Annotated in this window: 48 protein-coding genes and 3 rRNA genes (2 of these 51 running past the window's edge); 26 read left to right on the forward strand and 25 right to left on the reverse strand. The window is 70.9% G+C overall.

Annotated features, from left to right (window positions below):
- Positions 1–532, reverse strand: partial view of a branched-chain amino acid aminotransferase gene (locus H1226_RS20690; RefSeq protein WP_258342144.1) — the beginning only. 569 nt of this gene lie to the left of the window's left edge; the window shows 532 of its 1,101 coding nt (coding positions 1–532); the start codon lies at positions 530–532; the stop codon falls past the left edge of the window.
- Positions 533–677: 145 nt separating this feature from the next.
- Here H1226_RS20690 and H1226_RS20695 point away from each other — a divergent pair, with 145 nt between their 5' ends.
- A complete protein-coding gene (locus tag H1226_RS20695; RefSeq protein WP_224955298.1) occupies positions 678–974 on the forward strand; it encodes a hypothetical protein in 297 nt (98 codons plus the stop codon).
- Positions 975–983: 9 nt separating this feature from the next.
- Here H1226_RS20695 and H1226_RS20700 read toward each other — a convergent pair whose 3' ends face one another.
- Together H1226_RS20700 and H1226_RS20705 are read right to left on the reverse strand one after the other, a co-directional pair.
- Entirely contained in the window at positions 984–1,649 is a 666-nt protein-coding gene (locus tag H1226_RS20700; protein ID WP_258342145.1) for a DUF402 domain-containing protein, read from the reverse strand.
- Between the two features lie 7 nt (positions 1,650–1,656).
- Positions 1,657–2,937 (reverse strand): APC family permease, encoded by a 1,281-nt coding sequence (locus H1226_RS20705; protein ID WP_258342146.1) that lies wholly within the window; start codon positions 2,935–2,937, stop codon positions 1,657–1,659.
- A gap of 404 nt (positions 2,938–3,341) precedes the next feature.
- Here H1226_RS20705 and H1226_RS20710 point away from each other — a divergent pair, with 404 nt between their 5' ends.
- Complete coding sequence (locus tag H1226_RS20710) at positions 3,342–4,832, forward strand: leucyl aminopeptidase (RefSeq protein WP_258342147.1); 1,491 nt, start codon at positions 3,342–3,344, stop codon at positions 4,830–4,832.
- A gap of 132 nt (positions 4,833–4,964) precedes the next feature.
- Entirely contained in the window at positions 4,965–5,474 is a 510-nt protein-coding gene (locus H1226_RS20715) for an OsmC family protein (RefSeq protein ID WP_224955294.1), read from the forward strand.
- 4 nt (positions 5,475–5,478) lie between these two features.
- Here H1226_RS20715 and H1226_RS20720 read toward each other — a convergent pair whose 3' ends face one another.
- On the reverse strand, positions 5,479–5,820 hold the full coding sequence (locus H1226_RS20720) for an oxidoreductase (protein WP_258342148.1): 342 nt from the start codon (positions 5,818–5,820) through the stop codon (positions 5,479–5,481).
- A 308-nt stretch (positions 5,821–6,128) separates the two neighbouring features.
- Between H1226_RS20720 and lpdA the strand changes: the two genes are divergently transcribed.
- The 6 genes from lpdA (at position 6,129) to H1226_RS20750 (ending at position 12,848) form a co-directional block, all read left to right on the forward strand.
- Positions 6,129–7,499: a dihydrolipoyl dehydrogenase gene (gene lpdA / locus H1226_RS20725; RefSeq protein ID WP_258342149.1), complete on the forward strand. Its 1,371-nt coding sequence runs from the start codon at positions 6,129–6,131 to the stop codon at positions 7,497–7,499.
- 61 nt (positions 7,500–7,560) lie between these two features.
- A complete protein-coding gene (gene sucB, locus H1226_RS20730) occupies positions 7,561–9,324 on the forward strand; it encodes a 2-oxoglutarate dehydrogenase, E2 component, dihydrolipoamide succinyltransferase (RefSeq protein WP_258342150.1) in 1,764 nt (587 codons plus the stop codon).
- Between the two features lie 125 nt (positions 9,325–9,449).
- Positions 9,450–10,334 carry a TIGR01777 family oxidoreductase gene (locus tag H1226_RS20735; RefSeq protein WP_224955290.1) on the forward strand — a complete coding sequence of 295 codons (885 nt, stop codon included), beginning with the start codon at positions 9,450–9,452 and terminating at the stop codon, positions 10,332–10,334.
- 95 nt (positions 10,335–10,429) lie between these two features.
- Positions 10,430–11,176 carry a lipoyl(octanoyl) transferase LipB gene (gene lipB, locus H1226_RS20740; protein ID WP_258342151.1) on the forward strand — a complete coding sequence of 249 codons (747 nt, stop codon included), beginning with the start codon at positions 10,430–10,432 and terminating at the stop codon, positions 11,174–11,176.
- A gap of 59 nt (positions 11,177–11,235) precedes the next feature.
- Positions 11,236–12,363 (forward strand): class A beta-lactamase-related serine hydrolase, encoded by a 1,128-nt coding sequence (locus H1226_RS20745; protein ID WP_258342152.1) that lies wholly within the window; start codon positions 11,236–11,238, stop codon positions 12,361–12,363.
- A gap of 14 nt (positions 12,364–12,377) precedes the next feature.
- The gene (locus H1226_RS20750; RefSeq protein ID WP_258342153.1) at positions 12,378–12,848 is read left to right on the forward strand and encodes an ArsR/SmtB family transcription factor; all 471 of its coding nucleotides are present in this window, start codon (positions 12,378–12,380) and stop codon (positions 12,846–12,848) included.
- Positions 12,849–12,911: 63 nt separating this feature from the next.
- On the opposite strand, the gene H1226_RS20755 is transcribed toward H1226_RS20750, so the two are convergent.
- Together H1226_RS20755 and H1226_RS20760 are read right to left on the reverse strand one after the other, a co-directional pair.
- Complete coding sequence (locus tag H1226_RS20755) at positions 12,912–13,859, reverse strand: LLM class F420-dependent oxidoreductase (RefSeq protein WP_258342154.1); 948 nt, start codon at positions 13,857–13,859, stop codon at positions 12,912–12,914.
- A gap of 10 nt (positions 13,860–13,869) precedes the next feature.
- Positions 13,870–14,496 carry a TetR/AcrR family transcriptional regulator gene (locus H1226_RS20760; protein WP_258342155.1) on the reverse strand — a complete coding sequence of 209 codons (627 nt, stop codon included), beginning with the start codon at positions 14,494–14,496 and terminating at the stop codon, positions 13,870–13,872.
- Positions 14,497–14,607: 111 nt separating this feature from the next.
- Here H1226_RS20760 and H1226_RS20765 point away from each other — a divergent pair, with 111 nt between their 5' ends.
- Positions 14,608–15,123, forward strand: coding sequence for a hypothetical protein (locus H1226_RS20765; protein WP_224955284.1), 516 nt, complete (start codon positions 14,608–14,610; stop codon positions 15,121–15,123).
- A 27-nt stretch (positions 15,124–15,150) separates the two neighbouring features.
- Here the strand turns inward: H1226_RS20765 and H1226_RS20770 are convergent, their stop codons facing one another.
- The gene (locus H1226_RS20770) at positions 15,151–15,969 is read right to left on the reverse strand and encodes a hypothetical protein (protein WP_258342156.1); all 819 of its coding nucleotides are present in this window, start codon (positions 15,967–15,969) and stop codon (positions 15,151–15,153) included.
- Between the two features lie 83 nt (positions 15,970–16,052).
- On the opposite strand from H1226_RS20770, the gene H1226_RS20775 reads away from it, so the two are divergent.
- The 3 genes from H1226_RS20775 (at position 16,053) to H1226_RS20785 (ending at position 18,919) form a co-directional block, all read left to right on the forward strand.
- Positions 16,053–16,988: an oxidoreductase gene (locus H1226_RS20775; protein ID WP_258342157.1), complete on the forward strand. Its 936-nt coding sequence runs from the start codon at positions 16,053–16,055 to the stop codon at positions 16,986–16,988.
- Positions 16,989–17,068: 80 nt separating this feature from the next.
- Entirely contained in the window at positions 17,069–18,070 is a 1,002-nt protein-coding gene (lipA, locus tag H1226_RS20780; RefSeq protein ID WP_224962502.1) for a lipoyl synthase, read from the forward strand.
- A gap of 123 nt (positions 18,071–18,193) precedes the next feature.
- Positions 18,194–18,919, forward strand: coding sequence for a DUF4191 domain-containing protein (locus H1226_RS20785; protein WP_224962504.1), 726 nt, complete (start codon positions 18,194–18,196; stop codon positions 18,917–18,919).
- A 193-nt stretch (positions 18,920–19,112) separates the two neighbouring features.
- Here the strand turns inward: H1226_RS20785 and H1226_RS20790 are convergent, their stop codons facing one another.
- A complete protein-coding gene (locus tag H1226_RS20790; protein WP_224962506.1) occupies positions 19,113–19,574 on the reverse strand; it encodes an RDD family protein in 462 nt (153 codons plus the stop codon).
- 257 nt (positions 19,575–19,831) lie between these two features.
- Here H1226_RS20790 and glnA (H1226_RS20795) point away from each other — a divergent pair, with 257 nt between their 5' ends.
- Entirely contained in the window at positions 19,832–21,256 is a 1,425-nt protein-coding gene (gene glnA / locus H1226_RS20795; protein WP_224962508.1) for a type I glutamate--ammonia ligase, read from the forward strand.
- 70 nt (positions 21,257–21,326) lie between these two features.
- On the opposite strand, the gene H1226_RS20800 is transcribed toward glnA (H1226_RS20795), so the two are convergent.
- From H1226_RS20800 to H1226_RS20840, 9 genes are all read right to left on the reverse strand, one after another.
- Positions 21,327–22,196 (reverse strand): SMP-30/gluconolactonase/LRE family protein, encoded by an 870-nt coding sequence (locus H1226_RS20800; RefSeq protein ID WP_258342158.1) that lies wholly within the window; start codon positions 22,194–22,196, stop codon positions 21,327–21,329.
- A 674-nt stretch (positions 22,197–22,870) separates the two neighbouring features.
- Entirely contained in the window at positions 22,871–25,891 is a 3,021-nt protein-coding gene (locus tag H1226_RS20805) for a bifunctional [glutamine synthetase] adenylyltransferase/[glutamine synthetase]-adenylyl-L-tyrosine phosphorylase (protein ID WP_258342159.1), read from the reverse strand.
- Between the two features lie 53 nt (positions 25,892–25,944).
- Positions 25,945–26,697: a type 1 glutamine amidotransferase gene (locus tag H1226_RS20810; protein WP_258342160.1), complete on the reverse strand. Its 753-nt coding sequence runs from the start codon at positions 26,695–26,697 to the stop codon at positions 25,945–25,947.
- Positions 26,698–27,060: 363 nt separating this feature from the next.
- Positions 27,061–27,178 (reverse strand): 5S ribosomal RNA (rrf, locus tag H1226_RS20815).
- 112 nt (positions 27,179–27,290) lie between these two features.
- A 23S ribosomal RNA gene (locus tag H1226_RS20820) occupies positions 27,291–30,378 on the reverse strand.
- Positions 30,379–30,635: 257 nt separating this feature from the next.
- Positions 30,636–32,159 (reverse strand): 16S ribosomal RNA (locus H1226_RS20825).
- Together the 16S, 23S and 5S rRNA genes form the textbook arrangement of a ribosomal RNA operon.
- A 600-nt stretch (positions 32,160–32,759) precedes the next feature.
- Positions 32,760–36,473 carry an FkbM family methyltransferase gene (locus tag H1226_RS20830; RefSeq protein WP_258342161.1) on the reverse strand — a complete coding sequence of 1,238 codons (3,714 nt, stop codon included), beginning with the start codon at positions 36,471–36,473 and terminating at the stop codon, positions 32,760–32,762.
- Between the two features lie 90 nt (positions 36,474–36,563).
- On the reverse strand, positions 36,564–37,907 hold the full coding sequence (gene glnA, locus H1226_RS20835; RefSeq protein ID WP_258342162.1) for a type I glutamate--ammonia ligase: 1,344 nt from the start codon (positions 37,905–37,907) through the stop codon (positions 36,564–36,566).
- A gap of 93 nt (positions 37,908–38,000) precedes the next feature.
- Positions 38,001–39,575 carry an alpha/beta hydrolase gene (locus H1226_RS20840; RefSeq protein ID WP_258342163.1) on the reverse strand — a complete coding sequence of 525 codons (1,575 nt, stop codon included), beginning with the start codon at positions 39,573–39,575 and terminating at the stop codon, positions 38,001–38,003.
- An 83-nt stretch (positions 39,576–39,658) separates the two neighbouring features.
- On the opposite strand from H1226_RS20840, the gene H1226_RS20845 reads away from it, so the two are divergent.
- A complete protein-coding gene (locus H1226_RS20845) occupies positions 39,659–41,404 on the forward strand; it encodes an NAD+ synthase (protein WP_258342164.1) in 1,746 nt (581 codons plus the stop codon).
- Here H1226_RS20845 and H1226_RS20850 read toward each other — a convergent pair.
- Positions 41,373–41,783, reverse strand: coding sequence for a hypothetical protein (locus H1226_RS20850; protein WP_258342165.1), 411 nt, complete (start codon positions 41,781–41,783; stop codon positions 41,373–41,375). The genes H1226_RS20845 and H1226_RS20850 overlap by 32 nt on opposite strands.
- A 135-nt stretch (positions 41,784–41,918) precedes the next feature.
- Between H1226_RS20850 and H1226_RS20855 the strand changes: the two genes are divergently transcribed.
- The 10 genes from H1226_RS20855 to H1226_RS20900 all read left to right on the forward strand — a co-directional run bounded on the left by H1226_RS20855 (position 41,919) and on the right by H1226_RS20900 (position 50,051).
- A complete protein-coding gene (locus H1226_RS20855) occupies positions 41,919–42,794 on the forward strand; it encodes a helix-turn-helix domain-containing protein (RefSeq protein ID WP_258342166.1) in 876 nt (291 codons plus the stop codon).
- Positions 42,784–42,972, forward strand: a complete 189-nt coding sequence (locus tag H1226_RS20860) for a DUF397 domain-containing protein (RefSeq protein ID WP_258342167.1) — start codon at positions 42,784–42,786, stop codon at positions 42,970–42,972. The genes H1226_RS20855 and H1226_RS20860 overlap by 11 nt, the downstream gene beginning before the upstream one ends.
- Positions 42,969–43,154, forward strand: coding sequence for a DUF397 domain-containing protein (locus H1226_RS20865; RefSeq protein WP_258342168.1), 186 nt, complete (start codon positions 42,969–42,971; stop codon positions 43,152–43,154). Before H1226_RS20860 ends, H1226_RS20865 begins: the two co-directional genes overlap by 4 nt.
- Positions 43,155–43,298: 144 nt before the next feature.
- Positions 43,299–44,123: a transporter substrate-binding domain-containing protein gene (locus H1226_RS20870; protein WP_258342169.1), complete on the forward strand. Its 825-nt coding sequence runs from the start codon at positions 43,299–43,301 to the stop codon at positions 44,121–44,123.
- 304 nt (positions 44,124–44,427) lie between these two features.
- The gene (locus H1226_RS20875) at positions 44,428–45,882 is read left to right on the forward strand and encodes a sensor histidine kinase (protein WP_224967310.1); all 1,455 of its coding nucleotides are present in this window, start codon (positions 44,428–44,430) and stop codon (positions 45,880–45,882) included.
- Positions 45,883–45,905: 23 nt separating this feature from the next.
- Complete coding sequence (locus H1226_RS20880; protein ID WP_373689972.1) at positions 45,906–46,364, forward strand: roadblock/LC7 domain-containing protein; 459 nt, start codon at positions 45,906–45,908, stop codon at positions 46,362–46,364.
- Positions 46,361–46,729 (forward strand): DUF742 domain-containing protein, encoded by a 369-nt coding sequence (locus H1226_RS20885; RefSeq protein WP_224967311.1) that lies wholly within the window; start codon positions 46,361–46,363, stop codon positions 46,727–46,729. The genes H1226_RS20880 and H1226_RS20885 overlap by 4 nt, the downstream gene beginning before the upstream one ends.
- On the forward strand, positions 46,710–47,318 hold the full coding sequence (locus tag H1226_RS20890; protein WP_224956176.1) for a GTP-binding protein: 609 nt from the start codon (positions 46,710–46,712) through the stop codon (positions 47,316–47,318). The genes H1226_RS20885 and H1226_RS20890 overlap by 20 nt, the downstream gene beginning before the upstream one ends.
- Positions 47,315–48,571, forward strand: a complete 1,257-nt coding sequence (locus H1226_RS20895) for a cytochrome P450 (protein ID WP_258342170.1) — start codon at positions 47,315–47,317, stop codon at positions 48,569–48,571. Before H1226_RS20890 ends, H1226_RS20895 begins: the two co-directional genes overlap by 4 nt.
- 217 nt (positions 48,572–48,788) lie before the next feature.
- Positions 48,789–50,051, forward strand: coding sequence for a cytochrome P450 (locus H1226_RS20900; RefSeq protein WP_373689973.1), 1,263 nt, complete (start codon positions 48,789–48,791; stop codon positions 50,049–50,051).
- Between the two features lie 302 nt (positions 50,052–50,353).
- On the opposite strand, the gene H1226_RS20905 is transcribed toward H1226_RS20900, so the two are convergent.
- A complete protein-coding gene (locus H1226_RS20905) occupies positions 50,354–51,568 on the reverse strand; it encodes a cytochrome P450 (RefSeq protein WP_224956174.1) in 1,215 nt (404 codons plus the stop codon).
- Positions 51,569–51,982: 414 nt separating this feature from the next.
- Between H1226_RS20905 and panB the strand changes: the two genes are divergently transcribed.
- The gene (gene panB / locus H1226_RS20910) at positions 51,983–52,843 is read left to right on the forward strand and encodes a 3-methyl-2-oxobutanoate hydroxymethyltransferase (RefSeq protein WP_258342171.1); all 861 of its coding nucleotides are present in this window, start codon (positions 51,983–51,985) and stop codon (positions 52,841–52,843) included.
- A 333-nt stretch (positions 52,844–53,176) separates the two neighbouring features.
- Here panB and H1226_RS20915 read toward each other — a convergent pair whose 3' ends face one another.
- The 6 genes from H1226_RS20915 to H1226_RS20940 all read right to left on the reverse strand — a co-directional run.
- The gene (locus tag H1226_RS20915) at positions 53,177–53,581 is read right to left on the reverse strand and encodes a DUF4326 domain-containing protein (protein WP_258342172.1); all 405 of its coding nucleotides are present in this window, start codon (positions 53,579–53,581) and stop codon (positions 53,177–53,179) included.
- A 44-nt stretch (positions 53,582–53,625) separates the two neighbouring features.
- Positions 53,626–54,291: an NADPH-dependent F420 reductase gene (gene npdG / locus H1226_RS20920; RefSeq protein WP_258342173.1), complete on the reverse strand. Its 666-nt coding sequence runs from the start codon at positions 54,289–54,291 to the stop codon at positions 53,626–53,628.
- Between the two features lie 350 nt (positions 54,292–54,641).
- Entirely contained in the window at positions 54,642–56,123 is a 1,482-nt protein-coding gene (locus H1226_RS20925; RefSeq protein ID WP_258342174.1) for an RNB domain-containing ribonuclease, read from the reverse strand.
- A gap of 6 nt (positions 56,124–56,129) precedes the next feature.
- Positions 56,130–56,315 carry a hypothetical protein gene (locus H1226_RS20930; protein WP_224956169.1) on the reverse strand — a complete coding sequence of 62 codons (186 nt, stop codon included), beginning with the start codon at positions 56,313–56,315 and terminating at the stop codon, positions 56,130–56,132.
- A gap of 143 nt (positions 56,316–56,458) precedes the next feature.
- Positions 56,459–56,932: a hypothetical protein gene (locus H1226_RS20935; RefSeq protein ID WP_224956168.1), complete on the reverse strand. Its 474-nt coding sequence runs from the start codon at positions 56,930–56,932 to the stop codon at positions 56,459–56,461.
- A 237-nt stretch (positions 56,933–57,169) separates the two neighbouring features.
- A protein-coding gene (locus H1226_RS20940; protein WP_258342175.1) for a C40 family peptidase crosses the window boundary here: on the reverse strand, positions 57,170–57,671 show its final stretch. The gene runs 584 nt beyond the window's last position; only the last 502 of its 1,086 coding nucleotides appear in the window; the start codon falls outside the window, past its right edge; its stop codon occupies positions 57,170–57,172.

A 57,671-nucleotide genomic window follows, 5' to 3' on the forward strand; every position in this document is an offset into this window, starting at 1 on the left:
CACCGGAGAAGTAGGAGCCGGCGGGCGAGGCGAGCACCAGGTACAGGTACTCGCTGGCCGGGCGGTTCACGCCGAGGCTGACCTCGGTGGAGATCATGAACGGCCGCAGGTACAGCGAGCTCTCCCCCGCTTCCGGCACCCAGGCGCGGTCGACGTCGACGAGCTCGCGCAGCGAGTCCAGGAACACCTGCTCCGGCAGCTCCGGCATCGCGATGCGCTGCGCCGAGCGCTGGAACCGGCGCGCGTTCTGCTCCGGGCGGAACGCGGAGATCGCGCCGTCGGGCTGCCGGTAGGCCTTCAGCCCCTCGAAGATCGCCTGCGCGTAGTGCAGCACCGTCGTCGCCGGATCGAGCTCCAACGGGTGGTAGGCCTCGACCTTCGCGTCGTACCAGCCGCGCTCGGTGGAGTACCGCACCGTCGCCATGTGGTCGGTGAAGAACTTCCCGAACCCGGGGTTCGCCAGTACGTCCGCGCGGTGCGCCTCGGTGGCGGGATGCGAACTGGGAATCCGGGAGAACGAGAGTTCTGTCATGCCCGTACCGTATCGCGCGCCTCGGAACAGTGGAAACCGGTGTGGCATCGGTCGGTCCTCCTAGTGTCGGAGGCTGCCCGAACCCGTCCCGGGCGGTCTTCCCGGAGACGTACCGGTGATCCGTTCGGACCTCTATGATGAGGCCATGGGTGACCAGGAGAACCTGCCGGTGACGGGACCGACGACGGTCCAGCAGGACACGCTCGCGGCCGCGCTCGGCCTGCTGCTGCCGCTGGGCGGCGGGCTGCTCGTGCTGTGGGGGTACGCCTGGCTGGGCTGGTTCGGCGCGATCGTCGGCGGCGCGGGCGTCGCCTGGTGGGGCTTCTGGTGGTACGGCAAGCACAAGACGCTGTTCCCGAAGGACCTGCGCGGTGGCCAGGTCGGCGGGTTGGCGGCGCTCACCGCCGTGTTCGGCCTGTTCTTCTTCCTCGCGCTGGCCTGATCGGCGGGTTCAGCGCACCAGCTCGGCGGGCAGCGAGGGCAGCGCCCACCCGGGATCGGGCCGGGCGTCGCAGTGGCTGCCGTCGAACGGGAACAGCTCCCGTTCGGCGAGGTTTGCCATCCGCTCCCCCTCCGCGCGCAGCCGGTCGAGCCGCCGCTGGTCGATGCGGCCGGCGGCCAGCGCGGAGGCGAGCTCGTCCTCGTCCTTCCACGACCACTTCCCGCCGGGGAACACCTCCAGGTCGAGCACCCCGTCCACCCGGTTGACGCCGGTGGCGTCCCGCCCCAGCGGCACCTCCAGGTTCACGTACCAGTTGCGGAAGCTGCCGTCGGCTTCGAAGAACCACCACACCGAGGACCACTGCTCGGCGAACACCAACCGCAGCGTGGCCGTCGTGCGCCACACCGACAGCGCGGGGACCCGGATGCCGGAGAACCGCTCGTGCAGCGGCAGCTCCCGCGGGGTGCGCCCGTCCGGCGAGGTGGTGATGCGGATCGGCGTTCCCGGCAGCACCCAGCACAGCAACCGGTCCGGCCGATCGTCGAGCACCCGCGCCGGGTGCACGGTGCCGAGCGAACCGTCGAGGCGCCAGAAGCGGTAGAGGATGTCCGAGCCGGGCTCCCACCGGTCCGCGGGGTCCGGCCGAGCACCACGTTCGGGACCGCGTTCGAGCATGCCGACCTCAACTCCAGCGCCGAGAGACCAGGCCCGCCAGCAGCGGACCCGCGATGACCACCACGAGAGTTCCGAGCATCGCATGGACGGGCATGCTCATGGCCAGGATCACGGCCAATCCCATCCCCAGGCACGCGGACCGCATCCGCCACACCTGGTCGTCCGCGAGCAGCACCCGCGCGGCGGCGTTGGCCAGCGCGTGGTGCACCAGCAGGCAGCAGGAGGCGAAGGCCATCGCGGCGACCGGCTGCACCAGCAGCGCCACCACCGCGGCGGCGACGCCCGCGCACAGGTCCAGCAGGTACGGGGTGCCCGCGCGGCTCGTCCGGCCGAGCACCGCGGGCAGGTCCTGGTCGCGCTGGACGGCGAGCGCCGTGGAGCGCAGCGATTCGAGGATCCCCAGCAGCACCGGGAACAGCGCCAACCCCACCGCGGTGCCGACCAGCGGCCGCAACCCGCCGCCCGCGGCCGCGTCCATCGCGTCGAGCACCGGCTGCCCGGACAGCGCGAGCCGGGCCGGGCCGAGCTGGTGCAGCAGCGCCGCCGACAGCAGCAGCACCGCCGCGCCGGTCACCACCAGCGCGGCGATCACGGCCCACTTCACGACCTTGCCGCGGTAGCGGTCCTGCTCGTGGGCCGGGGCGGTGAGCCGCTCGAAGCCGAGGAAGCCGAAGAACAGCACCCCGGCCGCGCCGGTGATGCCGATGGCCCCGTCGCCCCGCGGCGGACCGACCGGCAGGCCCGCGGGCGGTTCGATCGCGAAGCACACCGCCACGACCAGCCCCACCACGACCAGCGCGAGCAGCAGCCACACCCAGGCCGCGGCGCCGCGGATGCGCAGCCCCGCGGTGGCGGCCAGCACGACGAACAGCACGATCGCCGCGGCGATCGCGGGCGGCGCGGCGGGCATCGCGTGCTGGACGATGACCTCCGCGACCGCGGCCAGGGCGGCGACCTGCCCGGCGAGCGCGGTGGCGGCGCCGAACCGCGCGGGCAGCACGCCGAGCCGCGCCCGGATGCACGCGTAGCCGGCGCCGGGGCCGCGGTAGCTGGCGGACTGGTGCGCCGAGGCCAGCGCGCAGCACGCGACCGCCACCAGCACCAGCGGGATCGCGAGCGGCACCAGCCGCCCGGCGGCGAGGGTGGCGGGGGCGATGCCGACGAACAGGCCCGCGCCGAGCATGCCGCCGAGCGCCAGCGGCAGCGCCGATCCGAGCGACCGCCGAGGTCCGCCCGCGGCGGGACCCGCACCGGTTGCCGCCTGCTGCTCCGCGACCTGTTGCCCCACTCGTCCACCTTTGCAGAACGCGGTCCCCACCGGCAGCCGCCTGCCGGTCGACGCCGACCGGGCACGCCCGCGGCGGCGGCCCGGCGGGCGCCGCGCGGCCGGTCGCACCCGGATCCGCGACGGCCCAGCCTACGCACCGGCACCGGCCCGTCCCGGTGCGCTTTCCCCACCGGGCCGCGCCGACGCGCTCCCGCGCGGGAAAAACCGCTGGCGATGATCGGCGCAGCGCTAAGCTCGGACGTACGGCGCGGCCGGTCGCACCGCGACCGCCTGTCGGACCCACCGCGGCCCGCCCGATCTACAGTGGCGGTCGCGGGACGGCCTCCGACCAGGTCAGCCCCGCCGGGGACAGTCCCCGCGTCCGAGATCCCCATCGACGGCGACACCGCCCGGAGGAAACACACGTGAGCACGCCGAAACTCGCCCTCACCGACACCAAAGCCGCGAAACTCACCGCGGACGTCCTGGTCATCGGCACCATCGCCGGTGCGGACGGCCCGGAGATCGCACCGGGCGGCGAGGAGGTGGCCGCGTCCTTCGACGGCGACCTGGCGAAGGTGCTCGCGACCCTCGGCGCCAGCGGCAAGGCCGAGGAGGTCGTGAAGCTGCCCGCGGGTTCCGGGCTGCGCGCGGACGTGCTGCTGGCCGTCGGGCTCGGCAAGGTCACCGGCGACTCCCCCACCGGCGAGCAGGTGCGCCGCGCCGCCGGTGCCGCGGCCCGCGCGCTGAGCGGTGTCGCGCACGCCGCGACCACGCTGGGCGCGCTGGACCTGGGCGCCGCGGTGCAGGGCACCGTGCTGGGCGCCTACTCGTTCCGCAAGTACAAGTCCGAGCCGGGCGACGACCCGGTGAACCAGGTCGACCTGGTCGTGCCGGACGCGAAGGACGACGCCGCCAAGCACGCGCTCAAGGGCGGCACCGCCATCGGCGAGTCCGTCACCATCGCCCGGGACCTGATCAACACCCCGCCGAACGACCTGTACCCGGGGTCCTTCGCCGACCGGGCGAGCGAGCTGGCCCGGTCCGCGGGGCTGGAGGTCGAGGTGCTCGACGAGGCGGCCCTGCGCAAGGGCGGCTACGGCGGCATCCTCGGCGTCGGCGCCGGTTCGAGCCGTCCGCCGCGCCTGGTCCGGCTGCGGCACAAGGGCCCGAAGGCGGCGAAGAAGGTCGCGCTGGTCGGCAAGGGCGTCACCTTCGACACCGGCGGCATCTCGCTGAAGCCGGCCGCCTCGATGGACGAGATGACCTCGGACATGTCCGGCGCCGCCGCGGTGATCGCCACGATGGTGCTGGTCTCGAAGCTGAACTACCCGCTGGACGTGACCGCCACCGTGCCGATGGTGGAGAACATGCCCTCCGGCACCGCGTACCGGCCCGGCGACGTGCTGAGCATGTACGGCGGCAAGACGGTCGAGGTCCTCAACACCGACGCCGAGGGCAGGCTGATCCTGGCCGACGCGATCGTGCGCGCGGGCGAGGACGAGCCGGACTACCTGATCGAGACCTCCACGCTGACCGGCGCGCAGGTGGTGGCGCTGGGCAAGCGCACCCCCGCCGTGATGGGCGACGAGGACTTCCGCGACCGCGTCGCGAAGCTCTCGCAGGCCACCGGTGAGGGCGCCTGGCCGATGCCGCTGCCCGAGGAGCTGCGCGGCGACCTGGACTCGAAGCTCGCCGACCTGGCGAACGTGGCCGGGCACCGCTGGGGCGGCATGCTCACCGCGGGCCTGTTCCTGAAGGAGTTCGTCCGCGACGGGCTGCCGTGGGCGCACATCGACGTGGCCGGCCCGGCGTACAACACGAACTCGCCGCACGGCTACACCGCGAAGGGCGGCACCGGTGTTCCGGTGCGCACGATCGCGGCGGTGCTCGCCGACATCGCCGAGAACGGCTGACGGAGGACGCCCGGACGGCCCGCCGAGTGCGCTCGGCGGGCCGTTCGCCGTCCGCGCCACGTGCGCGAACGGCTGTGAGCCGCGTCTCAAAGGGATCACCACGGCCCTGCCCCGCGATGCCAGGATGGGGTGGTGAGCGAAACGAGCGAGCAGCAGCCGACCACCCCCGGGCCTGCGCGGCACGGTTTCGCGGTCGAAGTGGTGTGGACCGGCAACACCGGCGCGGGCACCAGCAGCTACCGCAGCTACGAGCGCACCCACGAGGTCCGCTCAGCGGGCAAGAGCACCATCGAGGCCTCCGCGGACCCGGCGTTCCTCGGCGACGCCGACCGGTACAACCCGGAGGAGCTGCTCATCGCGTCCCTGTCGCAGTGCCACATGCTGTGGTTCCTGCACCTGGCCGCGGAGTGCGGCGTGGTGGTGGTCGGCTACCACGACCACGCGCAGGGCGAGCTCGCGGAGAACGCCGACGGTTCGGGGCAGTTCCGGGAAGTGGTGCTCCAGCCGGAGGTCGCGGTCGAGGACCTGGCCAGCGTGGACGCCGCGGAAGCGCTGCACGAGCGCGCGCACGAGCTCTGCTACATCTCGAAGTCGGTGAACTTCCCGGTGCGGCTGACCCCGTCCACCCGGGTCGCGAACTGACGCGTCAGCCCAGGTCGCGGCGGCGCTGCCGGTCCCGCAACACCCGCTGCCGGGCCTGGTAGTCCCGCATCCGCTGCGGGTAGCCGAGTTTGGCCACCTCGTAGCAGGGCATCCCCTGCTTGCGGGCGAAGCGGAACGCCGCTTCCGGTCCCGCGACGCGGCGCCGGGTCCACTCCCCGTCGTGCGCGACGAGCAGCACCGTGGTCTCGGTGACGGTGGTGCGGGGTTCGACGAAGGCTTCGACGCCGTGGCGCTGCTGCGCCCAGGTCCGCAGGTGATCGGTGTCCCGCGAGTCGGCCGGACGACCCGCGGTGCGCCGTCGCCGAAAACGATCGAACAGACCCACGGCATTCGCCTCCCCGCGCGCTGGAAGCCGGCCGCGGATTCGATTCACCTGCGCGCGGCCGCACTCGGAGACACCTCCGGAAAACCGGTGCTCCCGTTCGCGATGATGCCACCGGGCGCCTGTGACGAAGCTGAGAATCGGAAAAAACGATTCAGTGGGATCGGGCACGTTCGCGCGATCAGAGCGAGCCCACGTCGCGTCGTCCCAACGGGTGGTGACAAGATGGCTGCCAGGTGTTCCGTGCCTCGCGCGACAGCCGGGCCGGGCGGCACCTCAGCGATTCAACGATGGCTGTCGAGGAGTGCGAAGTGACCGACACGTCCGCCGATCTGGTCATTCTCGGCGGCGGTTCGGGCGGCTACGCCTGCGCTTTCCGCGCGGCTGAGCTGGGCCTGTCCGTCGTCCTCATCGAAAAGGACAAGCTCGGGGGAACCTGCTTGCACCGCGGGTGCATTCCCACGAAGGCTCTCCTGCACGCCGCGGAGGTCGCCGACTCCGCGCGCGACGGCGACCAGTTCGGGGTGAAGACCTCGCTGGAGGGCATCGACATCGCGGGGGTGAACTCCTACAAGGACGGTGTCGTCGGCAAGCTCTACAAGGGCCTGCAGGGCCTGGCCAAGGCGCACAAGGTGACGCTGGTCGACGGCGCGGGCACGCTCGTCGACAAGAACACCGTCGAGGTCGACGGCACCCGCTACACCGGCAAGAACGTCGTGCTCGCCACCGGCTCGTACTCCAAGTCGCTGCCCGGCCTGGAGCTCGGCGGCCGCGTCATCGCCAGCGAGCAGGCGCTGAACCTGGACTTCGTGCCGGAGAAGGTCGTCGTGCTCGGCGGCGGCGTGATCGGCGTGGAGTTCGCGAGCGTGTGGCGCTCCTTCGGCGCCGAGGTCACCATCGTCGAGGCCCTGCCGCACCTGGTGCCGAACGAGGACGAGTTCGCCTCCAAGCAGCTGGAGCGCGCGTTCCGCAAGCGCGGCATCAAGTTCAAGACCGGCGTCAAGTTCACCGGCGCCACCCAGACCGACTCCGGCATCTCGGTGAGCCTGGAGAACGGCGACCAGCTCGACGCGGACGTGCTGCTGGTGGCCGTCGGCCGCGGCCCGAACACCGCGGGCCACGGCTACGAGGAGGCCGGGATCCAGCTGGAGCGCGGCTTCGTCGTCGCCGACGAGCGGCTGCGCACCAGCCTGCCGGGCGTGTACGCGGTCGGGGACATCGTGCCCGGCCTGCAGCTCGCGCACCGCGGCTTCCAGCAGGGCATCTTCGTGGCCGAGGAGATCGCGGGCCAGAACCCGCAGGCGATCGACGAGGCGGGCATCCCGCGCGTCACCTACAGCCACCCCGAGGTCGCCTCGGTGGGCCTGACCGAGAGCGCCGCCAAGGAGCAGTACGGCTCGGTGCAGACCTTCACCTACGACCTCGCAGGCAACGGCAAGAGCCAGATCCTCAAGACGGCGGGCGCGGTGAAGCTGGTCCGCGCCACCGACGGGCCGGTGCTCGGCCTGCACCTGGTCGGCGACCGGGTCGGCGAGCTCATCGGCGAAGCCCAGTTGATCTACAACTGGGAGGCGCTGCCCGAGGACGTGGCACCGCTGGTGCACGCCCACCCCACGCAGACCGAGGCCCTCGGCGAGGCGCACCTCGCCCTGGCCGGCAAGCCGCTGCACGTCCACGGCTGATCCGGTCCGCTTCCCGCACCAGCACAGCACCCCGCCACACCGCACGAGGAGTCCGCGAGCGATGTCCTTCTCCGTCCAGATGCCCGCGCTAGGCGAAAGCGTCAGCGAGGGCACGATCACCCGGTGGCTCAAGCAGGTCGGCGACACCGTCGAGGTCGACGAGCCCCTGCTGGAGGTCTCCACCGACAAGGTCGACACCGAGATCCCGTCCCCCGCCGCCGGTGTGCTGCAGCGCATCGTCGCCGAGGAGGACGACACGGTGGAGATCGGCGGCGAGCTCGCCGTCATCGGCGACAGCGCCGACGACTCGGGCTCCGCCCCCGCGCCGCAGCAGGCCCCCGCCGAGGAGCCCGCCCCGGCGCAGGAAGCCGCCCCCGCCCAGGAGCAGCAGGCCCCGGCCGAGCAGCCCGCCGCGCCCGCCGCCTCCGGTGGTGCGGCGCAGGGCACCGAGGTGCCGATGCCCGCGCTGGGCGAGAGCGTCAGCGAGGGCACGATCACCCGGTGGCTCAAGCAGGTCGGCGACTCGGTCGAGGTCGACGAGCCGCTGCTGGAGGTCTCCACCGACAAGGTCGACACCGAGATCCCGTCGCCGGTCGCGGGCACGCTGCTGGAGATCGCCGCGGGCGAGGACGACACCGTGGAGGTCGGCGGGAAGCTGGCCGTGATCGGCGAGCAGGGTGCCGCTCCGGCCGCGCCCGCCGCGCCGGAACCGGCTCCCGCCCCGGCCGCCGCGCCCGCTCCGGAACCGAAGCCGGAACCCGCCGCCCAGGCACCGGCCGCGCCGGCCCAGCCCGCGACCCCGGCTCAGCCCGCCGCTCCGGCCCAGCCCGCTGCGCAGCAGCCCGCCGCGCAGCAGGCCCCGGCCGCCCAGCAGTCCGGCCCGTCCGGCAGCACCCCGTACGTGACGCCGCTGGTGCGCAAGCTCGCCAACCAGCACGGCATCGACCTGTCCACCATCAAGGGCAGCGGTGTCGGCGGCCGGATCCGCAAGCAGGACGTGCAGGCCGCGGTCGACGCCGCCCAGGCGAAGCCGGCGGCCCCGGCCGCCGCGAAGCCCGCGGCCCCGGCCGCGCAGGCCGCCCCGTCCGAGGAGGCCGAGGCGCTGCGCGGCACCACGCAGCAGATGTCCCGGCTGCGCCAGCTGCTGGCCCGCCGCATGGTCGAGTCGCTGCAGACCGCGGCACAGCTGACCACGGTGATCGAGGTCGACGTCACCCGCATCGCGAAGCTGCGCCAGCAGGCGAAGGCCTCCTTCGAGGCGGCGGAGGGCGTGAAGCTGTCCTTCCTGCCGTTCTTCGCGAAGGCCGCCGCCGAGGCGCTCAAGCTGCACCCGAAGGTGAACGCCTCGGTCAACGAGGAGAGCAAGGAGATCACCTACCACGCGGCCGAGCACCTCTCGATCGCCGTGGACACCCCGCGCGGGCTGGTCTCCCCGGTGATCCACGACGCCGGGGACCTGAACCTCGGCGGCCTGGCCCGCAAGATCTCCGACGTGGCCGAGCGCACCCGGAACAACAAGCTCAAGCCGGACGAGCTCTCCGGGGGCACCTTCACCATCACCAACACCGGCAGCCGCGGCGCGCTGTTCGACACCCCGATCCTGAACCCGCCGCAGGTGGGCATGCTGGGCACGGGCAGCGTCGTGAAGCGTCCCGTGGTCGTCTCCGACGACAACGGCGGCGACACGATCGCGATCCGGTCGATGGTGTACCTGGCGCTGTCCTACGACCACCGGCTGGTCGACGGCGCGGACGCGGCCCGCTTCCTCACCACGCTGAAGCAGCGGCTGGAGGAAGGCGCTTTCGAGGCCGACCTCGGGATCTGATCCGGCTCCGAGCCACGGCGAGGGCCGTCCACCTGCGGGTGGGCGGCCCTCGCCGCGTTCCGGGCCGTTTCTCCGCCGGGCGAAACCTGTCGCGTGCGGAAGATCGTTGCGGGACGATCGGGGGCATGCGCGTGGTAATCGCCGGTTCGTCCGGGTTGATCGGCACGAGTCTCGTCGCGGCGTTGCGGCAGGGCGAGCACGAGGTGCTGCGGCTGGTCCGCCGCCGCCCGGCCGCCCCCGACGAGCACGGCTGGGACCCGGCGAAGGGCGAGCTGGACGAGGCGGCCCTCGCCGGGGCGGACGCGGTGGTGAACCTGTGCGGCGCCGGGATCGCCGACCGCCGCTGGAGCACCGAGCGCAAGGAGCTGCTGGTGTCCTCGCGGGTGCGCCCGACGGTGCTGCTGGCCGAGGCGGTGGCCCGCCACGGCGTGCCCGCGCTGGTCAACGGCTCGGCAGTGGGCTACTACGGCGACACCGGCGACCGGCTGGTGACGGAGTCGACGCCGCCGGGAACCGGTTTCCTCGCCGACCTGTGCCGCCAGTGGGAGGCGGCGACGAGCCCGGCGGTGGACGCGGGCGCCCGGGTCGCGCTCTCGCGCACGGGCCTGGTGGTGGCGCACTCGGGTGGCCTGGTGGGCCGGTTGAAGCCGTTGTTCTCGATGCTGCTGGGCGCGAAGCTCGGCGGCGGGCGGCAGTACATGCCGTGGATCTCGCTGGACGACGCGGTGGGTGCGCTGCGGTTCCTGGTGGAGAACTCGGCCGTGTCGGGCCCGGTGAACCTGACCGGCCCGGCGCCGGTGACCAACGCCGAGTTCACCCGCGAGCTGGGGGCGGCGCTGGGCAGGCCCGCGCCGTGGACGGTGCCGGAGTTCGTGCTCCGCGCGGCGTTGGGCGAGGCCGCCGACGAGGCGATGCTGGCCGGGCAGCGGGCGATGCCGGAACGCCTCGACGAGCACGGCTACCCCTTCGCCCACCCCACCTTGGACGCCGCGCTGAACGCGGTGCTCTGAACCCGCCGCGGGGCCGCGGGTCCGCCCGGGTGGCCGGCGCCACGTGCGCGGGGCGGTCGGTGCTCTGGGCGGGAGCCCGGGCGTAGCCTGGCCCGGTGAGTCGCGCGGAGATGTCATGTCGCGCCTCGACCGATGCGGTCGACGTGCGTGAACTGGGAAGAATCGACTACCTGGACGCCTGGGACCTCCAGCGGGAGCTGGCCACGAGCCGCGCCGAGGAGGCCGGCCCGGACTCCCTCCTGCTGCTGGAGCACCCGTCGGTGTACACCGCCGGGAAGCGCACCCAGCCGGAGGACCGGCCGCAGGACGGCACGCCGGTGATCGACGTGGACCGCGGCGGCAAGATCACCTGGCACGGCCCGGGGCAGATCGTGGGCTACCCGATCTTGGGTTTGGCCGACCCGATCGACGTGGTCGACTACGTGCGGCGCCTGGAGCAGGCCCTGATCCGCACCTGCGCCCGCTTCGGCCTGGACACCGGCCGGGTGGAGGGCCGCAGCGGCGTGTGGCTGGCCGCCGACGACGCGCGCCCGGAGCGCAAGATCGCCGCGATCGGCATCCGGGTGCAGCGGGGCGTGACCATGCACGGGCTGGAGCTGAACTGCGATCCGGACATGGGCCAGTTCGACCGGATCGTGCCGTGCGGCATCCGGGACGCGGGCGTCACCTCGCTGGCGGCGGAGCTCGGCCGGGACGTTCCCGTCGAGGAGGCGCTGCCGTGGGTGCGCCAGGACGTGCTGGACGCGGTGGACGGCGTGCTGCCGGTGGTGGAGTCGAACATCGCGCGGGTCGCGCCGACCGCCGAGGGCGTGACGCTGGCGCTGGATCCGACCCTGCGCTAACGAACCGCACTCCACTCCTCTAGTATTCCGGAATTACGGACTACTAGAGGAGTGGAAGCATGCCGCTGTCCCGCCGCACCCTGCTGACCGGGCTCACCGCCACCGCCGCCGCGCTCCCGCTGCTCTCGTGCAGCCGTGCCACGGCGCTCGGCGAGCGCACCGAAGCCGACCTGAGCACCGCCGACGGCTGGCTCACCTGGATCGCCGAGCACCGCGACCGGCTGGCCCTCGTGCTCACCGACACCACCGGACCGCTCCTCGCGCACCGCGCGGGCAGCCCGCAGCCGCTGGCCTCCGCGGTGAAGGCCGCGCACCTCGCCGCCTACGCCACCGCCGTCGCCGACGGCCGCCTCGACCCCGCCGAACAGGTCCGCGTCGGCGACTGGGAGCGCTACTACGTGCCCACCGACGGCGGCGCGCACGTGGCGGCCCTGCGGGAACTGGGCATCCCCACCGACGACACCGGCGCCTGGGCCGCCGACCCGGACCGCCGCGTCACGCTGGAGCAACTGGCCACCGCGATGATCGGGCACAGCGACAGCGCCGTGCCCGACCTGCTGCGCGACCGGCTCGGCACCGAGGCCGTGCGCGCCGCAGCGCTCGCCGGGGGCTGGCCCGACGCCGACGTGCGCTCGCTGTGCGCCGAGTACCTGTTCCTGCTGCTGCCGGCCGAAGCCCCCGCGCCCGGCACCCCGCTCCCCCGACGCCGCGAGATCGGCTTCGCGCTGGAGCGCCGCCACCGCGACGAGCAGGCCCTCCGCGACCAGGTGCGGACCCGGCTGCTGACGCAGCCGCTGCCGGACTGGAACACCCAGCTGGCCTGGGCCACCGGCACCGCCGCGAGCGACCCGGCGCAGCTGGCCGCGCTGCACCGCTCCCTCGCCGAGGGCACCTACCCGTCCCCGCGCGCCGCCGAGATCGCCCGCGGGATCCTGGAACGGCGGGCCGCCGGGAACCTGCCCGACGGCGTCCTCGGCCTCGGCTACAAGGGCGGCAGCCTGCCGGGCGTGCTCACCGCCGGGATCTCGCTGCGCCTCGCCGACGGGCGGATCGCGGCCGGATCGCTGCTGGCGCACGGCGGGATCTCCGCCGAGCAGCTGGCGACCGGCGACCCGGGCCAGCCGCTGATCAAGGCCGCGCTCGACCCCGCGTGGCGGGCCCGGTTGCGCGCCGCGCTGCGCGGGTAGGGCAAGCTCGCACGGTGAGCTCCGACGACGTGCAAGGGCGGCTGGAGGACCTGGAACGCCGGGTCGCGGCACTGGAAGGACGGCCCACCGCCGCTCCCCGGGAACCCGGCGGCGACCAGATCGAGTACTCGGGACGCCTGAGCGAACCGTTCGAGCTGGAGTGGCACATCCGCGCGGATCCCGCCCAGGTGCTGGACCTGCCGGACGCCCCGCGCACCGACGTGCTCGCCGCGCTGGGGCATCCGCTGCGGGCGGCGCTGGTGCGCAGGCTCGCCGAATCGGGCCCGGCCACCGGCGCGGAGCTGCAGCAGGCGGCGGGGCTCGGCTCGCCCGGCCAGCTCTACCACCACCTGAAGGGGCTCACCGGCTGCGGACTGGTGGAGCAGGACAAGCGCGGTTCCTACCGGCTGCGCCCGCAGGCCACCGTGCCCGCGCTCGTCCTGCTCACCGCCGCCTCCGACATCGCGGGCCAGCTCCGCGGCTGAGCACCGCCGCCTCGCCGGTGGCGCGCGGCGGGCCACCGACGAGGCCGGAACCGGCGCTGGGACTCAGCCCAGCTGCGGTGCGACCTCCGCCGCGACCAGGTCGACGTGGTCGAGGTCGGAGAGGTCCAGCACCTGCAGGTACAGCCGGGTGATGCCGGTCCGCTCCCGCCAGGCGCCGATCTTGTCCACGGCCTCGGCGGGCGTGCCGGCGAGCCCGTTGGCCCGCAGCTCGTCGACGTCCCGCCCGATGGCGGCCGCGCGGCGCGCGATCTCGGCGTCGTCCTTGCCGACGCACAGCACCAGCGCCGCCGACCGCACGATCTCCCCGGCGTCCCGGCCGATCGCCGCGCACGCCGCCGCGACCCGCTCGTACTGCGCCACCGCGGTGTCGAGGTCGGTGAAGGGCAGGTTGAACTCGTCGGCGAAGCGGGCGGCGAGCTCCGGGGTGCGCTTCTTGCCCGCGCCACCGATGAGCACCGGCGGCCGCGGCCGCTGAACGGGCTTCGGCAGCCCGGGCGAGTCGGCGAGCTGGTAGTACCGGCCGTCGAAGCTGAAGGTCTCCCCGGCCGGGGTGTCCCACAGCCCGGTGATGATCTCCAGCTGCTCGGCGTAGCGGTCGAACCGCTCCTTGAGCGACGGGAACGGGATGCCGTACGCGGTGTGCTCCTCCTCGTACCAGCCGCTGCCGAGACCGAACTCCACGCGCCCGCCGGACATCTGGTCGACCTGCGCGACCGCGATCGCCAACGGCCCCGGGTAGCGGAACGTGCCCGCCGTCATCAGCGTGCCCAGCCGCACCCGCGAGGTCTCCCGCGCCAGGCCGCCCAGCGTCACCCAGGCGTCGGTCGGCCCGGGGTCACCGGACACCGAGCCCATCTTCAGGTAGTGGTCGGAGCGGAAGAACGCGTCGTAGCCGGCCGCCTCGGTGGCCTTGGCCACCCGCAGCAGGTCGTCGTAGGTGGCCCCTTGCTGGGGTTCGGTGAAGATGCGGAGTTTGAATGGCTCGGTCACGGATCCGAGGCTAGTGCCCGCAGGAGGTCCCGGCGCACGCCGCCACGCGCAGCCCCTGCATCACGGCGTCCACGACCTGGCCGACCTCGGCGCTGGTCTGCTTCGGCCGGGCGGAGCCGGCGATGGTGCTGGCCCCGGCCGACAGCGCGCCGTAGACGACGTGGGCGAGCGCTTCGATCGGCAGCGGGGTGAACTCGCCCGCGTCGACCAGCGCCTGCACCGCTTCCCGGATCACGCCGAACGTGTAGCGCTCCTCGGCCTCCCGCCAGCGCTCCCACCCCATCACCGCGGGCGCCTCGTGCACGACGATCCGCTGGTAGGACGGCTCCAGGCAGACCTGGAGGAATTCGCCGAGCCCGGCCCGCACGGTCTCCCAGATGTCACCGCCGGCGAACAGCACCGCCGACAGCCGTCGCACCACCTGGCTCTCGACGTCCTCGAAAGCGGCCTCGAACAGCGCCTGCTTCCCGTTGAAGTGGTGGTAGAGGGCGCCCTTGGTGACGCGGGCGCGCTTGGCGATCTCGTCGAGCGAGGTGCCCGCGTAGCCCTTCTTCGTGAACAGGACCACCGCCGACTTCACCAGCGCCTGCCGGGTGCTCTCGGTGTTCTCCACGCGCCGGGAACGGGCTGTAGCCATACTCACAATCATATGACATACCCGCGGTACGGCCGCGCTGGTACCTTCGAACGCACATACTCCCGGTATGCCGCACACCCGGGGTACGCCACCGTCCAGTCTGGAGGAACCATGACCTGGAACGACTTCCACCAGCGGCAACGCGCCATCCGCGCCGTGCTCGACCACGCCGCGCGACACCCCGCAGCACGCCTCGACCTCGATGCGGTGCCCGCGGCCGCCGCCGTGTTCGCCGACCGGGACGAACTGCTGCGCGCGCTGCACCACAAGTGGAACCGCGTGCTCACCGGACGCATCGACGTGGGCGTCGAGGACGCCGACGCCGACCCGCGCGGCGACCGGGTGGAGGCGGTCGGCGAAGCCTGGCGGCGCACCGCCACCGACGACCCCGTGCTGCGCCGCGTCCTCGACGGGCACGCGGACGAACCCGCGCTCGCCGGGCTGCGCAGGCAGGAGCTCCGGATGCTCGCCGTGTCGGCCGGGCTGGCCGAACCGGACGAGCCGGCCGACGAGCTGGACCGCGTCGGGCAGGCGTTCCTGCGGTTGCTGCGCACCGCCCCCGAGGCCCGCACCGCGCGCCGCCGCGGACCCCTCGCCCAGCTGCGCAAGCTCATCCCCAGCTTCTGACCCCGCCGCTCCGGAGCCCGGCCGCGCTCAGCGCGCGGCCACCACCTCGGGCTCCGCGGCGCGCGGACGCGGGACCACCACCCGCACCTGCTCGGTGAGTTCCCGGCGCGCCCGCGCCGAGGCGCCCAGACCGGCGACCCCGCGGTGCGCGCTCACCTCGCCCGCCCGGACCAGCTCGATCGGCCAGTCCAGCAACCGCACCGACCGGAGCAGCAGGACGAACGGCAGCAGCACCAGCGCCGCGACCAGCTCCAGCCCGGCCACCACCGACCAGCACACCGCGACCAGCAGGAACGGCACCGCCAGCAGCAGCCCGACCGGCTCGTCCAGCGACCAGTCCGGGAACCACTCCAGCGCGTCGCGCACCGAGGTCCGGCGCCGCCACGGCAACCAGCGCCGCCTGCCGTGACCGCTGACGTCGCGCACCGCCGACGCCCACCGGCGCGCGGAGATCTCCACCTCGTGGCAGTCGTGCTCCGGCGCCAGCACCTCCAGCGGATCCACCAGCGGCTCGGCCGCCACCGCCGCCCGCACCCGCTTCGCCGCGGACCGGTCCCGGACCCGCACCAGCCCGCCCAGGCATCCCCGCACCCGCAGTTCCACCCACCACGGCGCCCACCCCGCGCCGCGGGCGAGCAGCGCGCACGGCACCAGCAGCGCACCCGCCAGCAGCTCGACCGCCCACAGCACCAGCAGCGGCACCCCCACCAGGGACCAACCCAGCCGCGCCAGCAGCGACACCGGGCCGTCCACCATCCGCGGCCACGACTCCAGCACCGCGTGCGCCCGCACCCGGCGCCGCCAGGGGAACCAGCGGATCGCGGCGGACCAGCAGCTCATCGACATGAGCGGGAATTCTCGCAGCCGGTGATCGGATCGTGTCGCGTTCGGTCTTTTCCGCACCCGGCCCCGCGGGTAAGGGTGGGGGCATGGCGCAGTGGACGACCTCCGACGTTCCCGACCAGCACGGCCGCACGGTGCTCATCACCGGCGCGAACTCCGGGCTGGGACTGCACTGCTCGCAGGTGCTGGCGACGCGCGGCGCGCGGGTGCTGATGGCCTGCCGCGATCCCGAACGCGGCCGGGAGGCGCAGCAGCGGGTCGCCGCCGACGCCGAGGTCGAACCGGAACTCGTCGAACTCGACCTCGCCGACCTGTCCTCGGTGCGCAAGGCCGCCGACCAGGTGCGGGAACGCACCGGCGACGGGCTCGACGTGCTGCTGAACAACGCGGGCATCATGGGCCCGCCGCTGGGCGCCACCCGGGACGGCTTCGAGCTGCAGATCGGCACCAACCACCTCGGGCACGCGGCGCTGACCTGGCTGCTGATGCCCGCGCTGCGCGACCGGCCCGACCCGCGGGTGGTCACGCTCTCCAGCATCGCGCACCGCGGCGGCTCGCTGGACCTCGACGACCTGAACTTCCACCGCCGCCGCTACTCGCCCAGCCGCGCCTACGCGCAGTCGAAGCTGGCGAACCTGCTGTTCGGCTTCGAGCTCGACCGCCGCGCCCGGCGGGCGGGGCTGCCGCTGCGCAGCGTCCTCGCCCACCCCGGGATGAGCAGCACCGAACTGGCGCTGAACTCGCTGCGCGCCCGCAGCCTGTCCGACCGCGTCACCGGCATCGCCCGGAAGGTCAACGGCCTCATCACGCAGTCCGCCGAGCAGGGCGCGCTGCCGCAGCTCTACGCGGCCACCGCGCCCGGCGCGACCAGCGGCAGCTACTACGGGCCGAACGGGTTCGCCGAGATCCGCGGCTACCCGGCCCGCGCCAAGACCAGCACCGCCGCCCGGGACGCCGACACCGCGCGACGGCTGTGGGAACTCACCGAAGAGCTCACCGGAGTCACCGCCGACCCCGCCTGAACCCGGGTGTGGTGTACGGATCACCACGTCGCGCCCGTCGCGGTTTCGGGATGAACCGGCCGAGGGCGTAGCCTGAACGCGTGACTGCGGCGCCAGAGGGGCGGAAGTTGTTGCGTCTTGAAGTGCGCAACAGCCAGACGCCCATCGAGAAGAAGCCATCGTGGATCAAGACCCGCGCTCGGATGGGCCCCGAGTACCAGGAGCTCAAGGGTCTGGTCCGCCGGGAGGGTCTGCACACCGTCTGCGAGGAGGCGGGCTGCCCCAACATCTTCGAATGCTGGGAGGACCGGGAGGCCACCTTCCTCATCGGCGGTGATCAGTGCACCCGCCGCTGCGACTTCTGCCAGATCGACACCGGCAAGCCCGCGGAGCTCGACACCACCGAGCCGCGCAAGGTCGCCGAGTCGGTGCAGGCCATGGGGCTGCGCTACTCCACGGTGACCGGCGTCGCCCGGGACGACCTGCCCGACGGCGGGGCCTGGCTGTACGCGGAGACCGTGCGCCAGATCCACGACCTGAACCCGGGCACCGGCGTCGAGCTGCTCATCCCGGACTTCAACGCCGAGCCCGACCAGCTCGCCGAGGTCTTCGGCTCCCGGCCGGAGGTCCTCGCGCACAACCTGGAGACGGTGCCCAGCGTGTTCAAGCGGATGCGCCCCGCGTTCCGCTACGACCGCTCGCTGAAGGTGCTCAGCGAAGCCCGTGCGGCCGGTCTCGTCACCAAGTCCAACCTCATCCTCGGCATGGGCGAGAGCCCCGAGGAGGTGCGCCCCGCGCTGCAGGACCTGCACGACGCGGGTTGCGACATCATCACGATCACCCAGTACCTGCGGCCCAGCCCGCGCCACCACCCGGTGGACCGCTGGGTGAAGCCGGAGGAGTTCGTCGAGCACACGAAGGCCGCCGAGGAGATCGGCTTCCCCGGAGTGATGGCGGGTCCGCTGGTCCGATCCAGCTACCGCGCTGGCCGGCTCTACGCCAAGGCCACCCAGCACCGGGGCATGCCGCTGCCGGACAACCTCGCGCACCTCGCGAAGGCGCAGCCCGCCGCGCAGGAGGCCAGCAGCCTGCTCGCCCGCTGACGACCCCGCTGAACAGGTGTTTCACCGCCCGTCGCGCAGCACGCGCGGCGGGCGGTGCGCGTTTCCGCGGGCCAGGCCCACCGTGGTGGGGGCGCCGTGGAACCCCGCCGTATCCTGAACGGCATGGCCAACCAGGACAAGGCAGCCAAGAAGGCGGCGAAGAAGGAACGGCGCGCGGCCTTCCGCGGGCGCGTCGGGCAGATCTGGCAGGCGTTCCAGATGCAGCGCCGCGAGGACAAGCTGCTGCTGCCGCTGATGATCGGCATCTTCCTGGTCGTGGCCGTCGCGGTCTTCTTCATCGGCATGATCTGGAACCTGCACTGGGCGTTCCTGCCGGTCGGCATCGCGCTGGGCCTGCTCGGCGCCGTGATCCTGTTCGGCCGCCGGGTGCAGGCGACCGTCTACCGCAAGGCCGACGGCCAGCCGGGTGCGGCGGGTTGGGCGCTGGAGAACCTGCGCGGCAACTGGCGGCTCACCCAGGCGGTGGCCGGGACCGCGCAGCTCGACGCGGTGCACCGGCTGATCGGGCGCCCCGGCATCGTGCTGGTCGGCGAGGGCTCGCCGCACCGGGTGAAGTCGCTGATGGCGCAGGAGAAGAAGCGGGTGGCCCGGGTCGTCGGCGAAACCCCGATCTACGAGGTCCTCGTCGGCGGCGAGGAGGGCCAGGTGCTGCTGAGCAAGCTGCAGACGCACCTGATGAAGCTGCCCCGCAACATCAACGCCGGCCAGGTCGACTCGCTGGAGAACCGGCTGTCCGCGCTGGCCAGCCGCGGCAACGCGATGCCGAAGGGCCCGATGCCGCAGGGCGCCAAGATGCGCAACGTCCAGCGGGCCATGCGCCGCCGCTGAACCCGTACCGACTTCGACGCGGATCCGCCGGGTGCGTCCCGGCGGATCCGCGTCGTCTTCGCCGCTTCCGGTCAGCCTCGTGCGCGACCAGGCCCCGGAGAGCTCCGGCACCGACGGCGTTCCGCCCGGCTCCACGCGCCCGCACCACCGAGGCGCCCGGCGGGCACCGTTCGGTCCGGGCACGCGCTTCAGTTCAGCGCCGGACGACCACGGTGCCGGTGAGGCGGTCCAGCCAGGAACGGCCATCGCCGTTGCGGATGATCGCGGGCACCAGCAGACCGGTCAGCGCGCAGCGCACCACCGCTCGCCACAGGCCCACCGCACCCGGCCGCTCCACCCGGGCCACCCAGATGCCGGTGAGCAGCATCCCGGGGGTGAACCCGAAGAACGCCACCGGGATCACCGTGATCGCGAACCAGGCCACCAGGCTCCAGTTCCCGGGCAGCGCCGGTGCGGTGAACAGCTGCGCCACCAGCGCGGCCAGCACGATGTCGACCAGGAACCCGAGCAGCCGGCGACCGCCGGTGGCGACCGAACCCTGCCCGCTCTCCGGCAGGCCCATCCGCTCGCCGCGCCACCGCTGCTGCGGGTCGCGGCCGAACAGGCCGCCCAGGCCCTGCGGCTCGCCCGCGGAAGCGTCGCCCTGGCTGCTCATCTCGGACCTGGATCCCGTCGATTCACCCACTCCCCCAGACTACGACCCGCGACCCGCGGTGACGCCGACCGGCGTCCGAACGACCTGATCAGCCGCCCTCCGCAATCGGTCTCATCCGTTCAGGCGGTCGTTAACGTCGGCGAAACATCGGGGTGATGGCCGAGCAACACCGGTGACATAACGTTGTCCACGAGCCGGTGAGCTCGGAGCACGCGCGCCGGTGAGCAGTCAACCAGTGCGTGAAGGAGCCATCGAGGGTGTTCAAGAATCCAGACGAGGTCCTGCGCTTCATCTCCGACGAGGACGTGAAGTACATCGATGTCCGGTTCTGCGACCTGCCGGGCGTCATGCAGCACTTCACGGTGCCCGCCTCGGCGTTCGACCAGGACACCTTCACCGAAGGGCTGGCCTTCGACGGCTCCTCGGTCCGCGGGTTCCAGTCGATCCACGAGTCGGACATGCTGCTGCTGCCCGACCCGTACACCGCGCGCATCGACCCCTACCGCGTCGAGAAGACGCTCATCCTGAACTTCTTCGTGCACGACCCGTTCACGTTGGAGCCCTACAGCCGGGACCCGCGCAACGTGGCCCGCAAGGCCGAGCAGTACCTGGCCGAGTCCGGCGTCGCCGACACCGTGTTCTTCGGTGCCGAGGCCGAGTTCTACATCTTCGACTCGGTGCGCTTCGGCGAGGGCCCGAACCGCAGCTTCGCCGAGGTCGACTCCGTCGAGGGCTGGTGGAACACCGAGCGCGACGAGGAGGGCGGCAACAAGGGCTACAAGACCCGGATGAAGGGCGGGTACTTCCCCGTCTCGCCGTACGACCACTTCGCGGACCTGCGCGACAAGATCTCCACCCAGCTCAGCGGCTCCGGGTTCACCGTCGAGCGCGCGCACCACGAGGTCGGCACCGGCGGCCAGACCGAGATCAACTACAAGTTCAACACGATGCTGCACGCCGCGGACGACCTGCAGCTGTTCAAGTACATCGTGAAGAACACCGCGTGGCAGGACGGCCGCACGGTCACCTTCATGCCGAAGCCGCTGTTCGGCGACAACGGCTCCGGCATGCACAGCCACATGTCGCTGTGGAAGGACGGCTCGCCGCTGTTCTACGACGAGTCCGGCTACGGCGGGCTCTCGGACATGGCGCGGCACTACATCGGCGGCATCCTGCACCACGCCCCGAGCCTGCTGGCCTTCACCAACCCGACGATCAACTCGTACCACCGGCTGGTGCCGGGCTACGAGGCGCCGGTGAACCTGGTGTACTCGCAGCGCAACCGCTCCGCCTGCATGCGGATCCCGATCACCGGCAGCAACCCGAAGGCCAAGCGCGTCGAGTTCCGCTGCCCGGACCCGTCGGGCAACCCGTACCTGGCGTTCGCGGCGATGATGATGGCCGGCCTGGACGGCATCAAGAACAAGATCGAGCCGCCGGAACCGATCGACAAGGACCTCTACGAGCTGCCGCCCGAAGAGGCCAAGAACGTCCCGCAGGTGCCGGACAGCCTGGAGAAGGTCATCGACCGGCTCGAAGAGGACCACGACTACCTGCTCGAAGGCGGCGTGTTCACCTCGGACCTGATCGAGACCTGGATCCGGCTCAAGCGCGAGAACGAGATCGACCCGGTCCGGCTGCGGCCGCACCCGCACGAGTTCGCGCTGTACTACGACGTGTGATCGAGGCGCTCCGCGCGAAGCGGGCCGGCCGGGACCCGTTCCCGACCGGCCCGCTCCTTCGTCCGGGGGCTCAGGTGCCGTTCCAGGGCGCCAGCGGGCTGCCGGTCGCACCGGGGCGGAACCGGAACAGGGCTCCCGCGTACGGGTCGCCGACGAGCGCCCGCTCGTCGTAGCCGGAGCACGCCGAGGTCACGTACATCTCGTCCAGCCTGCGACCGCCGAACACGAGACCGGTCACGCGGCGGGTGGGCGCCCACAGCACCGTCTCCAGGTCTCCGCCGGGGCTGTACCGGTGGATGCGTCCGCTGCCGCGCATCGCGACCCACGCACCGCCCTCGTTGTCCATCGCCAGCCCGTCGGGGTGGCCTTCGGACTCGGCGCACACGATCCAGCGCCTGCCGCGCCCGGCCCGGCCGCGTTCCACGTCGTAGTCGAAGGCCCAGATGACGCGCGGCACCGTGTCGATCACGTACATGGTCGCCCCGTCCGGGCTCCAGCCGATGCCGCCGGAGAGGGTCAGCCCGTCCACCAGGACGCGGGCCCGGGTGCCGTCGAGGACGTACAGCGCGCTGCGCTTCGCCTCCCGGCTGTGGGTGAGGGTGCCCGCCACGAACCGGCCCGCCGGGTCGCAGGCGCCGCCGCTCATCCGGTCGCCCGCCTGCACGCCGGTGATGGGTTCCAGCGCGGCGCGCCCGGGGAACAACCGGGCGAAGCCCCGATCCGCGGCGGCGATGAGCTGTCCGTTGCGGGTGGCGCCCAGCGAGGTGACCACCCCGGGCAACACCTGCACCTCGTCCGCATCGGAATCGCGGTGGTAGGTGTGCAGTTCTCTGCGCAGCACGTCCACCCAGTACAGGCAATTCAGCGTCGGCATCCACAACGGCCCGGCACCGCAAAGCGCCTGTCGATCGACGAGTAATTCAAAGTCCTCGGACACCATGCACTCCTATTCGGACCCGCCCGGACGCCGGTCGTGCGCGCACCGTTCGCGGTGCGAGAAGGTTACCGTCACGATAGCGGCAGGCAGACCTCCGAATGGGCTGTTCCCAGGAAAGTCGAGTCAACTGGACGCAGTCGCACAATCGTCCGAATTGGACGTTCAAGAGCCGTTTCGCGAGTGGTTCGACTCCGCTTTCTCCAGCGCAGGAGGCCGGTGTCAGCGCAGGCGAGACCCCTCGAATCCGGAGCTGGAGCGTTCCGCCGGATCACCGTGCACATTCTCACAACCCCGCGGAGGCAACCCCCGGACAATTCCAACCGGTGCATTTGCACGTGCAGAAACACGCGCGCCGAGACGGCTCCCGGTTCCCATTCCAGCGAGGCCGGCGCCTAGACGATGCGACCGAAGACCACCAGCCCCGAAGAATAATCCTCGAAAGCGCTGGAAGTTCCCGGGCGGCGGATACCAGTCCCGACTGCTCTGGCATATTCCACCCCTTGTCCGCCGCTCGGCCGCACCCGGCACTCCGGCAGCGCCCCGACCCGCATCCGAACAGCGGAGACCGCACCCGGAATCGCGCGAACCGGGCAGCGGCGGAACTCGGCGCGGCACCACCGGGACGGCACCGGGACCACCATCGCGGGCCCGGTCCCGCGAAGTAATCCACGAACGCCTCAGTCCTCGTAGAAGACCCGCTCCACCACCGCGCGAGCCCGCCGCGTCACCCGCAGGTAGTCGTCGAGCACCTCCCCGGTGTCCACGTCCGCCGAATAGCCGAGCGCCGCCGCCACCGCCGTCAACTCCCGCACCTGCTTCGGCAGCTGGTCACCGGACTTGCCGCGCACCAGCATCACCGCGTTGCGGGACCGCATCGCCAACGTCCACGCCTCGCCGAGCTCCGCGGCGTCCTGCTCGTCCAGCACCCCGGCCTCGACCGCCGCCGCCAGCCCCCGCATCGTCGAGGTGACCCGGAGTCCCTCGTGCTCGTGCGCGTGGCGCAGCTGCACCAGCTGCAAGGTCCACTCCACGTCGGCGAGCCCGCCCCGCCCGAGCTTCGTGTGCGTCGCCGGATCCGCGCCGCGCGGCAGCCGCTCCGAATCGACCCGCGCCTTGATCCGGCGGATCTCCCGCACCTTCGCGTCGTCCAAGCCACCCGCCGGATAGCGGATCGGGTCGATCGCGGCGCGGAACCGCTCCCCGAGTTCCACGTCCCCCGCCACCGGGCGGGCGCGCAGCAGTGCCTGCGCCTCCCACGCCTCGCCCCACCTGCGGTAGTAGTTCAGGTACGACTCCACGGTCCGCACCAGCGGACCGCTGCGGCCCTCCGGGCGCAGGTCGACGTCCACCTCCAGCGGCGGGTCCTGGCTCGGCGCGCCCAGCATCGTGCGCACCTGCTCCACCACCGAGGTGGCGAACCGGACCGCCGTCGGCTCCGCCACGCCCGGTACCGGCTCGCACACGAACATCACGTCCGCGTCCGAGCCGTAGCCGAGCTCCGCACCGCCGAGCCGCCCCATGCCGATCACCGCGACGCGAGCCGGCACCGCCTGCCACTCCGGCCGGGCCGCCACGTCCCGCACCGAGGTGTCCAACGCCGCCTCCAGCACCGCGGCCCACACGCTCGACAACGCCCGGAACACCTCGGCAGGCGGCAGCAGCCCCAGCAGGTCGGCGCACGCGATCCGCAGCAGCTCGTGCCGGCGCAGCGACCGCGCCGCCGACACCGCCCGGCTCGGCTCGGAGTGCCGCGCGACGGCGCTGCGCAACGAGGTCGCCACCTCCCGCGGATCCCGCTCCGCCAAGGCCGGCGTGTCCGACAGCAGCCGCAGCACCTCCGGGGCGCGCACCAGCAGCTCCGGCACGAGCTTCGACGTACCCAGCAACTGGGCCAGCCGTTCCGCCACCACCCCCTCGTCCCGCAACAACCGCAGGTACCAGGGCGTTTCCGCCAACGCCTCGGACACCTTCCGGTAGGCCAGCAGCCCGCCGTCCGAGTCGGGGGTGTTCGCCAGCAGGTCCAGCAGCATCGGCAGCAGCGCGCCCTGGATGTGCGCCCGGCGCGACACCCCCGCGGTCAACGCCTCGATGTGCTTCAGCGCGCCTTCCGGCGAGGTGTAGCCGAGCGCCGCCAGCCGCTGCACCGCCGCACCGGTGGTCAGCCGCAGCGCATCGGTCGGGACCTTCGCCACCGCCTCCAGCAGCGGGCGGTAGAACAGCTTCTCGTGCAGCCTGCGCACCCGGTTGCTGTGCCTGCGGTACTCGGCGACCAGCACCTCACCCGCGCTGCGCCTGCCACCGGAGCGCAGACCGATCGACCGCGCCAGCACGTGCAGCTCTTCCTTGTCGTCCAGCTCCGGCAGCAGGTGCGTGCGGCGCAACCGCCGCAGCTGGACCCGGTGTTCCAAGGTCCGCAGGAACCGGTACGACTCCACCAGGTCCGCCGCGTCGGCGCGGGCCACGTAGCCGCCCTCCCCGAGGGAGCGCAGCGCGTCCACGGTGCTCGGGCTGCGCAGGTCCTCATCGCTGCGGCCGTGCACCATCTGCAGCAGTTGCACCGCGAACTCCACGTCCCGCAGCCCGCCGGGCCCCAGCTTCAACTCCCGCTCGGACAGCTCCGCGGGCACGTGCCGCTCCACCCGGCGGCGCATCGAGCGCACGTCGGGGACGAAGTCCTCCCGCTCCGCCGCGGTCCACACCTGCGGCCACACCGCGTCCACGTAGCGCTGCCCCAGCTCCACGTTCCCCGCCACCGGGCGCGCCTTCAGCAGCGCTTGGAACTCCCAGGTCCGCGCCCACCTGCGGTAGTAGCTCCGGTAGCCGTCGAGGGTGCGCACCAGCGCCCCCGCCTTGCCCTCCGGGCGCAGCGCCGCGTCCACCTCGAAGAACGCCGCCCCGGCGACGCGCATCAGCATGCTGGCGAGCTTCGTCGCCCCCGGCAGCGCTTCCTCCGACTCGGCGACGAACACGACGTCCACGTCGCTGACGTAGTTCAGCTCCCGTCCGCCGGTCTTGCCCATCGCGATCACCGCGAGGTCCTCGGCGCTGTCCCCGCCTTCCCGGCCGGACAGCTCCGCCGCGCCCACCACCAGGGCGGTGCGCAACGCCGCCACCGCGAGTTCGGAGAGCCGGGCGGCGACGTCCTCGAACGACGCCGCGGGCAGACCCGGTTCCACCACCGGAGCCAAGTCCGCCGCCGCCACGTCCAGCAGCAGTCCCCGGTACGCCCCGCGCAGCGCGATCACCGCGTCCGAGCCGGTCAACGTCGTCCCGTCCGCGCCGCGGACCGCGGCCAGCAGCTCCTCGGTGAACGCCGCGACGTCCGGCTCCCGGTCCTGCTGCGGCTTCGACCGCAACCGGTGCCAGTCCAGCGGATGCGCGACCAAGTGGTCGGCGAAGGCGCTCGACGAACCGAGCACGCCGATCAGGCCGGCGCGCAGCGCGGTGTCCGATCCCAATGCCTCCGCCAACTCGGCCCAACCCGAGCCTGCGGCCTCCCGCAGCCGGTCCACCGCCAGCAGCGCCAGATCGGGGTCGGGAGCTCGGGACAACGCGGCTACCACCGGCTCGTCCGACGGCCCCGCGTCCGACCACCACCCCGCCGCCCGCAACTGTTGTTCCGCCCGGACGGCGTCGCTGAAGCCGTACCTCGCGGGGGAAGGAGCCGAACCGGAACGGGACGAACTGCCGTTGGCCATGCACCGCACGGTAGTCCGGCGCGTTCACCTCACCACAGGCGACCGGAACCGCCTCACGCCATCGGCAGTGCCCGGGAACCGCGGCGCTGCTCCGGCGGAGTCGCGGCCAATCGGACGAAACGCCCCGCGACGGGCTCCCAGGTCTCCGCCAGTTCCGCGTGGAACCGCTCCAGGTGTGCGGGCTCCAGCTGCCCGGGACGGGCCGACGCGGCGGTCTCCGGCATGGAGCGCGCCCAGTCCAGCACGATCTCCGGCGTGGTCTCGACGTGGAACTGCACCCCGTAGGCGCACACGCCCACCCGGAACGCCTGGTTCTCGCAGGCGGGGGACGCCGCCAGCAGCTGTGCCCCGGGAGGCAGCCGCGTCACCTCGTCGTTGTGGAACTGGAGCACGTCCGGCGTCAGCGGCAGCGGTCCCAGCAGCGGATCGTCCACCGCCGCGTCGCGCTTCGCGACCAGCGAGGTCCCCACCTCCGGCCCCTTCTTGATCGGCGCCACCCGACCGCCCGTGGACGCCGCGAGCAGCTGGGCGCCGAGGCACACGCCCAGCACCGGCAGCTGCTTGCTCACCGCGGAGCTCAGCAGGGCCCGCACGTCCGCCAGCCACGGATGCTCGGAGTCGTCGAGCGCGCCCATCCCCCCGCCCATCACGATCAGCGCCTCGTACTCGTCCAGCGCTTCCCGCCCGGGGATCTCCGGTGCCCGCACCACGTCCAGTTCCGCGCCGGCCTCCGACAGCCATTCCCCGAGCCGCCCCACCGGGGCGATCGCCGACGGCTCCACGACCAGCATCCGCACGCGCTCCATGCCCGCAGACTACGAGACGCACCGCGGGTTTCGGCACACCGTTCGCCGCGTTCCGGGTGAAGGAGTTCATCCGGCCGAGTGCAGAAATTCTCCGGACGCGCAAAAGGCCCGGTCCCAGCGGACGACGCCATGCCATCCCCCGGAACCAGGCTTCACAACCCGCACCCGCTCAACCCGGTACCGAGGTCCTGACCGGGAACACAAAAGGGCCCGGTCCCCGGAGGATGGCTGTGAAACCACCCCCGGAGACCGGGCCCCGCGTCACCCTCGTCTTCGCCCCAGGCCAGCAACATGCCCGGAACGGGCCTGGAAAGCAGGACACGCCCCGGAACTTGGTTCCGGGGCGTGTCCCCTCATGAGTATTGTCGGCGGTGTCCTACTCTCCCACACCCTATCGAGTGCAGTACCATCGGCGCTGGAGGGCTTAGCTTCCGGGTTCGGAATGGGACCGGGCGTTCCCCGCTCCGCTAAAACCACCGACAAATCCAACCACACCAACACCCCACCCGGGGCGCCGTGTGAAACCTCTATCCAATTCAACAACCAACCAGTTGCTGCCTCAGACACCGTATAGTGGATGCGTAGCAATCTTCGTGAACAAGTCCTCGGCCTATTAGTACCCGTCCACTCCACACATTACTGTGCTTCCATGCCGAGCCTATCAACCCCATCATCTCTAGGAGGCCTTAACCCACAAAGGGGTGGGAGACGTCATCTTGGAACAGGCTTCCCGCTTAGATGCTTTCAGCGGTTATCCCTCCCGAACGTAGCCAACCAGCCCTGCTCCTGGCGGAACAACTGGCACACCAGAGGTCCGTCCGTCCCGGTCCTCTCGTACTAGGGACAGCCTTCCTCACATCTCCTACGCGCGCGGCGGATAGGGACCGAACTGTCTCACGACGTTCTAAACCCAGCTCGCGTGCCGCTTTAATGGGCGAACAGCCCAACCCTTGGGACCAACTCCAGCCCCAGGATGCGACGAGCCGACATCGAGGTGCCAAACCATGCCGTCGATATGGACTCTTGGGCAAGATCAGCCTGTTATCCCCGGGGTACCTTTTATCCGTTGAGCGACACCGCTTCCACCAGCCAGTGCCGGATCACTAGTCCCTGCTTTCGCACCTGCTCGACCTGTCAGTCTCACAGTCAAGCTCCCTTATACACTTACACTCAACACCTGATGACCAACCAGGCTGAGGGAACCTTTGGGCGCCTCCGTTACCCTTTAGGAGGCAACCGCCCCAGTTAAACTACCCACCAGGCACTGTCCCTGAACCCGATCAGGGTCCGAGGTTCAGATGCTCAGAACGACCAGAGTGGTATTTCAACAACGACTCCACACCCACTAGCGTGAACGCTTCACAGTCTCCCACCTATCCTACACAAGCCGCACCGAACACCAATACCAAGCTATAGTAAAGGTCCCGGGGTCTTTCCGTCCTGCCGCGCGAAACGAGCATCTTTACTCGTACTGCAATTTCACCGGGCCTGTGGTCGAGACAGCGGAGAAGTCGTTACGCCATTCGTGCAGGTCGGAACTTACCCGACAAGGAATTTCGCTACCTTAGGATGGTTATAGTTACCACCGCCGTTTACTGGCGCTTAAATTCTCCGCTTCACACACCAAAGATGTGCTAACAGGTCCTCTTAACGTTCCAGCACCGGGCAGGCGTCAGTCCGTATACCTCGTCTTACGACTTCGCACGGACCTGTGTTTTTAGTAAACAGTCGCTTCTCCCTGGCCTCTGCGGCCACCACCAGCTCCAGGAGTAAATCCCTTCACCAGCAATGGCCCCCCTTCTCCCGAAGTTACGGGGGCAATTTGCCGAATTCCTTGACCACAGTTCACCCGACCGCCTCGGTATACTCTACCTGACCACCTGTGTCGGTTTCGGGTACGGGCCATGCACACACATCGCTAGAGGCTTTTCTCGGTAGCACGGGATCACTGACTTCACCACAACGGCTACGCATCACCCCTCACCCTTCACGCCGCCCGGATTTACCTAGACGGCAGGCTACAGGCTTACACCAGTACTACCACTCACTGGCACAGCTACCCCACTACGTCACCCCATCACTTGACTACCGCAGAATCAGGTCCCATGCACTCACACAACAACTCCGAAGAGCCATCATGCTCGCGGATGGTTAGTCTCAACCGTTTCGCCATGGGCGCGTGCACACGGGTACGGGAATATCAACCCGTTCTCCATCGACTACGCCTGTCGGCCTCGCCTTAGGCCCCGACTCACCCTGGGCGGACGAACCTGCCCCAGGAACCCTTAGTCAATCGGCGGCAGAGATTCTCACTCTGCTCTCGCTACTCATGCCTGCATTCTCACTCCCACACACTCCACGCCAACCTTACGGTGACGCTTCACTGCATGCAGGACGCTCCCCTACCCAACAAGCCACCAAGGACTCATTGACACGGCTTCGGCGGTGCACTTCAGCCCCGCTACATTGTCGGCGCAGGACCACTTGACCAGTGAGCTATTACGCACTCTTTCAAGGATGGCTGCTTCTAAGCCAACCTCCTGGTTGTCTGGGCAATCCCACATCCTTTCCCACTGAGCACACACTTAGGGGCCTTAGCCGGTGTTCTGGGCTGTTTCCCTCTCGACGATGAAGCTTCTCCCCCACCGTCTCACTGCCGCGCTCTACCCAGGCGTATTCGGAGTTTAGCTGACGTCAGTAACCCATAAGGCCCATCAACCAACCAGTGCTCTACCCCACCCAGGAAACACACGACGCTGCACCTAAATGCATTTCGGGGAGAACCAGCTATCACGAAGTTTGATTGGCCTTTCACCCCTACCCACAACTCATCCCCCAGGTTTTCAACCCTGGTGGGTTCGGGCCTCCACACGGTCTTACCCGCGCTTCACCCTGGCCATGGGTAGATCACTCCGCTTCGGGTCTGCACCACGCGACTCCACGCCCTCTTCAGACTCGCTTTCGCTCCGGCTACCCCACAACAGGTTAACCTCGCCACGCAGCAGCAACTCGCAGGCTCATTCTTCAAAAGGCACGCCATCACACAACCCAAAGATCATGCTCTGACGGATTGCAGGCACATGGTTTCAGGAACTATTTCACTCCCCTCCCGGGGTACTTTTCACCATTCCCTCACGGTACTATCCACTATCGGTCACCAGGAAGTATTTAGGCTTAGCGAGTGGTCCCGCCAGATTCACAGCGCCCTCCACGGAAACGCTGCTACTCGGGAACAAATCCACACGTATCGCATGTGCTTTCGCCTACGGGACTCTCACCCACTCCGGCCAGGCATCCCAACCTGTTCAACTAACACACACAACCACGCTGAAACGGTGACAGCCGCCTCCAGACAAGCCCCACAACCCCAGACACGCAACCCCTGCCAGGTATCCCACGCGCCCGGTTTAGCCTCCTCCGCTTTCGCTCGCCACTACTCACGGAATCACCAGTGTTTTCTCTTCCTACGGGTACTGAGATGTTTCACTTCCCCGCGTTCCCTCCCAACACCCTATACATTCAGGTGCAGGTGACCCGACATCACTCGGGCCGGGTTTCCCCATTCGGACACCCTCGGATCACAGCTCGGTTGACAGCTCCCCGAGGCATTTCGCAGCCTCCCACGTCCTTCATCGGCCCCTGGTACCAAGGCATCCACCATGTGCCCTACATAACTTGGCCACAAAGATGCTCGCATCCACTATACAGTTCTCAAACAACAACCGACAAGACACCAACCACAACCCACAAACAGGCCACGGTCACCAGTGTGTCCTCTCAGACACCCAACAGCGTGCACGATGACGAAAACTCCGAGTGGCATTTCCACTAAATCCTTGAGCACCCAGAACAGAAGAACACATGCCTTCTCAACCCTGGACACCCCACCAACACCACCCCCACAGGGCCAGCGTTCGCGGACGTGTATTGCTCCTTAGAAAGGAGGTGATCCAGCCGCACCTTCCGGTACGGCTACCTTGTTACGACTTCGTCCCAATCGCCAGTCCCACCTTCGACCACTCCCCCCGGGCGAACCGGTTGGGCCATGGGCTTCGGGTGTTACCGACTTTCATGACGTGACGGGCGGTGTGTACAAGGCCCGGGAACGTATTCACCGCAGCACTGCTGATCTGCGATTACTAGCGACTCCGACTTCACGGGGTCGAGTTGCAGACCCCGATCCGAACTGAGACCGGCTTTAAGGATTCGCTCCACCTCACGGTATCGCCACCCTCTGTACCAGCCATTGTAGCATGTGTGAAGCCCTGGGCATAAGGGGCATGATGACTTGACGTCATCCCCACCTTCCTCCGAGTTGACCCCGGCAGTCTCCTGCGAGTCCCCACCATCACGTGCTGGCAACACAGGACAAGGGTTGCGCTCGTTGCGGGACTTAACCCAACATCTCACGACACGAGCTGACGACAGCCATGCACCACCTGCACACAGGCCACAAGGGAAACCCCCTCTCAGGGGCGATCCTGTGCATGTCAAACCCAGGTAAGGTTCTTCGCGTTGCATCGAATTAATCCACATGCTCCGCCGCTTGTGCGGGCCCCCGTCAATTCCTTTGAGTTTTAGCCTTGCGGCCGTACTCCCCAGGCGGGGCGCTTAATGCGTTAGCTACGGCACAGGAACCGTGGAAACAGTCCCCACACCTAGCGCCCACCGTTTACGGCGTGGACTACCAGGGTATCTAATCCTGTTCGCTCCCCACGCTTTCGCTCCTCAGCGTCAGTATCGGCCCAGAGACCCGCCTTCGCCACCGGTGTTCCTCCTGATATCTGCGCATTTCACCGCTACACCAGGAATTCCAGTCTCCCCTACCGAACTCAAGTCTGCCCGTATCGACCGCACGCCCACCGTTAAGCGGCAGGTTTTCACGGCCGACGCGACAAACCGCCTACGAGCTCTTTACGCCCAATAATTCCGGACAACGCTCGCACCCTACGTATTACCGCGGCTGCTGGCACGTAGTTAGCCGGTGCTTCTTCTACACCTACCGTCACCCGAAGGCTTCGTCGATGTCGAAAGAGGTTTACAACCCGAAGGCCGTCATCCCCCACGCGGCGTTGCTGCGTCAGGCTTTCGCCCATTGCGCAAGATTCCCCACTGCTGCCTCCCGTAGGAGTCTGGGCCGTGTCTCAGTCCCAGTGTGGCCGGTCACCCTCTCAGGCCGGCTACCCGTCGTCGCCTTGGTAGGCCATCACCCCACCAACAAGCTGATAGGCCGCGGGCTCAACCTGCACCGCCGGAACTTTCCACACGCAGACCATGCGGCCACGTGTCCTATCCGGTATTAGACCCCGTTTCCAAGGCTTATCCCAGAGTGCAGGGCAGATTACCCACGTGTTACTCACCCGTTCGCCACTCATCCACCCCGAAGGGCTTCAGCGTTCGACTTGCATGTGTTAAGCACGCCGCCAGCGTTCGTCCTGAGCCAGGATCAAACTCTCCAACAATGTCTTAGAGTAAATCCTGCCCCGAAATAAACGAGGCACCCCAGCAATCCGAAGAAAGCCGAGGCATGTAATTCATCAAGATGAGTTTACCACTCACCATCATCGGCACGCTGTTGAGTTCTCAAAGAACACACCCACACCATCACCCACAACCCCTGCATCCAGGGCCGCGAACTCCGGGGAGTCAGTTCATTTCGTCTTTCGTTCTTGCGATGTTTCAAACTCTAGCAGGCTCGTTTTCGGCCGTTTCAGGGGGGGTCGCTTTCGCGTTTCCGCGGTTTCCCGCGTCCCTGGCCGGCCCGATCGTCGACCTGTTCTGGAGTTGTCCACTGCTGAGTCGTGACCCGCTCCGCGAAGGAGCGCCTCTCGATTTCAGCGACTGTCGTACGTTACCCGGTCCGCTTCGCGGTGTCAAACCCGCTCGTCCCGTCCGGTGCGCGCTTCCGGGTGAAACCCGGGCGCCGCCACCTTCGCCGTCCCCGCCAGGCTCTTGCGTCCTGTTCCGTCCGGCTTGCCGTGCGACGAAGAGAAAGTTACGCACACTCTCCGTGAATGTCAAATCGCCTGGTCAGACCCTTGACATCCACCGTCGGCGGAGGATCACTTCCCCTTCGGCCGGAGCCAGAGCTTCACCGTGCTCGTGCCCGCCGCTTCCACGGCCTCCAACAGCTCGGACGCGGGAACCGCCGTCGTGCGCCCGACCGGGACCAGCTCGTAGCCCCAGGTCCCGAACTCGCGCAACGCGGTCGCCGGGTCGTCGCCGAGTTCGGCGATGCCGGCCGGGGTGAACGAGCAGATGATCGACGGGCGGTCCCGCCGCAGCAGCCGGACCAGGCCGCCGAGCACCCGGTGGACGCGGGCACCGACGTCGACGTGCACCACCGACAGGGTCATGTCGTGCAGCGTCGCGGTGCCCTCCAGCTCCTTGTCCAACCGGACGCCGGGCACCCGGTCCTCGGCCGGATCGGATTCCTCGGCGGGGCGCACCGAGACCCCGCCCGCCAAGGAGCGCTCCGCTGCCAGGTCGGCGGGGGCGTCCCACGCGGCGGCCTCGATGGTGGTGAGCCGCCGGCCCCAGGCCGCGGGCACGTTCACCTCCACGTTGCGCTGCAGCAGGGCCCGGCCGTCCGCGCTGGGTTCGACCGCGATCACGGCACCGCTGTTGCCGAGCCTGCTCAACACCCGCACCGCCTGGTAGCCCACGTAGGCGCCGACGTCGAGGAACACCCCGTCCGGTTCGAGCAGCGAATCGATCAGCGCCGAGGTCTCCGCGTCCCAGGTGGCGTGCGAGGACAGCCACGGCAGCATCAGGCCGTCGTCGGCGGGCAGCCGCAGCAGCCCGGCGTCGCAGAGCACCGGGGTGCTGGTGCCGTCGCCCGCGCCGGTGTTGCGCTCGTGCTCGCGCAGCAGGATGCGCTGCAACACGTCGGTCCGGTGCAGCGCGTAGGCCGCGTCGCTGGTGGCGGAGCGCAGCGTCGTCTCCAGCTCCTGCTCCCGGGCCGCTTCGCGCTCCTGCTCCAGCGCGTCGATCCGGTCCAGGGTCCGTTCCACCGCGGTGGTGAGGCTGTCGAGGCGCTGCGCCAGCAGGTCGTCCTGGGCACCGGGCTCCGCGGCGGAGCCGCCCTCCAGCGCGCGGAGCCTGCGGTGCTGGTCGGCGAGGTCCGCCCGGGCGCGCACCATGCCGTCGTCGATGCTGGTGAGCCGTTCGTCGAGCTGGTCGTGGCGCTGGTCGACGCGGCCGAGCTCGGCGCGGAGCTGGTCGATCTCCTCCCCTCCCCCGTCGGCGTCGTACTGGCGGCGCAGCAGCTCCGCCGCGGTCTGCTCGACGCCGTCCACCATCGAGCGCAGCACGTCGCGGATGTGGTCGTCGTAGTGGCTGAGCACCCGCAGCACCGCCTTGCGCAGCGCGGGGGCGACGGAGTTCCGGCCGCCCGCGCCGACGTCGGGCGCCCGGTGCAGCGCGTGCCGCGCGACCAGCAGCGGGTGCAGCGGGTCGTCGAGGTCGCCGTGCCGGTCCTTGGCCCACTTGGTGCGCCAGTTCCGGTAGGCGTGCTCGACGTGCCCGCGCAGGCGCTCCGCGGCGTGGTTGACGCTGTGCTGGGCGAGCAGGTGGTCGCGGGCGCGCTGCCCGGCGGCCGCGATGGCCTCGGGATCGTCGGCGGCGGCGCGGAGCGCGGCGGCGGCGGCCTCCACGTCCGGTTCGCCCTGGCCCTGGCAGGGCACCAGGGTGGCGCCCGCGGAGCCGAGGAGTTCGGCGACGGCCCCGTGGTCGGCGGCCAGCACCGGCACCCCGTGCGCGGCGACCTCCAGCAGCCGCAGCGCGTACCGGTCGCCGCCGGCGGGGCGGTGCAGCGAGGCGACGCAGTCGGCGGTCGCGAGCAGCGCGTCGGTGTCGATCTCGTCCTCGACCAGGTGCACGCGCGGGTCGGAGGCGGTCGCGAGCCGGAGCCGCTCGGCGGCTTCCGGGTGCGCGGCGGCGCCGGTGACGGCGATCAGCAGGTGCGCGTCCTCCCGTTCCGGGAACGCGGCGAAGAAGGCGGTGACCAGGCCCAGCACGTTGTCCCGGCGTTCGTCGGAGTGGTCGGCGAAGGCGCCGATGACGAACTCCTCGGACAACCCGTGGCGGGCGCGGGCGGCCTTGCGGGTGGGCAGGTCCACCGGGCCGGGGTCGAGCAGCGGGAGCGCGACGACGCGGGTGGTGGGTCCGCCCGCGCGGCGGGTGGCCTGGCGGGCGGCTTCGGAGAGCACCCAGGCCTCCACGGCCCCGTCCGGATCGGTGCCGTCGGGCTGCACGTCGACCAGGTGCCGCCCGGCGGGCACCGCGAGCCCGGGTTCGCAGCGCAACACCACCGGGTAGTACGGGGTGTCCGCGGACGGCAGTCCGGAGGCGCGCACGGCGGCGCGGACCAGTTCCGCGGTGCGCCCGGTGCCGAGGACGGCCACGCCGAGCTGGTCGACCAGCGTCGAGCGCTCGGTGTCGCCGCGGTCGCCGATGGCGGCGGCGGGGACCCGGCCGCTGGCGACGCCGACGCCCGCGCACCACTCGCGGAACCCGGCGGCGTCCGCGCCGAACGGCTCCGGGTAGCTGCCGCGCAGCACCTGGTCGTCGGCCCACACCGCGGCGGTCCACCGGGATCCGCCCGCGGCGCGCTGCTTGTCGTCGGCGGGTTCGCAGGCCCAGCCGAGGAAGTCGGCGGGACCGCCGCCGGGCGCGAACGGGCTGGCCGGGGCCGTCCCGCGCTGCCACGCGTCGAGGTAGTCGCGGCGCAGCGCGGCGGGCAGCGGGGTTCCGTCGGGCAGCGCGTCGTACGGGTGCGGCTGTTCGCGGGTGTAGCCGGCTTCGACGAGCGCGTTGCGGTAGGCGGCGCACAACCCGGCGAGCACCGGGTGCTCGGACAGCAGCACCCGCGGCCGGTCGGCGTAGTGGGTGGACAGCAGCCACGGCCGCTGCGGCTGGAACCCGTCGAAGTGGATGCTGCGCAGCAGCGCGCCGTCCACCGCGTGCCCGCCGTCGCCGGTGGGGATGAGTTCGCGCTGCGCCGCGTTCCACACCGACAGCCCGACGCCGGGATCGCGCAGCACGTGGTGGTCGACGAGCGCGGGCGCGCCGTCGAGGAGCATCCCGACGCTGGGGTCGGCGCGGACCTGCTCGGCCCAGGCGGCGAGGAAGTCCTCCGCGCCGGGCCGGACGCCGAGCACGCTCGGGTCGAACGGCCCGGACTCGACGAGATCGGTGGCGCTGGGCCGGAACCCGTCGGCGTAGAGGGTGCGCAGCACGCGCGGCACCAGCGCCACGGGCCGATCGGGGGTGAGCTCGCGCAGCAGGTCGTCGAACTCGCTGAAGATCTGCACCGACGGTTCGAGGTAGAGCGCGGTCGCCCCGGTCGCCAGCAGGTGCTGCAGCAGCCGGGGCCGCAGCACGGCGCGGAGCTGGTCGGCGGTGCAGGCGACGGCGAGGCGGGCGAACTCGTCGTCGTCGACGCCGATCCGCCCGGGCGTGACCACGTCGCCGCCGGGGGCCGCGCCGCCGACCGGCAGCACGACGAAGCGGGCTCCGGGGTGGTGGCGCAGGAACGATTCGCGCAGCACGCGGGCCGCGGGGAGCTGGCCGGGCCCGGCGACGGTGCAGCCGATCAGGGTGGCCTGCTCGGCGTCGAAGTCCGCGTCACCGGCGGCTCCGGCGGCTTCGTCGTCCCGGCCGTCGTGGTGCTCGGCGGGCCATTCCGGTTCGTCGGCCCGGTGCTCCAACAGGTCGGCGGTGGCTTCGGCGTCGGGGGCGCCGGAGGGCTCGGGCTGCGCCTGCGAATCAGTCACGGGGGCGAACCTATCGCCCCGCCCTCCGGCTGCCCACGGCCTGACCCCAGGAGATCGGCTTGAGCCCGGTCACAGGGGGTCGGGTGCCGGTCACAGCATCGGCATCAGGCTCTGCAGCTCGTAGGGCGTGACGCGGCTGCGGTACCCGTCCCACTCGTTGCGCTTGTTGCGGAGGAAGAAGTCGAAGACGTGCTCGCCGAGGGTTTCGGCCACCAGCTCGGAGCTCTCCATCTCGGTGAGCGCGTCGTTGAGGTTCTGCGGGAGGCTCGCGTACCCGGCGGCCTTGCGCTCGCCCTCGGTCAGCGACCACACGTCGTCCTCGGTGGCGGGCGGCAGCTCGTAGCCCTTCTCGACCCCGCGCAGGCCGGCGGCGAGGATCACCGCGTAGGCCAGGTACGGGTTGCAGGCGGAGTCGAGGCTGCGGACCTCGACGCGCCGCGAGGAGGACTTGCCGGGCGAGTACATCGGCACCCGCACCAGCGCGGAGCGGTTGGCGTGCCCCCAGCACACCGCGGTGGGCGCTTCGCCGCCGACGATGAGCCGCTTGTACGAGTTCACCCACTGGTTGGTGACGGCGCTGATCTCGCGCGCGTGGGTGAGGATGCCCGCGACGAACGCGCGCCCGGTGTCGGAGAGCTCGTAGGGGTTCTCCGGGTGGTAGAAGGCGTTCTGGTCGCCCTCGAACAGGCTGAAGTGGGTGTGCATGCCCGAGCCGGGCTGCGCGGTGAACGGCTTCGGCATGAAGGAGGCGTGCACGCCCTGCATGAGCGCGACCTCCTTGACCGTGTACCGGAACGTCATCACGTTGTCGGCCATGGTGAGCGCGTCGGCGTAGCGCAGGTCGATCTCCTGCTGGCCGGGGGCGCCCTCGTGGTGGCTGAACTCGACGGAGATGCCCATCGCTTCGAGCGTCTCGATGGCGTTGCGCCGGAAGTGCGGGGCGGCGTCGTGGCTGGCCTGGTCGAAGTAGCCGCCGGAGTCGGCCGGTTCGGGTTCGACGCCGGTGGTGGGCAGGTTCTTCAGCAGGAAGAACTCGATCTCGGGGTGCACGTAGCAGGTGAACCCGGCCTCGGTGGCCTTGGACAGGGTGCGGCGCAGCACGTGCCGCGGGTCGGCCCAGCACGGGGAACCGTCCGGCATGGCGATGTCGCAGAACATGCGGGCCGAGTAGTGCTCGCCGTCCGGGGTCTCCCAGGGCAGGACCTGGAAGGTCGCCGGGTCGGGCTTGGCGATCATGTCCGACTCGTAGATGCGCGAGAACCCTTCGATGGCGGAGCCGTCGAACCCGATGCCCTCGCTGAAGGCACCTTCGAGCTCGGCGGGCGAGATCGCCACCGATTTGAGGATGCCGAGGACGTCGGTGAACCACAGCCGCACGAAGCGGATGTCACGTTCCTCCAGGGTGCGGAGCACGAACTCCTGCTGGCGGTTCATGCCCGCAGCCTAATTCCTGCGCTGCGCGGGTTGCGGGACCGCGCCCGTTGCGTCCTGGTTACCGTCCGGTTCGCGGGACGCCGGTGGTGGTGATCACGTGCAGCGGGTGCCTTCGGCGGGCAGTTCGAGCTCGGTGAGGTAGTCGATGCCGGCCTGGTCGACGCAGCTGTCCCCCTGCAGGAACGCGGTGTGCTGGGTGCCCTCGAAGGTGAGCAGCCGGGCGCGCAGCGCTTCGGCGAGGTGCACTCCCGCGTCGTAGGGCGTGGCGGGGTCGCCGGTGGTGGAGATGACCAGCAGCGGCGGGAGCCCGCTGACCGAGGGCTGCTCGGCTTCCCCGGTGACGGGCACCGGCCAGAACGAGCACATGTCCATGGCGCTGTTGGCGGGCAGCCCGTCGTCGAGGAACGGGGCTGCTTCGCGGTAGCGGCGGTCGGCTTCGCGCAAGACGTTCCGGTCGGTCACGCGCGGGTCGTCGACGCAGCGCACGGCGTTGAACGCGTCGGTGATGTTGCTGTAGGTGCCGTCGGCGTCGCGCCCGTAGTAGGAGTCGGCGAGGGTGAGCAGCACGGTCCCGCGCCCCCGGGCGAGCTCTTCGAGGCCGGTGTTGAGCGCGGGCCACATGTTCTGCGCGTAGAGCGCCTGGATGACGGCGGTGGTGGCGTCGGTGTAGGACAGCTTCCGGTCCCCGGCCGGCACCGGTTCCGCCAGCAGCGGCCGCGCGAGCCGCTGGAACGCGGCGGTGGCCCGGGCGGGGTCGGCGCCGAGGGCGCAATCGCGGCGTTCGGTGCACCAGCGGGCGAAGGAGTCGAAGGCGCGCTGGAACCCGGCGCCCTGCAGCACCTGCTCGTCGATGGCGTCCTGGCTCGGGTCGATGGCGCCGTCGAGGATCATGGCGCGCACGTTGCCCGGGTACCGCTCGGCGTACGCGGAGCCGATGCGGGTGCCGTAGGAGTAGCCGAGGTAGGTGAGCTTCGGGTCGCCGAGCGCGGAGCGCAGCACGTCCATGTCCTGCACGACGTCCCGGGTGCCGACGTGGGCGAGCACATCGGTGCCGGTGCGCTGCGCGCACTTGCCGGAGTACTCGCGGACTTCCCGCTCGGTCTCGGCGGTGCCCTCGGGCGAGGGGTCGGCGTCGGAGTCGAGCCGGTCGGCGTCCCGCTCCTGGTCGGTGAGGCAGCGGACGGCGGGTTCGCTGGCGCCGATGCCGCGCGGGTCGAAGCCGACCTGGTCGAAGCGGGTGCCGAGTTCGGTGTTCTGCAGCGCGGGGCCGAGGCTCGCGGCGGCGCTCATCCCGGAGGCGCCGGGCCCGCCGGGGTTCATCAGCAGCGAGCCGATCCGCCGATCGGGGTCGGTGGCCGGTTTGCGCAGCACCCCGATGCTGATCTGTCTGCCCTCGGGGTGGGCGTGGTCGAGCGGCACCTGCAGCCGGGCGCATTCGAGGGCGCGGTCCTGGAAGGCGGTGCGGTCGGCGCTGCTGGTGGCGTAGTCGGCGCACGGTCCCCAGTCGAGCTGCTGGCCGTAGTACCGCTCCAGCCCGGCGGGCACGGGCCCGGCGGGACCGCTGCGCTCGGAGTGCGGTTCCAGCAGCGGCGCGCTCGGCGTGGTGGAGCAGGCGGCGGCACCGCTGAGCAGCAACAGCGCGCAGGCGGCGGTCAGCAGGCGACTCATTCAGGCGATGGTGTCACGCGTTCGGAGTCGGGTTGGTCACGGGCGGTGGGTCTTCTTCCGGCGGGTGCGCGAAGATGACGTTCATGCCGCAGTTGCGTCTCGCTCTAGCCCAGGTCAACGCGACGGTCGGGGACATCGCCGGGAACAAGGCGATGGTCCTGGACTGGACGCGCAAGGCGGTCCAGGAGGGCGCCCACGTGGTGGCCTTCCCGGAGACGGTGCTCGCCGGTTACCCGGTGGAGGACCTGGCGCTGCGCAAGTCGTTCGCGGCGGCGAACCGGGCGGCGGTGGACGCGCTGGCGGTGAACCTGCGCGAGGCCGGGTGCGGGGACGCGCTGGTCGTGGTGGGGCACCTGGACCGCGATGACGAGGGCCTGCGGAACTCGGCGTCGCTGCTGCACGGCGGCGAGGTGGTGGCGACCTACGACAAGTACCACCTGCCGAACTACGGCGTGTTCGACGAGGCCCGCTACTTCGCCCCGGGTTTCGACCTGCCGATCGTGAAGCTACACGGCCTGGACGTGGGCGTGGTGATCTGCGAGGACATCTGGCAGAACGGCGGCCCGGTGGCGGCGCTCGGCGAGGTGGGCGTGGACCTGGTGGTGTGCGTGAACTCCTCGCCGTACGAGCGGTCGAAGGACGACGTGCGGATGCCGCTGGTGGCCCGCCGGGCCGCGGAGGCGGGGGCGCCGATCGCCTACGTGAACATGGTGGGCGCGCAGGACGACCTGGTCTTCGACGGCGATTCGATGGTGGTGGGCACCGGCGGCGAGGTGCTGGCGCGCGCGCCGCAGTTCACCGAGCACCTGCTGGTGGTGGACGTGGACCTGCCCGCGGGCGGGCACACGTCGACGACGGTGCCGGAGCCGGAGGGCCGGTTGCGGCTGCCGGCGTTCGACGTGACGCGCACGGTGCTGCAGCCGGAGCCGCTGGCGCCGTACGAGCCGCTGCCCGCGCCGCCCCCGGCCGAGCCGCTGCCGGAGCTGGCGGAGATCTGGTCGGCGCTGGTCACCGGGCTGCGGGACTACGTGCACAAGAACGGGTTCGGTTCGGTGGCGTTCGGCTTCTCCGGCGGCATCGACTCGGCGCTGTGCGCGGCGCTGGCGGCGGACGCGCTGGGCCCGGACGCGCTGCACGGCGTGGCGATGCCGTCGGAGTACTCCTCGGAGCACTCGCGGTCGGACGCGGCGGAGCTGGCACGCCGGTTGGGCTGCCACTTCCAGGAGATCGCGGTCGCGGACATGGTCTCGGCGTTCGTGGGCCCGCTGGGGTTGACCGGGCTGGCGGAGGAGAACGTGCAGGCCCGTTGCCGGGGCGTCACGTTGATGGCGTTGTCGAACCAGCACGGGCACCTGGTGCTGGCGCCGGGGAACAAGACGGAGCTGGCGGTCGGCTACTCCACGATCTACGGCGACGCGGTGGGCGGTTTCGCGCCGATCAAGGACGTGCCGAAGACGCTGGTGTGGGAGCTGGCGAAGTGGCGCAACGCGGAAGCGGAGAAGCGCGGCGAGGTGCCGCCGATCCCGGAGAACTCGATCAACAAGGAGCCGTCGGCGGAGCTGCGCCCGGACCAGACCGACCAGGACTCGCTGCCGCCGTACGACGTGCTGGACGCGGTGCTGGAGGGGTACGTGGCGGGCGACCGCGGCTACTCGGACCTGGTGTCGGACGGGTTCGACGCGGACCTGGTGGAGCGGGTGATCCGGATGGTGGACCGGGCGGAGTACAAGCGCCGCCAGTACCCGCCGGGCACCAAGATCACGCTGAAGGCGTTCGGCCGGGACCGGCGGCTGCCGATCACCAACCGCTGGCGGGAGAGCCGGCCCTGATCCCTCCGGGCGGACGGCTCGCCCGCCGCTCCCGCCGGGCGGGCGGGCCGTTCCCCTTGAGGGCGGCGAGGGACAGTTCCGGGGTCGGGCCGTGGTTGAGGTGCACGGCGAGGAGTTCGGTGCCGCCCCAGACCAGGGAGAGCTCGCGGAGGAACGCGCGCTGCGCGCCGTCGGCGTCGTAGGTGCCGAACTCGGCGACGTAGAGGCCGAACCGGCAGCGCTGCGCGGTCAGCTCGCGCACCGCCCACACCTGGAGCCCTTCCAGCAGCGAGATCTCGTCGCCGGACGCCGGGTCGACGTCGTGCTCGACGAGCAGGTCCAGTCCCTCTTCCGGGCTGGTGAGCTGCATGAGCGAGTAGCGGGCACGCACTGGGATCACGTCCTTCTGGGAGGTCTAGGCTGCGAACGATCGACACCCTCCGTGTCGATCAGATCACCGATCGTAAAGTGTCATAGGTGACTTACCCAGATCTCTGACGGGTGATCTTTCGCTTTCGCCGGGAAGGACGGACCGATGGGATCGACGCGCGCGACGATCGGGCGCAGGCAGCTCGGCGCGGAACTCCGCGATCTGCGGACCGCCGCCGGGCTCAGCCAGAAGGACGCCGCCGAGGTGATCGAGAGCGACACCAGCCTGATCAGCAGGCTCGAACGCGGGCAGCGCTCGATCAAGATGATGGAGCTCGACGCGCTGCTGCGGCACTACGGCGCCCCTGACGAACGCCGCGCGCAGATCGCCGAGCTCGCCAAGGCCGCCCGGCAGCGCTTGCCGCGCCGGACGTACTCCGACAACCTGCCCGGAGCGTTCCGCAGGCTCAGCGACCACGAGCAGGACGCGACCGAGATCTACTACTCGGACAGCGAACTCATCCCAGGACTCCTCCAGACCGAGGACTACATCCGGGCGATGATGCGGGTGAACCGGGCTGAAGCACTGGGAACGAGCGAGGAGGACGCCGAAGAACGGGTCAGCTTCCGCCTGACGCGGCAACTGCTGCTGACCCGCGAGCGTCCCCCGCACCTGTGGTTCGTGGTCGGCGAGGCCGCGCTGCGTCGCCCCATCGGTTCGCCGAAGATCCTGCACGAGCAGCTCGCGCACCTGATCGACCTGACCGAGAGGCTTCCGCACCTGGTGATCCAGGTAGCCCCTCTGTCCATCATGGACCATCCATTGCTCGGAGCTCCACTGGAATTGCTCCGGTTCGACGGGCTTGCCTCGGACATCGTGCACCAGCCAACCTTGGTGGGCGGCGGCGTGTACATCACCGATGACGAAGATGTCCAGTTCTGCATCCGTGCTTTCGACCAGCTCCGGGCCGTCGCTCTCGGGCCGACGGAGTCGCAGAACTTCATCAGGGCACGAGCGGAGGAACTTCACGATGAGCACTGACCATGCCACGTCCGGTTGGTTCACGAGCAGCTACAGCGGCCCGCATAACAACAGCTGCGTCGAGGCGCGGATCATCGCTGGGCGCATCGACATCCGCGACTCCAAGGATCGAGAAGCCGGACACCTCAGCTTCGGCGCTGATGCGTGGCGGGGATTCTTAGACCGGCTCAAGCGATGAGCGGCGAGCGCGACACCGACTGGTTCACGAGCAGCTACAGCGGCCCGCACAACAACAACTGCCTCGAAGCTCGAATTGCCGCCCACGGCATCGACATCCGGGATTCCAAGGACCCGGCCGGTGGTCGTCTCCATTTCAACTTCCGGGTGTGGCGGGACTTCGTGACCCGGCTACCGCGGTAGGAACGCGGCCGGACGCACCGGTTGCGCGGAGTGGAGCAACCGGTGAACGGTTCACTGGACCGATCATGGTGGACGAATGGCGCAGTCGTTCCGATAGTCTCCCCGTCACCGAGCCGCACAGCTGAAGCTGCCGGGAGGGCTTGCATGGGGTGGAGAACAACGGCGTCCGCCGCCGCGCTCGCCGCGTTGACGGGAGTGCTCGGCGGCGGCTGCGCTTTTCCCGGCGGCGAACCGGAAAGCGCGGGAACCGATCAGTCCACTGCGGACCGGTCCAGGTTGGACGAGGTCGCCGAGCGCGGTGAGCTGCGGGTGTGCAGCACCGGGGACTACCGGCCCTTCACCTACCGGGACGAGGCCGGGGCCTGGAGCGGCATCGACGTCGACATGGCGCGCGACCTGGCTGCGTCGCTGCAGGTGCGCGCCACCTTCGTCGGCACCACCTGGTCGACGCTGAACGAGGACTTCCGGCAGCGGTGCGACATCGCGGTCGGCGGCGTCTCGATCACCCTGGAGCGAGCCCGCGAGGTGTTCTTCACCGAGCCCTACGCGGTCGACGGCAAAACCCCGATCACCCGCTGCGAGAACGCGGCGCGATTCCGGACGCTGGAGCAGATCGACCGGCCCGGAGTACGCGTGGTGGTGAACCCGGGCGGGACCAACGACAAGTTCGCCCGCGAGAAGTTGCACCGCGCGGAGATCGTTCCGCACCCCGACAACAACACGATTTTCGACCAGCTCCGCAACGGCCGAGCCGATCTCATGATCACTGATGGTTCCGAGACCAAATGGCAGGCGAGGCAACACCCCGAACTGTGCGCCGTGCACCCCGACCAGCCGTTCACCTTCGCCGAGAAGGCCTATGCGCTGCCCCGCGGCGACGTGGACTTCCAGGAGTTCGTGAACCAGTGGCTGCACCTGCGGACGCACGACGGAACGTACGAACGGATAGCAGAACCGTGGATCGGCTGAACCCCGGAAGCGGAACCGAAAAGGCCCGCAGCAGGAATCGTGGCGGCCCGAACCCGCCCCGACCAGGCGCACCGCGGCGCGGACACGCACTCCACCAGCGGAGATCACCTACCGGTGTTTCCACGCCCCGGAGAGTGAGTAGCATCGCGAGCCCAGGGGAGATCCGCGGGATTTCACCGAGCAAGCCGGACCAGGGGTTGCCGGGGGCGTACCCGGCCCGCCACCCGCGCTGCGCTCCCCACCGCACCGCCGAGGGCCCGCGGTGCGCAGGCCAGAGCCACCGACCGCGACGAGGACCTGATTGATGTCAGCACCCACCTACACCCAATCCGCGGCCAAGCGCCGCCACCTGGCCCGATCCCTGCTGGTACTGCTGATCTCCGGGGTCGTCACCGCTGGGCTGAGCACCTGGGCCGCGCTGGCGAGCCCCGAACCCGCGCGGCTGGTGATCGCCTGGAGCACCGGCATCGCGGCCGCGCTGATCAGCATCGCGTTAGCCCTGGCCAGCTGGGGGATGCAGAACGCGAACTTCTACCGCACGCGCGCGGAGAAGGCCGACGGCGCCACCGCGAAGCTCGCCGACGAAACGCTCCCCGCGCTGGTCACCCGGCTGCGGTCCGGGTCCTCGGTGGACACCGCGCTCAGCGAGATCGACCACCCGCGCAACCCGACCCACCAGCGCATCCTGCGCACCCTCGGCCAGGAGATCGGCAACGGGGAACGCTCCCGCGCCGCCGCCATGCTGGCGTGCGCGAACGCCGCGGGCCGGATGCAGGCGCTGTCGACGAACATGCTCGCCAGCCTCCGCGAGATGGAGGAGCGGCACGACGAATCCGTGCTCGGCGACCTGCTCGAACTCGACCACACCACCGCGCAGGCCGGCCGCCTCGCGGACAGCATCGCGGTCCTCACCGGTGCCCGCTCCGGCCGCCGCTGGACCAAGCCGATCAAGATGGAGAGCATCCTGCGCGGCTCGGTCGGCCGCATCGCCGCCTACAAGCGGGTCCGGCTGCACTCCACCAGCACCATCGCCATCGTCGGCTACGCCGCCGAAGGCGTGATGCACGCGCTGGCGGAGCTGATGGACAACGCCACCAGCTTCTCCCCGCCGTCCGAGCTCGCGCACGTCTACGTCGAAGAGGTCCACTCCGGTGTCGTCGTCACCATCGAGGACGGCGGCCTGGTGATGAGCGAGGCGGCGATGAAGCGCGCCGTGCACGCCGTCGGCTCCGAACCGCTGGACCTCACCAAGCTCAACGGCACCCGGCTCGGCCTCGCCGTCGTCGGCTGCCTCGCCCGCAAGCACGGGCTCACCGTCTCGTTCCGCCCGTCCTCGCGCGGTGGCACCGGCGTCGTCGTGATGATCCCGCGCAAGCTGATCACCCAGCCGCGCAAGCAGGAGGAGATCACGCTGCCGAGCCGCAGCGTCGGCGTCACCCCGCGGCCCGCGCAGCTGAGCTCCGTCCCCAGCGGGGGCACCACCACCGCCACCGGAACGCTGCCGCGGCAGGACGTCGCCACCGACACCCGCACCGCCGACACCGCCGACCGACGGGAGCCGACCGTGCAGAACCTGCCCAAGCGCCGCCGCGGCGAAACGCTCGCGGCCGCGGCACCGTCCCTGGCGGCCGGGCCCGAGGACGAGACCACCAAGAAACCCGCCCCGTCCCGGCCGCGGCCGAACGCGGGCGCCCGCTTCGGCGCGTTCCGGCAGGCGAGCCGGCCCAGCGACGGCTCGCAGTCCGACGACGCGCGCTGATCGACCTGCCGACGAAAGAAGGAATGGAGGCAGGGGCGACCGGCCACGCCGGGAACCCCGACATCTCGATGAACAACGACCACAACCTCGACTGGTTGCTGGAGAACCTGCTGGGACGCACTCCAGGCGCCAAGCACGCCCTCGTGCTGTCCAAGGACGGCCTGAAGGTCTGCCACTCCCCCGGGCTCAGCAACGACCAGGCCGACCAGCTCTCCGCGATCGCCTCCGGCATCCAGAGCCTGTCCTACGGCGCCTCCGTCGAGTTCGGCGACGGCAGCGGCGGCGTCCGGCAGTCCATGACCGAGTTCCACGGCGGCCTGCTGTTCATCGTCGAAGCCGGTGAAGGCGCGCACCTCGCCGTGCTCGCCGACGAGGAAGCCGACGTGGGCGTCATCGGGCACAACATGAACGAGCTCGTCGAGCAGATCGGCGACTACCTCAGCGCTCCCCCGCGCCAGGCCCAGCCGAGCGGGTTGTCATGACCTGGCGGCCCCTCCACAACGAAGATCCGGACCGGCTCTACACCGTGACCGGGGGACGCAGCAGCGCGAACGAAGAGTCCCTGGACCTGGTCACGCTCATCGTCAGCGAGTGCGACCCGGCCCCCGGCATGCAGTCCGAGCACATCCGGATCCTGCACATGTGCAAGCAGCCGATGGCGGTCGTGGAGATCTCCTCCCACCTGGGCATGCCGGTCGGGGTGGTGAAGATCCTGCTGTGCGACCTGCTCGACACGAACCGGATCACGGCCCGCCACCCCACCTCCGCGCCGTCCGGCCGCAAGCAGGCGCAACTCCCCGACCCCGACATCTTGAAGCAGGTTCTCGTTGGACTCCACAAGCTCTGACCCCACGAGCCGGCCGCTGCGCAGCACCGCCAGCGACGGGCTCAAGATCGTCATCGTCGGCGGCTTCGGGGTCGGCAAGACGACCATGGTCCGCTCGGTCAGCGAGATCCGTCCGCTGAGCACCGAGGAGACCATGACCCAGGCGAGCCTGGGCATCGACGACTCGACCGCGGTGCGGGACAAGACCACCACCACGGTCGCGTTCGACTTCGGCCGCATCAGCCTGGACGCCGAGCGGGTGCTGTACCTGTTCGGCGCCCCCGGGCAGCAGCGGTTCTGGTTCCTCTGGGACCGGTTGTTCTCCGGGACGCTCGGCGCGGTCGTGCTCGTCGACACCCGGCGCCTGGAGGACTCCTGGTACGCGATCGACCGGCTGGAGCACCACGGCATGCCGTTCATCGTGGCGCGCAACAACTTCGGGGAGCAGGACCACGACCTCGAAGCGGTGCGCGACGCGCTGTCGCTGCCCGCGCACATCCCGCTGATCGACTGCGACGCGCGGGACCGGACGTCCAGCAAGAACGTGCTCATCGAACTCGTCAACCACCTCTACGCGCTGGCCACCGCGCCCGCGGGGGCGAGACCATGAGACCGGCCGACCCCGGTACCGCCGACCGGCCGGGCTGCCCCGTGCGGCACGACGGCACCGTCGCGCTGCACGGGCCGCAGTTCACCGAGGACCCGGCCGGGCTGTACCGGCGCATGCGCGCCGAGCACGGCCCGGTCGTGCCCATCGAGCTGGAAGGCGGGGTGCCCGCCTGGTTCGTCGGCGACTACCGCGAGATCAACGAGGTGTGCGGTGATCCGCGGGTGTTCGCCCGCGCGCCGCACCGCTGGCGGCACTGGGACCGGGTTCCGGAGGGCTGGTCGCTGCTGCCGTACGTCGCGGCCCAGCCCTCCATGGGCTTCACCGAAGGCGACGAGTACCGCACCAGGGTCGAGATCTTCGCCGACGTGCTGGGCGGGTACGACCAGTTCGAGCTGCAGGCGCACTGCGAGCAGCACGCCGACCGGCTCATCGACGGCTTCGCCACCGGCGGCGAAGCCGAGCTGATCGCGCAGTACGCCGACGCGCTGCCGCTGTACGTGCTGGCCCAGGTGTGCGGGGTGGCGCCGGAGCAGACCGAGGGCCTGGTCCACGACATGACCGGCTCCATCGGCGGCGGGGACAGCACCGCCGCGCTGGACCGCATCGTGCGGCGGATGCACTCGATGGTCGCGGCCAAGCGGGAGAACCCCGGGCCCGACCTCACCAGCCGGATGCTGCGGCACCAGGACCGCGTCACCGACGAGCAGATCGCCTACGACATGCTGATCACGATGACCGCCGGGCACCTGACGGTGGCGCACTGGATCGGCAACACGATGCGGTTGATGCTCACCGACGAGCGGTTCGCGATCGGCCTCGCCGGGGGCAGGCGGTCGGTCGGGCAGGCGCTCAACGAAGTGCTCTGGGAGGAGACCCCCACCCAGAACTACATCGGGCGCTACGCCACCCAGGACGTCCAGCTCGGCGGCAGGCTCATCCGGGCCGGGGACATGCTGGTGCTGGGACTGGCCGCGGGCAACACCGACCCGCGGATCCGGCCCGGCTCCTACGCCGACTCCGTCGGCAACAACGCGTTCCTGTCCTTCGGCATCGGAGACCGCGGCTGCCCCCACCCGGCACCGGAGGTCGCCGAGACGATCGCCCGCGCCGGCATCGAAGTGCTGCTGGACCGGCTGCCCGACATCCGGCTCGCGGTGCCGCCCGGCGAGCTCCGGTGGATCCCCTCGGTGTGGATGCGGGGACTCACCGCGCTGCCCGTGCGGTTCAGCCCGAGCTACGTCGTCGGCGCCTGAACCGGCGCGCCCGGTGGACCGGCCGACGTCCACCGGTCGCGGCAAGACCGAGGATGCCGTCACCCGTCGTCGGCAACGGCCGCTCGCCGCGCGAGCCGGGCCGACGTCACCTGACGACATCCGGTGATCCGACCTCGACCGGGCCGGACCAGGCCCGCTCGTGCACCGGAGATCAGGCCACTCCCTGTCCGAACGGAAACCCGGGAGCTTCATCCCCATGACCGACCCAGACATCTGGCCCACGACCGACCCGAGCCCGAGCGGCTGCCCGGTCGGCCGGGAGCCCATCGCCCTGCACGGACCCCGGTTCCAGCAGAACCCGTCGCAGCTGTACCGGCAGATGCGCAACGACTACGGGCCCGTCGCGCCGGTGCGCCTCGAAGGGGACGTGCCCGCCTGGCTCGTGCTCGGCTACCGCGAGATCCACCAGGTGGAGAACAACCCCGAGCTGTTCGCCCGCGACACCCGCCGCTGGAACGCCTGGGACAAGGTGCCGGAGAACTGGGGGCTGATGGCGTTCGTCGGCTACCAGCCCTCGCTGATGTTCACCGAAGGCGACGAGCACCGCCGCCGCACCGGCGCCATCGGCGAATGCCTCGAAGCCGTCGACCAGTTCGAGCTGCGCAACATCTGCGAGCAGATCGCCGACGAGCTCATCGACGGCTTCGCCGGCGGTGGCGAAGCGGACCTGATGGCGCAGTTCGCGCACCCGATGCCGCTGCGCGTGATGGCCCGCCTCTTCGGCCTCGGCGACGACGAGGCCGGGGCGCTCATGCAGGACCTCACCGACACCGTCGCCAGCGACGACGGCGTCGGCGCCTACCAGCGCATCCAGGACCGGATGCAGCGGCTGGTGCAGCGCAAGAAGGACGAGCCCGGCGCCGACCTGCCGTCCCGGCTGCTGGTGCACCCGGCGGGGATGACCGAGGAGGAGATCCTGCAGGACCTGCTGGTGGTGCTCACCGCCGCGCAGCAGCCCGTCGCCTACTGGATCGGCAACGCCATCCGGCTGATGCTCACCGACGAGCGGTTCGCGGTCACCCTCTCCGGGGGCAGGCGGTCGGTCGGGCAGGCGCTCAACGAAGTGCTCTGGGAGGACACGCCCACCCAGAACTTCATCGGCCGCTTCGCCTCCCGGGAGACCGAGCTCGGCGGTCAGCGCATCCACACCGGGGACATGCTGGTGCTCGGCTTCGCCGCCGCCAACACCGACCCGCAGGTGCGGCCGGACGCCTACTCCGACTCCATCGGCAACAACGCGCACATGTCCTTCGGGCACGGCGAGCACGGCTGCCCGCACCCGGGGCCGGAGATCGGCGCGGTGATCTCGCGGATCGCCATCGAGGTGCTGCTGGACCGGCTGCCGGACGTGGTGCTGGCCGCCAACCCGGACGCGCTGGTGTGGCTGCCGTCGGTGTGGATGCGGGGGCTGCAGGCCCTGCCAGTCCAATTCAGCCCCAGCTACACGGTCAGCGCCTGACCGACCGTTCCTCGACCATCTGCTGCGTAGCGGTCGGGTGGCGGAACCTCAGCGGGATTCTCGCTGCGGGATCTTTTTCCCAAGTGGCTCCGCCACGAGGGAAAAAGCTGTCCTCGCGAGAATCCCGCTGAGAACCCGCGGGTGGTCCTGTTGCTCGGGTGGTCGCTGCTCAGCGGCTTCGCCGCTGACGGGGACGAGGAACAGGTACGACGGTGTCCGGTTCGATGTGCCCGTGCCGGCAGGTGAACGGCCCATCGGCCCGAGCGGTTCGGGTGGGTGGGCCGTTCGGCTGCGGGCCGGGCTCAGGCGGGCGTGAAGACGACGGGGACCGACTCGGGGCCGCGGGTGAACACGCCCTGCTCCGGCGGGTCGAAACCCGGGGCCAGCCGCGCGTCCGGCATCGCGTCCAGCAGGTCGTTGATGCCGATCTCGATCTCCGACTTCGCCAGCAGCGCCCCCACGCAGAAGTGCCTGCCCAGGGCGAAGGACAGGTGGTCGGCGGCGGCGGTGAACGCGGTGCGGGCGGGCAGGTCCTCGCGGAACACGTCGAAGCGCTCCGGGTTCGCGTAGTGCTCCTCGTCCCGGTTCGCCGCGCCGATCAAGCAGGTGAGCGTGCTGCCCTTCGGCACCACCCCGCCGCTGAGCTCCACGTCCTCCGCGGGCTGCCGCATGATCATGTGCACCGGCGGGGAGTAGCGCAGCGTCTCGGCGAACGCCTGCGGGACCAGCTCGCGGTTCTCCCGCACGGCCGCCAGCTGCTCGGGGTGCCGCAGCAGGTTCAGGAACATCGCGGCGATCGCCTTGTCCGTGGTCTCGCCGCCCGCGGCGAGCAGCAGGCTGCAGAACGCCTTGATGTCCTCGTCGCTCATCTTCGTGCCGTCGATCTCGGCGGTGCACAGCGTGGAGAGCAGGTCGTCGCCCAGGTTCTCCCGGCGCTCCTGGATCACCGGGATCATGTACTCGGCGAACTCCTCGCGGGTCCGCATGCCCGACTCGATCACGTCCGGGTCCTGGCTCAGGTTCCCCAGGAACGCGATGATCGACGTGTACCAGCCCTGGAAGCGGCCCCGGTCCTGCTCGGCCAGGCCCAGCATGTCGGCGATCACGTTGATCGGGAACTTCGTCGCGTAGTCCGCGACCAGGTCGACCCGGCCGGTGCCGCGGAACTCGTCGATCAGCGCGCGCGAATTGCGCTGGATCACCGGCAGGAACTTCTCCTGCAGCTCGCTGCCCCGGAACGCCGGTGCCACCAGCGCGCGGCGCACCGCGTGCTCCCGGCCGTCCAGCTGGAGGATGGTGCGCCCGTGCACCGGTTCCAGCTGCCAGTCGTAGTTCTGAGTGGTGAACACCGGCTCCCGGAAGGCCCGCTTCACGTCCGCGTAGCGGGAGATGATGTAGCTCTGGGTCGGTTCGTGCCACAGCAGCGGGAAGTCATCTCGCAGCACCTGGTACGACGGGTTGGGGTCCCGGGCGAAATCCGGGGACAGGATGTCTGGAGCTTTTTCTGCCGCGGTCATGCTGCTCCCTCTGTGATGCATTGCAAACCCGATCAGGCTAGGCAGCAGGACCGGAACAGGTCCAGTAGATGATCTTGACTTGACCCGGAGAGCGCAACGCACTGGGCCGAAGGTGGGCGTCGATCCCGCTGCCTGCTGCGTTCGGTTGCCACCACCTGATCCGCCGAGCGCAACGCGAGTGCATCGATGCACACAACCGTTCGCCACCCGGCCGCACCGCTGGTTCCGCGTTGGACGAGCGATCTGTTGCAAACAACGGCTGCAACGATGCTCATCGCTGCCGGTCGCGGCTGTGACGTGCATCGTCCGGCCCTCCTCCCCGCACCCCCGCGCGTGCGACCCTGGCGAACGCAAGACGTCGCAGAACGCCCAGGGACCCGCAGCGCGGGCCTTGAGGAAGAAGGACGGTCGAAGATGACTGCTGCACCGCAGCCCGCCCAAGGCGAGACAGCCGCCCCGTACGGGAGCACCCCGGCCCGGCGCCGCGTCCGCATCCACCACCTGCAACAACTCAAGGAGCGCGGCGAGAACTGGCCGATGCTCACCTCCTACGACATGTACACCGCGCGGATCTTCGACCAGGCCGGGATCCCCGTGCTCCTGGTCGGCGACTCGGCGGCCAACAACGTCTACGGCTACGAGTCCTCGCTACCGGTGACCGTCGACGAACTGCTGCCGCTGGTCCGCGCCGTCACCGGCGCCGCCGAACACGCCCTCGTCGTCGCCGACCTGCCGTTCGGCTCCTACCAGGCCTCGCCCGAGCAGGCGCTCGGCACCGCGGCCCGCTTCATGAAGGAAGGCCGCGCCCACGCCATCAAGCTCGAAGGCGGCAAGCGCTACGCGGCCCAGGTCGAGGCGCTCGTCTCCGCGGGCATCCCCGTCATGGGGCACATCGGCTTCACGCCGCAGAGCGAGCACGGCCTCGGCGGCTACCGGGTGCAGGGACGCGGCGACCGAGCCGCCGAACTGCTCGCCGACGCCCGCGTGCTGCAGGAGGCCGGCGCGTTCGCCGTCGTCCTCGAAATGGTGTCCGCCGACGCCGCCAAGCAGGTCACCGCCGAACTCGACATCCCCACCATCGGCATCGGCGCCGGGCCGGACACCGATGCGCAAGTGCTGGTGTGGACCGACATGGCCGGGATGAACACCGGGCGCACCGCGCGCTTCGTCAAGCGGTACGCCGACCTCGGCGGCACCCTCGCCGACGCGGCGAGCCGCTTCGCCGACGAGGTCCGCGGCGGGTCGTTCCCGGCGGCGGAGCACTCCTTCAACTGACCCCGCGGTGGGAGTGAACGGACCGTTCGTCCAGCTCTATCGGACGAACGGTCCGTTCACCACCACGGGCGCACGACCGGACGTGCACGAACTTCTTGGGCGAGTGAACGGACCGTTCGTCCAGTTCTATCGGACAGACGGTCCGTTCACCCCGCACGGGCCCGGAAACCCGTCGTGCACGAACTTCTTTTCCGGGTGAACGGACCGTTCGTCCAGCTCTATCGGACAGACGGTCCGTTCACCCACGTCTTCACGCCGACCGGTCGTGCACGAACCTGTTGCAAGGGTGAACGGACCGTTCGTCCAGCTCCGTTGGACGAACGGTCCGTTCGCTCAATGCGCGCGGTGGGCCAGGACGTCGGCGTGGCACTGCTCCGGTGCGCACCAGCACCCCAGCGCGCGCCCGTTGAGCTCGCCCCGCCGCAACCGCCGCAGCAGCTCCGGCTGCTCGTCGAGCCACTGCTCGTAGTGCTGCACCATCGCCGCCCGGTCCTGCTTCGCCTCCTTGACGAACGGGCTCGCGAAGTCCGAGGCGGGCCACGAATGGCGCGGCCCGGAATGACCCACGTAGGTCAGCAGGCCCTCCCGTTCCAGCCACGGCAGCAGGTGCCGGTGCGGCCCGTTCTTGCGGACGTTGACCACGGTGGCGCGGCCGTCGAGCAGCTGGCTCGCGCGCTCCCGCTCGTCATCGGTCCACTTCGCCGCCTCCTGGGGCAGCTGGGCAGGCAGTTTCGACATCGCCGCTCACCCCCTGGCGCCCGGGTTTCCGCACGTCCGGCCGCTCACACGTCGGTGATGCGGATCCCGGCGTGGGCCTTGTAGCGCCGGTTGATCGCGATGAGGTTCGCGGTCAGCGCCTCCACCTGGTGGGCGTTGCGCAACCGGCCGCCGAAGAGACCGCGCACCCCGGGGATCACGTCGGCGAGCCCGCGCACCACGTCGGTGGCCTCGCGGTCGTCGCCGAGCACCAGCACGTCGAGGTCGACGTGGTCCACCGACAGGTCTGCCAGCGTCACCGCCGAGACGTGGTGGAACGCGGCGGTCACCCGCGAATCCGGCAGCAGCGCGGCGGCTTGCTGGGCGGCGCTGCCCTCCGGCACGTCCAGCGCGAACGGCCCCTGCTTGTCGAAGCCGAGCGGATTCACGCAGTCCACGACGATCTTGCCGGCGAGCGGTTCGCGCAGCGCCGCCAACGTGTCGGCGTGCGCGTCCCACGGCAGCGCGGCCAGCACCAGGTCGGCCGCCGCCGCGCAGGCCGCGTTGTCCTCACCGCTGACCTGCCCGCCGGAGATCTCGGCGATCTCGCGGGCGGCGTCCTGGGCTCGCTCGGCCTTGCGCGAGCCGATCACCACGCGCAGGCCCGCCGCGGCCCACCGGATCGCCAGCCCCCTGCCCTGCGCGCCGGTGCCTCCGAGCACACCGACGGTCATCTCGCGCACCTCAGCCACGACGGGCCTCCTCGTTGTCACCTTGCGACGCTGCCCTTCCACGATCCGCATCCGGCGGACCCGGCGCTAGACGGGCCCGCTGTGCTCATGCCCACTGAACGCGCCCACCCTCTCGAACGGGAAATCACCCGTTCGCACTACCCCTAGGAAGCCGTCCTCGAACTCCCCTCACCAGGTGAACGGCCCAGCCGCCCAACGACAGCGGGCGAACGGGCCACTCACCTGGAGGTAGTGGCAGGTGAGTGAGCCATTGGGCCATGGACACTGGGCGAGCGGGCCACTCACCTGGGAAGAGGGGGGCACGGAGGTCGGGTGGGTGGGGCGTTCACCTGCGGGGCGCTGAACGGGGATCAGGCGGTGGTGAAGGTGACCTCGCGGCGGTGCGGATCGGCCCGGGTGAGGCGGACTCGGATGCGCTGGCCCTCGACGAGGTCGTCCCCCGCGCAACGCGCGATCACCGGCGGCTCGGCGATGAACACCTCGCCGTCGCCGGAACCGGTCCGCAGCACCGTCGCCGGGAACACCGAGCCCACCTCGCCGGCCAGCGACCACGCCTGCGCCTGCGCGAGGCACGCCCGTTCCACCTGCGTCGCCACCCGGTCCGACGAGCCCATCGCGGACGGCAGCGCGGGCAGCGCCTGCCGCACCCACTCCGGCACCGGCGAACCCGAGCTCACCGCCAGGCACACCTCGGCACCGTAGCGGTCCACCAGCCGCCGCAGCGGCGCCGTCACGTGCGCGTAGGCCGCGCCGATCCCCGCGTGCCGCGGCTTCGGCGGCGGGCCCGAATCGAACGACGTGTAGCCGGCGCCCCGCAGCAGCCGCGTCGCCGCCACGTGCACCGCCAGCGCCTCCGGCCGCACCGGATCCAGCCCGGCCAGCGCCTCCGCGGGCGGCAGGTCCTCCGGCCACTCCACGCCCAGCCGGGCCGCGGACCGGCGCAGCGCCGACACCGTCGGCGGCTCCGGGTCCGGCACCGTGCGCAGGATCCCGATCCCGGCGTCCAGCATCATCTCGGCCGCGCACATGCCGGTGAGCAGGGAGATCTCCGCGTTCCACTCCTCCACCACCAGCCGCGGCCGCAGCGCGACCCGCCAGCCGCCCGCGCCGTCCGACTCCACCTGCTGCTCCGGCAGGCCCAGTTCGATGGCACCGCGGCGCACCGCCTGCTCACGCCGCAACCGGCCCACCACCGGCAGGAGTTCGATCGCCGGGTGCGCGGCCCCGGCCCGCAGCGAACGCTGCACCGCCTCGTAGTCCAGCTGCGCGGCGGAACGCACCCACGCCCGCCGCACCAGGGCCGAGGTCACCACCCCGTCGGAATCCAGGTCGATCGTCCACAGCACCGCCGGGCGCACCTGGTCCGGCAGCAGGCTCGCCGCGCCCTCCGACAACAGCGTCGGGTGCAGCGGCACGTTCCCGTCCGGCAGGTACAGCGTCTGGCCCCGGCGGCGCACCTCCGCGTCCAGCGCCCCGCCGGGGCGGACGAAGGCGGCCACGTCGGCGATCGCGTACTGCACGCGGAACCCGGTGCCGCGGCGGGCCAGCAGCACCGCCTGGTCCAGGTCTTTCGCGCCCACCGGGTCCACCGTGACCAGCGGGAGCTCGGTGGCGTCGACCCGGTCGGCCTCGAACACGGGTTGCGCGACGTTCTGCTCCACCTCGCCCAGCGCGGCGGTGGGGAACTCGGCGGGGAGCCCGAAGTCAGCGCGGACGGCGGCGAAATCGCACCCGTCGGCGGAGCGGCGCGGCCGCGGGGTGCGGCCGGCCCCGAGATCGGGGGCTGCGACGGCATCGGTACCACCCCGTGGTGCCCGCGCCGCCGTAGCCATCGGAGCTCAGTCCCCCTCGGACCAGCGGCGATCGGCTTCGTCGGCGGCCTCGGTGCGCTCCTTCGCCAGCTCCAGCGCGTGCTCGGCCGCGGCGCGATCCGCGTAGGGCCCCAGCCGGTCGGCGGCGCGGCATCCCGCGGCGGGCTCGACCTGCTGATGCTTCAGGCAGAAGTACCAACCATCCCGGGCCATGCGTCGAGCCTCGCACGCGGAACCGCTCCGTGTCACGCCTCCGGACGGCGCACCCGATCCGGTCACCACGCACCCGGCCCGGTCACCACGCGGGCGGCGGTGGCGCGCCCGGCCCGATCACCACGCGGGGCGGGCGGACCCGGTCACCACGCAGGAGGCGGCGGGGCGCCCGGTGCGGGCGGGGGACCCGGGTGGTGCCCGGCCGGGTTCGTGCGCTGCGGTATCGGGTCCAGGCAGGACACCAGCACCTGCTGGCTCTCCGGGTTCTCGATGCGGCGGCCGTCGCGCATCCGGTACTCCAGCTCGCCGCTGTCGCCGACCTCCACGGTGCAGCCGACCTCGGCGAGCTGGTCGTCGTCGAGGTCCACCAGCCGCTCGTACCGGGACGGCACCACCCGGTACACCGGCCACTGCAGGTGCCCGAAGGCCTGGTGGAACTCGGCGAGCAGGTGGCGCATGTGCTGCTGCCAGGGCAGCGGCATCGATTCCGCCAGCGAGCGCGGCAGCACCGCGTACCCGGCGTCGACCCCGTGCCCGGCGCGGGAGAGGTAGTCGCCCAGCGGCGTGCTCGACGCCGGAGGTGCCGAACGCCTCGGAATGGGGTCTGGGGTGAACATGCTTCCTCCCGGAGTAGGACACACCGCGGGACTCGCACCGCTCGGCGGTGGTCGTCCCGCGCACGCGGCGGGGCGGGCCGCGGACCCGCGCGCCGCCAGGCCGGGCCGGCGAACGGCCCGAGACCAAGATTGCCACAGCGGACCGCCGCGATCAGCGGTCCGACGGTCCACCGGAGATCGTGTCGCAGCGCGATCCTCCCGTCACCGCGCGTGCCGGCCCGGACGCTCCCGGACCGGCTACACCGGCTGCCGCACCGGGGTCTCCCCCGGGCGTCCGCCGGGTCCGGTCTCCGGGACGCCCGGCTGCTCGCCGCCCGGAGCGGGCTGCACGGTGGGCTGCGCGGCCGGGGCGGGCTCGTCCGCGGCGGGGCGCACCACCATCGGCAGCAGCTCGCCGCCGTCCCACAGCTCGGTGCGCTCCACCGACTCGCCGGGCTGCGGCGCGTGCAGCACCTCGTTGTCGCCGAGGTACAGCGCCACGTGGTGGATCGCCCCCGGCTCCCGGCCCGCACCCCAGAACACGAGGTCGCCGGGCTGGGCCTGGTTCAGCGGGACGTGCGCGCCGCCCTCGGCGTACTGCGACCGGGAGTACTTCGGGATGGTCACCCCGGACTCCTTCCAGGCCATCTGCGTCAACCCGGAGCAGTCGAACGAGTCCGGCCCCGCCGCGCCCCACACGTACGGCTTGCCGATCTGCTGGTCGGCGAAGCTGATGGCCTTCGTGGCCAGCACCCCGGCC

The sequence above is a fragment of the Saccharopolyspora gregorii genome (assembly GCF_024734405.1).
Taxonomy (GTDB): Bacteria; Actinomycetota; Actinomycetes; order Mycobacteriales; family Pseudonocardiaceae; genus Saccharopolyspora_C; species Saccharopolyspora_C gregorii.

Excerpts from the sequence above, each read along its gene's own strand:
- H1226_RS20695 (WP_224955298.1), top strand. The coding sequence starts at position 678 with ATGGGTGACCAGGAGAACCTGCCGGTGACGGGACCGACGACGGTCCAG.
- H1226_RS20700 (WP_258342145.1), bottom strand. The coding sequence starts at position 1,649 with ATGCTCGAACGCGGTCCCGAACGTGGTGCTCGGCCGGACCCCGCGGAC.
- sucB (WP_258342150.1), top strand. The coding sequence starts at position 7,561 with ATGTCCTTCTCCGTCCAGATGCCCGCGCTAGGCGAAAGCGTCAGCGAG.
- H1226_RS20735 (WP_224955290.1), top strand. The coding sequence starts at position 9,450 with ATGCGCGTGGTAATCGCCGGTTCGTCCGGGTTGATCGGCACGAGTCTC.
- H1226_RS20745 (WP_258342152.1), top strand. The coding sequence starts at position 11,236 with ATGCCGCTGTCCCGCCGCACCCTGCTGACCGGGCTCACCGCCACCGCC.
- H1226_RS20760 (WP_258342155.1), bottom strand. The coding sequence starts at position 14,496 with ATGGCTACAGCCCGTTCCCGGCGCGTGGAGAACACCGAGAGCACCCGG.
- H1226_RS20765 (WP_224955284.1), top strand. The coding sequence starts at position 14,608 with ATGACCTGGAACGACTTCCACCAGCGGCAACGCGCCATCCGCGCCGTG.
- H1226_RS20770 (WP_258342156.1), bottom strand. The coding sequence starts at position 15,969 with ATGTCGATGAGCTGCTGGTCCGCCGCGATCCGCTGGTTCCCCTGGCGG.
- H1226_RS20775 (WP_258342157.1), top strand. The coding sequence starts at position 16,053 with ATGGCGCAGTGGACGACCTCCGACGTTCCCGACCAGCACGGCCGCACG.
- H1226_RS20785 (WP_224962504.1), top strand. The coding sequence starts at position 18,194 with ATGGCCAACCAGGACAAGGCAGCCAAGAAGGCGGCGAAGAAGGAACGG.
- H1226_RS20790 (WP_224962506.1), bottom strand. The coding sequence starts at position 19,574 with ATGAGCAGCCAGGGCGACGCTTCCGCGGGCGAGCCGCAGGGCCTGGGC.
- H1226_RS20800 (WP_258342158.1), bottom strand. The coding sequence starts at position 22,196 with ATGGTGTCCGAGGACTTTGAATTACTCGTCGATCGACAGGCGCTTTGC.
- H1226_RS20805 (WP_258342159.1), bottom strand. The coding sequence starts at position 25,891 with ATGGCCAACGGCAGTTCGTCCCGTTCCGGTTCGGCTCCTTCCCCCGCG.
- H1226_RS20810 (WP_258342160.1), bottom strand. The coding sequence starts at position 26,697 with ATGGAGCGCGTGCGGATGCTGGTCGTGGAGCCGTCGGCGATCGCCCCG.
- glnA (WP_258342162.1), bottom strand. The coding sequence starts at position 37,907 with ATGAACCGCCAGCAGGAGTTCGTGCTCCGCACCCTGGAGGAACGTGAC.
- H1226_RS20840 (WP_258342163.1), bottom strand. The coding sequence starts at position 39,575 with ATGAGTCGCCTGCTGACCGCCGCCTGCGCGCTGTTGCTGCTCAGCGGT.
- H1226_RS20845 (WP_258342164.1), top strand. The coding sequence starts at position 39,659 with ATGCCGCAGTTGCGTCTCGCTCTAGCCCAGGTCAACGCGACGGTCGGG.
- H1226_RS20855 (WP_258342166.1), top strand. The coding sequence starts at position 41,919 with ATGGGATCGACGCGCGCGACGATCGGGCGCAGGCAGCTCGGCGCGGAA.
- H1226_RS20860 (WP_258342167.1), top strand. The coding sequence starts at position 42,784 with ATGAGCACTGACCATGCCACGTCCGGTTGGTTCACGAGCAGCTACAGC.
- H1226_RS20865 (WP_258342168.1), top strand. The coding sequence starts at position 42,969 with ATGAGCGGCGAGCGCGACACCGACTGGTTCACGAGCAGCTACAGCGGC.
- H1226_RS20870 (WP_258342169.1), top strand. The coding sequence starts at position 43,299 with ATGGGGTGGAGAACAACGGCGTCCGCCGCCGCGCTCGCCGCGTTGACG.
- H1226_RS20875 (WP_224967310.1), top strand. The coding sequence starts at position 44,428 with ATGTCAGCACCCACCTACACCCAATCCGCGGCCAAGCGCCGCCACCTG.
- H1226_RS20880 (WP_373689972.1), top strand. The coding sequence starts at position 45,906 with ATGGAGGCAGGGGCGACCGGCCACGCCGGGAACCCCGACATCTCGATG.
- H1226_RS20885 (WP_224967311.1), top strand. The coding sequence starts at position 46,361 with ATGACCTGGCGGCCCCTCCACAACGAAGATCCGGACCGGCTCTACACC.
- H1226_RS20895 (WP_258342170.1), top strand. The coding sequence starts at position 47,315 with ATGAGACCGGCCGACCCCGGTACCGCCGACCGGCCGGGCTGCCCCGTG.
- H1226_RS20900 (WP_373689973.1), top strand. The coding sequence starts at position 48,789 with ATGACCGACCCAGACATCTGGCCCACGACCGACCCGAGCCCGAGCGGC.
- H1226_RS20905 (WP_224956174.1), bottom strand. The coding sequence starts at position 51,568 with ATGACCGCGGCAGAAAAAGCTCCAGACATCCTGTCCCCGGATTTCGCC.
- panB (WP_258342171.1), top strand. The coding sequence starts at position 51,983 with ATGACTGCTGCACCGCAGCCCGCCCAAGGCGAGACAGCCGCCCCGTAC.
- H1226_RS20915 (WP_258342172.1), bottom strand. The coding sequence starts at position 53,581 with ATGTCGAAACTGCCTGCCCAGCTGCCCCAGGAGGCGGCGAAGTGGACC.
- H1226_RS20925 (WP_258342174.1), bottom strand. The coding sequence starts at position 56,123 with ATGGCTACGGCGGCGCGGGCACCACGGGGTGGTACCGATGCCGTCGCA.
- H1226_RS20930 (WP_224956169.1), bottom strand. The coding sequence starts at position 56,315 with ATGGCCCGGGATGGTTGGTACTTCTGCCTGAAGCATCAGCAGGTCGAG.
- H1226_RS20935 (WP_224956168.1), bottom strand. The coding sequence starts at position 56,932 with ATGTTCACCCCAGACCCCATTCCGAGGCGTTCGGCACCTCCGGCGTCG.